The sequence below is a fragment of the Ensifer sp. 38_S197 genome (genome assembly GCF_056924495.1).
The window spans coordinates 1,965,007-2,019,996 of sequence record NZ_JBXOVZ010000002.1 but is presented as its reverse complement, the minus strand read 5'-3'; the positions used below and the strand labels follow the sequence as shown (position 1 = coordinate 2,019,996).

The 54,990-nt window shown below is 62.4% G+C and carries 57 protein-coding genes (1 of these 57 only partly in view); 23 read left to right on the top strand and 34 right to left on the bottom strand.

Annotated elements, in window-relative coordinates; translation table 11 throughout:
• From AC1Z3V_RS22890 to cysS, 5 genes are all read right to left on the bottom strand, one after another.
• Positions 1–496, bottom strand: the 5' portion of a protein-coding gene (locus AC1Z3V_RS22890) for a GFA family protein (RefSeq protein ID WP_483501907.1). Its footprint begins 26 nt before the window's first position; the window shows 496 of its 522 coding nt (coding positions 1–496); it begins with the start codon at positions 494–496; the stop codon falls past the left edge of the window.
• Positions 469–945, bottom strand: coding sequence for a GFA family protein (locus tag AC1Z3V_RS22885; protein ID WP_483501905.1), 477 nt, complete (start codon positions 943–945; stop codon positions 469–471). The genes AC1Z3V_RS22890 and AC1Z3V_RS22885 overlap by 28 nt, the downstream gene beginning before the upstream one ends.
• Entirely contained in the window at positions 942–1,433 is a 492-nt protein-coding gene (locus AC1Z3V_RS22880) for a GFA family protein (RefSeq protein WP_429808349.1), read from the bottom strand. Before AC1Z3V_RS22880 ends, AC1Z3V_RS22885 begins: the two co-directional genes overlap by 4 nt.
• Before the next feature lie 12 nt (positions 1,434–1,445).
• Positions 1,446–1,829, bottom strand: a complete 384-nt coding sequence (locus tag AC1Z3V_RS22875) for a VOC family protein (protein ID WP_483501903.1) — start codon at positions 1,827–1,829, stop codon at positions 1,446–1,448.
• A 108-nt stretch (positions 1,830–1,937) separates the two neighbouring features.
• Complete coding sequence (cysS, locus tag AC1Z3V_RS22870) at positions 1,938–3,329, bottom strand: cysteine--tRNA ligase (RefSeq protein WP_483501901.1); 1,392 nt, start codon at positions 3,327–3,329, stop codon at positions 1,938–1,940.
• A 58-nt stretch (positions 3,330–3,387) separates the two neighbouring features.
• On the opposite strand from cysS, the gene AC1Z3V_RS22865 reads away from it, so the two are divergent.
• The gene (locus AC1Z3V_RS22865; protein WP_429808341.1) at positions 3,388–3,582 is read left to right on the top strand and encodes a hypothetical protein; all 195 of its coding nucleotides are present in this window, start codon (positions 3,388–3,390) and stop codon (positions 3,580–3,582) included.
• Positions 3,583–3,744: 162 nt separating this feature from the next.
• Positions 3,745–3,888, top strand: a complete 144-nt coding sequence (locus AC1Z3V_RS22860; RefSeq protein WP_173516032.1) for a hypothetical protein — start codon at positions 3,745–3,747, stop codon at positions 3,886–3,888.
• A 17-nt stretch (positions 3,889–3,905) separates the two neighbouring features.
• Here AC1Z3V_RS22860 and AC1Z3V_RS22855 read toward each other — a convergent pair whose 3' ends face one another.
• Positions 3,906–4,685, bottom strand: a complete 780-nt coding sequence (locus tag AC1Z3V_RS22855; protein ID WP_483501899.1) for an SOS response-associated peptidase — start codon at positions 4,683–4,685, stop codon at positions 3,906–3,908.
• Positions 4,686–4,746: 61 nt separating this feature from the next.
• Between AC1Z3V_RS22855 and AC1Z3V_RS22850 the strand changes: the two genes are divergently transcribed.
• From AC1Z3V_RS22850 to AC1Z3V_RS22810, 9 genes are all read left to right on the top strand, one after another.
• Positions 4,747–5,208 carry an NUDIX hydrolase gene (locus tag AC1Z3V_RS22850; RefSeq protein WP_483501897.1) on the top strand — a complete coding sequence of 154 codons (462 nt, stop codon included), beginning with the start codon at positions 4,747–4,749 and terminating at the stop codon, positions 5,206–5,208.
• A complete protein-coding gene (locus tag AC1Z3V_RS22845) occupies positions 5,205–5,657 on the top strand; it encodes a TIGR02301 family protein (protein ID WP_483501895.1) in 453 nt (150 codons plus the stop codon). Before AC1Z3V_RS22850 ends, AC1Z3V_RS22845 begins: the two co-directional genes overlap by 4 nt.
• A gap of 158 nt (positions 5,658–5,815) precedes the next feature.
• Positions 5,816–6,085 carry a hypothetical protein gene (locus AC1Z3V_RS22840; protein WP_429808328.1) on the top strand — a complete coding sequence of 90 codons (270 nt, stop codon included), beginning with the start codon at positions 5,816–5,818 and terminating at the stop codon, positions 6,083–6,085.
• A gap of 15 nt (positions 6,086–6,100) precedes the next feature.
• The gene (locus tag AC1Z3V_RS22835; RefSeq protein WP_483501893.1) at positions 6,101–6,892 is read left to right on the top strand and encodes a hypothetical protein; all 792 of its coding nucleotides are present in this window, start codon (positions 6,101–6,103) and stop codon (positions 6,890–6,892) included.
• Positions 6,893–7,198: 306 nt separating this feature from the next.
• On the top strand, positions 7,199–8,047 hold the full coding sequence (gene ygfZ, locus AC1Z3V_RS22830) for a CAF17-like 4Fe-4S cluster assembly/insertion protein YgfZ (protein ID WP_483501891.1): 849 nt from the start codon (positions 7,199–7,201) through the stop codon (positions 8,045–8,047).
• Entirely contained in the window at positions 8,044–8,652 is a 609-nt protein-coding gene (locus AC1Z3V_RS22825; protein WP_483501890.1) for a YfbR-like 5'-deoxynucleotidase, read from the top strand. Before ygfZ ends, AC1Z3V_RS22825 begins: the two co-directional genes overlap by 4 nt.
• A 1-nt stretch (position 8,653) precedes the next feature.
• Positions 8,654–9,193 carry a tyrosine phosphatase family protein gene (locus AC1Z3V_RS22820; protein WP_483501888.1) on the top strand — a complete coding sequence of 180 codons (540 nt, stop codon included), beginning with the start codon at positions 8,654–8,656 and terminating at the stop codon, positions 9,191–9,193.
• The gene (locus AC1Z3V_RS22815) at positions 9,129–10,163 is read left to right on the top strand and encodes an NUDIX hydrolase (RefSeq protein ID WP_483501887.1); all 1,035 of its coding nucleotides are present in this window, start codon (positions 9,129–9,131) and stop codon (positions 10,161–10,163) included. Before AC1Z3V_RS22820 ends, AC1Z3V_RS22815 begins: the two co-directional genes overlap by 65 nt.
• A gap of 163 nt (positions 10,164–10,326) precedes the next feature.
• Positions 10,327–10,566: a hypothetical protein gene (locus AC1Z3V_RS22810; protein WP_429808312.1), complete on the top strand. Its 240-nt coding sequence runs from the start codon at positions 10,327–10,329 to the stop codon at positions 10,564–10,566.
• A gap of 19 nt (positions 10,567–10,585) precedes the next feature.
• Here AC1Z3V_RS22810 and nadC read toward each other — a convergent pair whose 3' ends face one another.
• From nadC to AC1Z3V_RS22785, 5 genes are all read right to left on the bottom strand, one after another.
• The gene (gene nadC / locus AC1Z3V_RS22805) at positions 10,586–11,494 is read right to left on the bottom strand and encodes a carboxylating nicotinate-nucleotide diphosphorylase (protein WP_483501886.1); all 909 of its coding nucleotides are present in this window, start codon (positions 11,492–11,494) and stop codon (positions 10,586–10,588) included.
• A gap of 152 nt (positions 11,495–11,646) precedes the next feature.
• Positions 11,647–13,245, bottom strand: a complete 1,599-nt coding sequence (locus AC1Z3V_RS22800) for an L-aspartate oxidase (protein ID WP_483501884.1) — start codon at positions 13,243–13,245, stop codon at positions 11,647–11,649.
• A 59-nt stretch (positions 13,246–13,304) separates the two neighbouring features.
• The gene (gene nadA, locus AC1Z3V_RS22795; protein ID WP_483501882.1) at positions 13,305–14,384 is read right to left on the bottom strand and encodes a quinolinate synthase NadA; all 1,080 of its coding nucleotides are present in this window, start codon (positions 14,382–14,384) and stop codon (positions 13,305–13,307) included.
• A 172-nt stretch (positions 14,385–14,556) separates the two neighbouring features.
• Positions 14,557–15,795, bottom strand: coding sequence for an MFS transporter (locus tag AC1Z3V_RS22790; RefSeq protein WP_483501880.1), 1,239 nt, complete (start codon positions 15,793–15,795; stop codon positions 14,557–14,559).
• A 98-nt stretch (positions 15,796–15,893) separates the two neighbouring features.
• Positions 15,894–16,760 carry a helix-turn-helix domain-containing protein gene (locus tag AC1Z3V_RS22785; protein WP_483501878.1) on the bottom strand — a complete coding sequence of 289 codons (867 nt, stop codon included), beginning with the start codon at positions 16,758–16,760 and terminating at the stop codon, positions 15,894–15,896.
• A gap of 128 nt (positions 16,761–16,888) precedes the next feature.
• Here AC1Z3V_RS22785 and AC1Z3V_RS22780 point away from each other — a divergent pair, with 128 nt between their 5' ends.
• Positions 16,889–17,821: a phytanoyl-CoA dioxygenase family protein gene (locus AC1Z3V_RS22780; protein WP_483501876.1), complete on the top strand. Its 933-nt coding sequence runs from the start codon at positions 16,889–16,891 to the stop codon at positions 17,819–17,821.
• A 62-nt stretch (positions 17,822–17,883) separates the two neighbouring features.
• Here AC1Z3V_RS22780 and AC1Z3V_RS22775 read toward each other — a convergent pair whose 3' ends face one another.
• From AC1Z3V_RS22775 to AC1Z3V_RS22765, 3 genes are all read right to left on the bottom strand, one after another.
• Positions 17,884–18,735: an MOSC domain-containing protein gene (locus tag AC1Z3V_RS22775; protein WP_483501874.1), complete on the bottom strand. Its 852-nt coding sequence runs from the start codon at positions 18,733–18,735 to the stop codon at positions 17,884–17,886.
• A 173-nt stretch (positions 18,736–18,908) separates the two neighbouring features.
• Positions 18,909–19,565, bottom strand: a complete 657-nt coding sequence (locus AC1Z3V_RS22770; RefSeq protein WP_483501873.1) for an HD domain-containing protein — start codon at positions 19,563–19,565, stop codon at positions 18,909–18,911.
• 6 nt (positions 19,566–19,571) lie between these two features.
• On the bottom strand, positions 19,572–22,391 hold the full coding sequence (locus AC1Z3V_RS22765; protein WP_483501871.1) for a DUF2339 domain-containing protein: 2,820 nt from the start codon (positions 22,389–22,391) through the stop codon (positions 19,572–19,574).
• Between the two features lie 295 nt (positions 22,392–22,686).
• On the opposite strand from AC1Z3V_RS22765, the gene AC1Z3V_RS22760 reads away from it, so the two are divergent.
• Positions 22,687–24,699, top strand: coding sequence for a PhoX family protein (locus tag AC1Z3V_RS22760; protein WP_483501870.1), 2,013 nt, complete (start codon positions 22,687–22,689; stop codon positions 24,697–24,699).
• Positions 24,700–24,933: 234 nt separating this feature from the next.
• Here AC1Z3V_RS22760 and AC1Z3V_RS22755 read toward each other — a convergent pair whose 3' ends face one another.
• Positions 24,934–25,443, bottom strand: coding sequence for a PaaI family thioesterase (locus AC1Z3V_RS22755; RefSeq protein WP_483501869.1), 510 nt, complete (start codon positions 25,441–25,443; stop codon positions 24,934–24,936).
• Positions 25,444–25,567: 124 nt separating this feature from the next.
• Positions 25,568–26,314 (bottom strand): DNA repair protein RecO, encoded by a 747-nt coding sequence (gene recO / locus AC1Z3V_RS22750; RefSeq protein WP_483501868.1) that lies wholly within the window; start codon positions 26,312–26,314, stop codon positions 25,568–25,570.
• Positions 26,315–26,529: 215 nt separating this feature from the next.
• Here recO and AC1Z3V_RS22745 point away from each other — a divergent pair, with 215 nt between their 5' ends.
• A complete protein-coding gene (locus AC1Z3V_RS22745) occupies positions 26,530–27,273 on the top strand; it encodes a L,D-transpeptidase (RefSeq protein ID WP_483501866.1) in 744 nt (247 codons plus the stop codon).
• A 25-nt stretch (positions 27,274–27,298) separates the two neighbouring features.
• Here the strand turns inward: AC1Z3V_RS22745 and AC1Z3V_RS22740 are convergent, their stop codons facing one another.
• The gene (locus tag AC1Z3V_RS22740; protein WP_483501864.1) at positions 27,299–27,703 is read right to left on the bottom strand and encodes a hypothetical protein; all 405 of its coding nucleotides are present in this window, start codon (positions 27,701–27,703) and stop codon (positions 27,299–27,301) included.
• Between the two features lie 73 nt (positions 27,704–27,776).
• Entirely contained in the window at positions 27,777–28,259 is a 483-nt protein-coding gene (locus AC1Z3V_RS22735) for an SRPBCC domain-containing protein (protein WP_483501863.1), read from the bottom strand.
• A gap of 49 nt (positions 28,260–28,308) precedes the next feature.
• On the opposite strand from AC1Z3V_RS22735, the gene AC1Z3V_RS22730 reads away from it, so the two are divergent.
• The 3 genes from AC1Z3V_RS22730 to rkpK all read left to right on the top strand — a co-directional run bounded on the left by AC1Z3V_RS22730 (position 28,309) and on the right by rkpK (position 31,138).
• Positions 28,309–28,641 carry an ArsR/SmtB family transcription factor gene (locus AC1Z3V_RS22730; protein WP_429808265.1) on the top strand — a complete coding sequence of 111 codons (333 nt, stop codon included), beginning with the start codon at positions 28,309–28,311 and terminating at the stop codon, positions 28,639–28,641.
• 70 nt (positions 28,642–28,711) lie between these two features.
• Entirely contained in the window at positions 28,712–29,749 is a 1,038-nt protein-coding gene (locus AC1Z3V_RS22725) for an NAD-dependent epimerase (RefSeq protein WP_483501861.1), read from the top strand.
• Positions 29,750–29,824: 75 nt separating this feature from the next.
• Positions 29,825–31,138 (top strand): UDP-glucose 6-dehydrogenase, encoded by a 1,314-nt coding sequence (gene rkpK / locus AC1Z3V_RS22720; protein WP_483501860.1) that lies wholly within the window; start codon positions 29,825–29,827, stop codon positions 31,136–31,138.
• A 46-nt stretch (positions 31,139–31,184) separates the two neighbouring features.
• On the opposite strand, the gene AC1Z3V_RS22715 is transcribed toward rkpK, so the two are convergent.
• The 4 genes from AC1Z3V_RS22715 to AC1Z3V_RS22700 all read right to left on the bottom strand — a co-directional run bounded on the left by AC1Z3V_RS22715 (position 31,185) and on the right by AC1Z3V_RS22700 (position 36,866).
• On the bottom strand, positions 31,185–31,502 hold the full coding sequence (locus AC1Z3V_RS22715; protein WP_429808256.1) for a hypothetical protein: 318 nt from the start codon (positions 31,500–31,502) through the stop codon (positions 31,185–31,187).
• 205 nt (positions 31,503–31,707) lie between these two features.
• On the bottom strand, positions 31,708–34,014 hold the full coding sequence (locus AC1Z3V_RS22710; protein ID WP_483501859.1) for a Tex family protein: 2,307 nt from the start codon (positions 34,012–34,014) through the stop codon (positions 31,708–31,710).
• Positions 34,015–34,229: 215 nt separating this feature from the next.
• Positions 34,230–35,537, bottom strand: a complete 1,308-nt coding sequence (locus AC1Z3V_RS22705; protein WP_483501857.1) for a cyclopropane fatty acid synthase — start codon at positions 35,535–35,537, stop codon at positions 34,230–34,232.
• Positions 35,538–35,867: 330 nt separating this feature from the next.
• Positions 35,868–36,866, bottom strand: a complete 999-nt coding sequence (locus AC1Z3V_RS22700) for a glutathione S-transferase family protein (protein WP_483501855.1) — start codon at positions 36,864–36,866, stop codon at positions 35,868–35,870.
• 174 nt (positions 36,867–37,040) lie between these two features.
• On the opposite strand from AC1Z3V_RS22700, the gene AC1Z3V_RS22695 reads away from it, so the two are divergent.
• The gene (locus AC1Z3V_RS22695; protein ID WP_483501853.1) at positions 37,041–38,021 is read left to right on the top strand and encodes a glycerophosphodiester phosphodiesterase family protein; all 981 of its coding nucleotides are present in this window, start codon (positions 37,041–37,043) and stop codon (positions 38,019–38,021) included.
• Between the two features lie 125 nt (positions 38,022–38,146).
• Positions 38,147–38,575 (top strand): arsenate reductase (glutaredoxin), encoded by a 429-nt coding sequence (gene arsC, locus AC1Z3V_RS22690; RefSeq protein ID WP_483501851.1) that lies wholly within the window; start codon positions 38,147–38,149, stop codon positions 38,573–38,575.
• Positions 38,576–38,750: 175 nt separating this feature from the next.
• On the opposite strand, the gene era is transcribed toward arsC, so the two are convergent.
• The 8 genes from era to rpoZ form a co-directional block, all read right to left on the bottom strand.
• The gene (gene era, locus AC1Z3V_RS22685; RefSeq protein WP_483501849.1) at positions 38,751–39,680 is read right to left on the bottom strand and encodes a GTPase Era; all 930 of its coding nucleotides are present in this window, start codon (positions 39,678–39,680) and stop codon (positions 38,751–38,753) included.
• A gap of 8 nt (positions 39,681–39,688) precedes the next feature.
• Positions 39,689–40,405, bottom strand: coding sequence for a ribonuclease III (rnc, locus tag AC1Z3V_RS22680; RefSeq protein WP_483504135.1), 717 nt, complete (start codon positions 40,403–40,405; stop codon positions 39,689–39,691).
• Entirely contained in the window at positions 40,405–41,148 is a 744-nt protein-coding gene (lepB, locus tag AC1Z3V_RS22675) for a signal peptidase I (RefSeq protein WP_483501848.1), read from the bottom strand. The genes rnc and lepB overlap by 1 nt, the downstream gene beginning before the upstream one ends.
• Before the next feature lie 161 nt (positions 41,149–41,309).
• On the bottom strand, positions 41,310–41,729 hold the full coding sequence (gene acpS / locus AC1Z3V_RS22670) for a holo-ACP synthase (RefSeq protein ID WP_429808230.1): 420 nt from the start codon (positions 41,727–41,729) through the stop codon (positions 41,310–41,312).
• Positions 41,726–42,280, bottom strand: a complete 555-nt coding sequence (locus tag AC1Z3V_RS22665; protein WP_483501846.1) for a DUF2062 domain-containing protein — start codon at positions 42,278–42,280, stop codon at positions 41,726–41,728. The genes acpS and AC1Z3V_RS22665 overlap by 4 nt, the downstream gene beginning before the upstream one ends.
• Before the next feature lie 190 nt (positions 42,281–42,470).
• A complete protein-coding gene (locus tag AC1Z3V_RS22660; RefSeq protein ID WP_112975742.1) occupies positions 42,471–42,620 on the bottom strand; it encodes a DUF3563 family protein in 150 nt (49 codons plus the stop codon).
• Positions 42,621–42,822: 202 nt separating this feature from the next.
• A complete protein-coding gene (locus AC1Z3V_RS22655) occupies positions 42,823–45,048 on the bottom strand; it encodes a RelA/SpoT family protein (protein ID WP_429808223.1) in 2,226 nt (741 codons plus the stop codon).
• A 215-nt stretch (positions 45,049–45,263) separates the two neighbouring features.
• The gene (rpoZ, locus tag AC1Z3V_RS22650) at positions 45,264–45,671 is read right to left on the bottom strand and encodes a DNA-directed RNA polymerase subunit omega (protein ID WP_173515996.1); all 408 of its coding nucleotides are present in this window, start codon (positions 45,669–45,671) and stop codon (positions 45,264–45,266) included.
• 467 nt (positions 45,672–46,138) lie between these two features.
• Here rpoZ and AC1Z3V_RS22645 point away from each other — a divergent pair, with 467 nt between their 5' ends.
• Positions 46,139–46,720: a LabA-like NYN domain-containing protein gene (locus tag AC1Z3V_RS22645; RefSeq protein ID WP_057252816.1), complete on the top strand. Its 582-nt coding sequence runs from the start codon at positions 46,139–46,141 to the stop codon at positions 46,718–46,720.
• A 177-nt stretch (positions 46,721–46,897) separates the two neighbouring features.
• On the opposite strand, the gene smpB is transcribed toward AC1Z3V_RS22645, so the two are convergent.
• A complete protein-coding gene (smpB, locus tag AC1Z3V_RS22640; RefSeq protein ID WP_429808219.1) occupies positions 46,898–47,377 on the bottom strand; it encodes an SsrA-binding protein SmpB in 480 nt (159 codons plus the stop codon).
• Entirely contained in the window at positions 47,377–48,261 is an 885-nt protein-coding gene (gene dapA, locus AC1Z3V_RS22635; protein ID WP_483501843.1) for a 4-hydroxy-tetrahydrodipicolinate synthase, read from the bottom strand. The genes smpB and dapA overlap by 1 nt, the downstream gene beginning before the upstream one ends.
• Before the next feature lie 288 nt (positions 48,262–48,549).
• Here dapA and AC1Z3V_RS22630 point away from each other — a divergent pair, with 288 nt between their 5' ends.
• Positions 48,550–50,616: a lytic transglycosylase domain-containing protein gene (locus tag AC1Z3V_RS22630; protein WP_483501841.1), complete on the top strand. Its 2,067-nt coding sequence runs from the start codon at positions 48,550–48,552 to the stop codon at positions 50,614–50,616.
• Positions 50,617–50,733: 117 nt separating this feature from the next.
• Entirely contained in the window at positions 50,734–51,210 is a 477-nt protein-coding gene (locus tag AC1Z3V_RS22625; protein WP_483501840.1) for a BA14K family protein, read from the top strand.
• A 303-nt stretch (positions 51,211–51,513) separates the two neighbouring features.
• Here AC1Z3V_RS22625 and istB read toward each other — a convergent pair whose 3' ends face one another.
• Positions 51,514–52,257, bottom strand: coding sequence for an IS21-like element helper ATPase IstB (gene istB / locus AC1Z3V_RS22620; RefSeq protein WP_483501838.1), 744 nt, complete (start codon positions 52,255–52,257; stop codon positions 51,514–51,516).
• 14 nt (positions 52,258–52,271) lie between these two features.
• The gene (gene istA, locus AC1Z3V_RS22615; RefSeq protein ID WP_184337366.1) at positions 52,272–53,807 is read right to left on the bottom strand and encodes an IS21 family transposase; all 1,536 of its coding nucleotides are present in this window, start codon (positions 53,805–53,807) and stop codon (positions 52,272–52,274) included.
• A gap of 179 nt (positions 53,808–53,986) precedes the next feature.
• On the opposite strand from istA, the gene AC1Z3V_RS22610 reads away from it, so the two are divergent.
• Positions 53,987–54,916 carry an alpha/beta fold hydrolase gene (locus AC1Z3V_RS22610; RefSeq protein ID WP_483504134.1) on the top strand — a complete coding sequence of 310 codons (930 nt, stop codon included), beginning with the start codon at positions 53,987–53,989 and terminating at the stop codon, positions 54,914–54,916.
• Positions 54,917–54,990: the final 74 nt, after the last annotated feature.

Here is a 54,990-nt window from a genome sequence, read left to right as displayed (position 1 = left end):
CGGTGTCGTAGTCCGGGTGCTGGCGGTTCGTTTCCAGTATGATCAGATGGCGGGTGGCGGACACCTCGCTGCCGTCGTCCGTCTCTTTTTCCGGCAGCCCGGCGAGCCGCGAGAACCAGAGGACTCGGGACTCGACGCCGGCCTGATAGAGAGGCAACACATCATCCGGATCGTCGAGCGAACCGAGCGTGATGTTGATGAAACCCGCATCCGGCATGTCGTAAAACAGCGGCGTGCCGCAGTGGCTGCAGAAGCCGCGACGGACCAGATGCGACGAGCGGAACCAGGACGGCTGGCCGCGGGTAATGTCGAAACTGTCACGCGCGACGTTCGCCAGCGGCATGAAGTAGTTTCCGGCCGCCTTCTGGCACATTCGGCAATGGCAGATATGCGGATCCGCGAGCGTGCCTTCGGCGCGGTAGCGGACGGCGCCACACTGGCATCCACCGGTATAGATACGGGAGATGGTCACCGGAATGCTCCCGATGGATGCCATTGCTCGGTTTCATGGTCCGGGTGCTGGAAGGAGATGATGCTTTCCTGCCGCGCGTAGAAGTCCGGATCCTCCAGGACCGGCTGCTCGAAGATCGTCTCGACCCAGGGAAGGCGCGAGGCGTAGTTGACCTGGATCTTCGGTGCGAGATCGGTGCGATCGTCAAAGGTGCCGATCGCGATCTCGAGACCGCCGGGATGCCGGTAGGTCATCGGCGTGCCGCATTTCGGGCAGAAGCCGCGATCGATGTTGACCGAGGACTGGAAGTAGCTCGGCTCGTCCCGCACCCATTCGACGCCATCTTTCGGCGCCGTCACCAGCGCGGAGAAGAACGAGCCGAATTGCTTCTGGCACATGCGGCAATGGCAGATCGACGGGCGGCCGAGTTGACCGCGGATACGGAAGCGGACTGCGCCACACTGGCAGCCGCCTGTTCGAACATTTTCGCTCATCGTCTTTCCTCCGGGGGCCAGGTTTCGGTGTCGTGGTCGGGATGCTGGTAGGAAACGAGATCGGTCAGGAATTCGACCGCGTCCGGATCCTCCATCGTAGCAACTCCGGGCAATTCCGATATGTGATCGGTATAGGGCAACTTGCGCTCGATGCCCCACTGGACGGTCGGCACGATGCCCTGCGGTTCGTCGAAAGCGGCAATCGCCAGGGCCATGCCGTCCGGCGCCTCATAGGTCAGCGGCGTACCACAATCACCGCAGAAACCGCGCCGTGCTGCGTTGGAGGACTGAAAGCGCTTGGGTTCGCCGCGCGTCCAGGTGACGTGCGCGCCGCGAACCGAAACCAGCGGCATGTAGAAGTTGCCGCTCGCTTTCTGGCACATGCGGCAATGGCAGACGGAGGCGTCGCCGAGCCTGCCCTCGACACGGAAACGGACCGCGCCGCACTGGCAGCCGCCAGTGTAATAGGGCCTGTTGTCGAGACTCATCGCAACTCCTCCTCAGCCCGGCGCGTGGCAGACGGCTTCGATGTTGTTGCCGTCGGGATCGAGCACGAAGGCCCCGTAGTAGTCGGGGTGGTAGTGCGGCCTCAGTCCCGGCTTGCCATTGTCGCGCCCGCCGGCCGCCATCGCCGCCTCGTAGAAGGCATCGACTTCCGCGCGGTTCCGCGCCGAAAACGCATAGTGCCGACCCGGGCCAGCCGCATCCACCTCGTGCAACCAAAAGACCGGCCGTTCGCGGCCATAGCCGCCGACCCGGACGCCGCCGGTATGTTCCACCGGCACCACCATCAGCAGCGAGGCGCCGAGCGGAGCGAAGGCCTTGTCGTAGAACGACCGCGCCCGGCCGAAATCCGCGACCGGAATGCCCGTATGGTCAATCATCGCACGAACTCCTCTTTCATGCATGCACTCCGCGTTTCCGCCGTCCCCGGATGGCTCTGTCCGGTCCCGATCAATGCGACCGGGCAAGACGCGCCGCCGGGCTCGCGATCACCGCTTGATATCCCAGGTCGTCACACGCTCGCCGGTTGCCGGATCCTTGCCGTCCTTGAGCTGGATTCCTTGCGCCACAAGATCGTCGCGGATCTTGTCGGCCTCGGCGAAGTTCTTCGCCTTCAGCAGTTCCAGGCGAGCACGGACACGGCTGTCAATGTCATGCACCACGGCTTCGTCCAGCTCGACCGCCTCGGGCACGACGCCGATGAGGGCCGCACTGGCGGCGAAGGTGCCGAGCAGCTTGGGATCGACCGCCGCCTTCTGAGCGAGAGCATGGAGCGCCTGAACGGCAGCGACGGTGTTGAGATCGTCAGCAAGTGCGGCAACCACCGCCGGATCGGCCTCACCCGTTGCATCGCCCGGTACCGGCCACTTGGAAAGCAGATGTTCGGCTTCCTCCAGCCGCTTCACCGAGAAATCGATCGGCTCGCGATAATGCGTCATCAGCATGGCAAGCCTCAGAACTTCGCCCGGCCATTGGCGGCCGGCGAACTTCTCGGTGTGCAGCAATTCATAGATGGTGACGAAGTTGCCTTCCGACTTCGACATCTTGCGGCCTTCGACCTGCAGGAAGCCGTTGTGCATCCAGACATTCGCCATCACCTCTGTGCCGTGGGCGCAACGCGACTGGGCGATCTCGTTCTCATGGTGCGGGAAGATCAAGTCGAGCCCGCCGCCGTGAATGTCGAAGACCTCGCCGAGATAGCGTCCGCTCATGGCCGAGCACTCGATGTGCCAGCCCGGGCGGCCCCGGCCCCACGGACTTTCCCAACCCGGCTCGTTATCGGTCGAGAGTTTCCACAGCACGAAGTCGCCCGGGTTCTTCTTGTGCGCTTCCACGGCAATGCGGGCGCCTGCCTGCTGTTCGTCCAGGTTGCGCTTCGAAAGCTGGCCGTAGTCGGCCATCGACTTGGTATCGAACAGCACCTCGCCGCCGGCCTGATAGGCATGGCCCTTGGCGATCAGCTTCTCGATGATCTCGATCATCTGCGCGATGTTGTCGGTCGCCCGCGGCTGCACGTTCGGATCGAGGCAGCCGAGCGCCTTGGCATCCGCAAGGAACTGGGTTTCGGTCTTCTCCGTCACGCGCCGGATCGCTTCATTGAGCGGCAGCGTCGGATAATCGCGCAGCGCCCGCGCGTTGATCTTGTCGTCGACGTCGGTGATGTTGCGAACATAGGTGACATGACCGGCGCCATGGACATGGCGCAAGAGCCGGAACAAAACGTCGAAGACGATCACGGGCCGGGCATTGCCGATATGGGCATAGTCATAGACCGTCGGGCCGCAGACATACATGCGGACGTTGTCGGGATCGATCGGCCGGAAGTCGACCTTTTCCCGCGTCAGCGTGTTGTACAGCTTCAATGTCGGCGCTCCGCCCATTCCCATTCTCCAATACGCTTACAACCGTCGAAATACGGCGCCCGGGAGGCCCGCGCGTTTGTCATCTTGGATTTTAGGAGACGAAAACGGCCAGGCCAGCGGGACGCTAGCGAATAATCTTCCGGCAGATAATGCAGATAACCGTTTTCATGCGCCCACTTATCGCGCGTCACCCGATTTCGGTCAAGAGGTCAGCCGCATGCAAGCACAGTCGGCTATCGAAACGGAAACGGCGGCCATGGATTTGTCATGATTAGGCTTATCTGGAAGCGCCATGCGGAAAACAGATTCGCGGTGTAGTTGGTTCTGCACCACGGGTTCCTGTCTCCGGAGAACAGGGAGGAGCATCGTTTTCGCGCCGAAAGACGAAAACGGAATGTATCCGGTTCGGGAAAGCATCAAGGAGTGAATGCAAGTGAAAGCCGCAAAGACCAAAGAAATCGCCAAGCCAACCAATCTCGTCGAACAGTACCGTCCGCTCGGCCTGAAGGCCGTGCTCGCCGCTGCACTGCAAGCGAAGGGAAAGTCGGCGACCAAACTGACCAAGCGGCCCGCCTAACCCCCTGGGTTGTTCGTTCAAAACAGGGACATCTGCCCGCTATCGGGCATGTCCGGTTTGCTTTTGCCCTTAGGCTGGACATCCAATATCGTCTTGGGTGTCACCGCGTCCTGAATGTCCGGGCCGGTATTGGCGACCTTGTTGACCTTGTCGGAGACAGGGATTGCCTCGAAATAATCCTCCGCCGCCGGACCGAAGAGATCCGCGACTTCGCGCGGTTCCTGCGTCTTGCAATCAAGCCAACGGGCAAAATCCTCGGGCTGGATGACGACGGGCATGCGGTCGTGGATCTGCCGGATGGAGGCGTTGGCTGCCGTCGTGAGGATCGCAGCGGTGTCGACTTCGGAACCGTCGGCTGACGACCAGGTCTCCATCAGGCCGGCGAAGGCGACAATGCCGCCCTTTCGCGGCCGCACCCAATAGGCCTGCGACGGCTCGCGGCTGCCCTTCGGCGGCCTGCGCCATTCGTAGAAACCCGAGGCCGGAACGAGGATGCGGCGGTGTCGCATGGCGGCGCGAAACGACGCCTTTTCGATCGCCGATTCGGCGCGGGCATTGATCAGCAGCGGAAAGTCGCGCGGGTCCTTGACCCAGCCAGGCATGAAACCCCAGCGCACGAGAACGGCCTTGCGCTCGGGAAGGTTACTGCCGGGCTGAGCGCGCTCGCCCGTGACGACGACCATGATCGGCTGTGTCGGCGCTATGTTGAATCGCGCCGGGAAGTCATCGCTTTCCAGCAGGCCGAACAATTCCATGAGTTCTTCCGGCGTCGCCGTCAGCGCAAAACGTCCGCACATGACACGGATGTGGCACTTCACGTAGGATGGGTCAACGTTACTGAGGCAATTTGATTCCCCGATGTCGACCAAGCCCGAACTCGCCTCCTCCGTCATTCTCCAACGCGACGGCCGTTACCTGCTCGTAAGGCGGGCCAATCCGCCGTCGGCCGACATGTACGCCTTTCCCGGTGGACGCGCGGAACCCGGAGAGACACCGGCTGAAACGGCACTGCGCGAGCTTTGGGAAGAGACGGGCATCAAAGCGCACAATCCCGTGCTGTTTGAAACCTACGACCTGCCCGGCAAGGAATCGGAAGGGCGCCATTTCCTGCTCTCGGTCTTCAGAGCGGAGGCGAGCGCCGATGCGGTTGCCGTTGCCAGCGACGATGCCGCCGGGCTTGGCTGGTTCACGCCCGCCGAAATCTTTGCCCTGCCGATCCCGGACAGCGTGCGCGAATGCGTGGAAAGGCTCACGGATATCGGCACGGAATCCAGCCGCGGCCTTGAAACCGCCGTCAATACGGGCTTGGTGAAGCGATGATCACTGCCCCGATCCTTGCGCGGCTCGCCCTGGCCGGTTTCGCGCTGACAGCCGCCACCGGTGCGGCGGCGCAAAAAACAACGTCGAACGAACCGGCGACGACCGAGGCCGCTACCCCGGCCCCCGTCGTCGCGGAAGAGAAACCCACACCCTACGACCAGAGGTTGATTCGGCTTTCCGAAATTCTTGGTTCCGTCCATTATCTCAGGAACCTTTGCGTCAAGGAGCCCGAGGATGTCTGGCGCCGTTCGATGCAGGAATTGATCGACAAGGAGACGGCGGACGAGATCAAACGGCGCGAAAGGATGACCGCCGCCTTCAACCGTGGGTACCGCACCTTCGCCTCCGTTTATACAACCTGTACGGGACCGGCTATCGTCGCCGAGCAGCGATACCGTGCCGAAGGCGCAACACTTGCGTCAGAAATCGTCGCCCGCTTTGGAAATTAGCAATAAATTAACCTCTTTTCTCACGACCCCGTGTCGTTTCGGGAAAAGGCTGCTAAGTTCGTTAAGAGAGTGGTAAGAAGTGGCGAGTCCGTCACGGTCGTTCAGTTGGAGTTCAGCCGGACGGCCAAAGAATGAACCGCTTGCACAATGGAAGTCGCATGGAACGAATGATGGAACCAAGCCTGACCGACATCGATGACATGATCGTCCACGAGAAAATGCAGGCTGCGCTGGAACACCAGAGCGAAGCCTGGGCGGACGGCATGGCTGATGGTATCGAGCCGGAAATCATCGCCGATGCGGCCATTGCGCTCGCCATGCGGGAAACCGTTCGGCTTCATGGCGAAGATGGTGCTGAAGCGATGCTCAAGTCGCTTCGCGAGCGCGTGCTCGCCGGTGAATTCTCACCCCAGCGCACGCTTCAGTAATATCAGGACTGCCCGATGAGTCGGAATCTTGCAAACCGGACCCTTCCGGTTCGCCTCGCTACGCTGCTTTTGGCCGGTGTCGCCTTGAGCACCCAGGCAGCGTTCTCGCCCGCCTTTGCTCTCAGCGAATTGCAGGGCGCGCCGCAACCCGTTCCCACCGAGCAGCCCGCTGCCGGCGACCAGAAGGCGACGCCGCCCGTAGCCGAACCCGTCGCGGAGGAGCCGGAAGAGGAAGAAAAGCTTCCGCTCGAAATCCCCACGCCCGATCCGCTGATCAACAAGTCAGCGACGATCACCAAGGACGTGGCCCCCACGGCCGAGGAGCCGGAGCCGGCCGGGCCTGTCGAGGTCCTGACCGACGTTTCCAAGATACCGGCGCCGGTCGCCCGGATGCGCGAGCTGATCGTCGAGGCGGCCGCTTCCGGCGATATCGAGCGCCTGCGCCCGCTGCTCGGCAAGGGCCCGAACCAAACCCAGGTCACCGGTGTCACCGGCGACGAAGACCCGGTTGCGGTCCTGAAGAGCCTCTCGGGCGACCAGGAAGGCGTCGAGATTCTGGCGATCCTGCTCGACGTGCTGTCGACCGGCTTCGTGCTGGTGGACAAGGGCACGCCGCAGGAGGCCTATGTCTGGCCATACTTCGCGGAAAAGAAGCTCTCCTCGCTGACGGCACCGGAAAAGGTCGACCTGTTCCGCCTGATCACCGCAGGGGATTTTGCCGACATGGAAGAGTTCGGCAGCTACAACTTCTACCGCGTCGGCATCATGCCGGACGGAAAGTGGAAATTCTTCATCGCCGGCGACTGACTGCCGGCGACCGCGCTTGCCGATCCTCTCCGAACATCCTACCTCTTCGCCAAGAGATCACGAAGGTGCCAGGTCGAGTCGACCGGGATTGCCATCGTGATCGGTCTTTGTTGTTGCGCATTTCCGAACGCAAAACCGCTACGCATTTTTGCTGGAAATGCTCTGCAGCGCCGCACGTCTGATCAGACATGCAAAGGTCGCTGTAGCACTTCGAGTTGCTGCATGTTTCCTTTAATCGGCTACGACTAAAGGAAACATGCAGTAGGTTAGAGCGGGATTTCCACCCCACCGAGCAGGATTCGAACGATGCCCAGAATTCGCCTCGACGACCGCGCGATTGTCGCCGTCTCCGGCAAGGACGCAGAAGATCTTCTCCAGGGATTGATCACCACCGACCTCGACGCGCTGGCACCCGACGAAGCGCGGCCCGGGGCGCTTTTGACGCCACAGGGCAAGATCCTGTTCGACTTCATGATTTCCCGTGACGGCGACGGCCTCCGGCTGGAAACCGCGCGCGACCAGGCGGAGGCCCTGCTGAAGCGTTTGACGATGTACAAGCTCCGATCGGCGGTGGATCTGTCGATCGATGCGTCGGCCGTTGTCACTGTGATATTTGACGAAGCTGCGCCTGATGGTGCCTACCGGGATCACCGGTTCGAGAAGGCCGGGATAACGCTCTTCCGCAGCTATGGGGACGCAGCCGGCAACACTGCCAGTGTCGAAGAACACGAGCGGCTTCGCATCGCCGCGGGCGTCGCAACCGCCGGGACCGACTATGCGGCGCAAGATGCTTTTCCGCATGACGTTCTCCTGGACAAGAACGGCGGCCTTTCCTTCAAGAAGGGCTGCTACGTCGGCCAGGAAGTGGTGTCTCGGATGCAGCACCGCGGCACGCCGCGCCGCCGGGTCGTGATCGTTTCCGCCGAAACGGCGCTTCCCCCGACCGGAACGACGATCACCGCGAACGACAAGGCCATCGGCGCGTTGGGCACCGTCCAGGGCAAGTCCGCGCTTGCGATCGTGCGTATCGACAAGGCCGGCGAGGCCATGGCGAATGGGGTCCCGCTGCTTGCCGGCGACGTGGCGGTGACCATGGTTCTGCCCGAATGGACCGGGCTCACCTTCCCGACGAGCGCCGACGAGGCAAGCGCGTGACCACGACCCGCGCCTGGCAGCGCATGCTCTCCGGCCGTCGGTTGGATCTTCTCGACCCGTCACCGCTCGACGTCGAGATCAGCGATATCGCCCATGGGCTGGCGCGTGTTGCGCGCTGGAACGGCCAGACCGCCGGCGACCATGCCTTCTCGGTGGCGCAGCACAGCCTGATGGTCGAGGACATCTTTCGCCGCAGCTACAAATGCAGCGCCGACGATTGCCTGCTGGCCCTTCTGCACGACGCGCCGGAATATGTGATCGGCGACATGATCTCGCCATTCAAGGCGGTGGTCGGCGGTGGCTACAAGTCAGTGGAGAAGCGGCTGGAAAGCGCCATCCATCTCAGATTCGGCCTGCCGCCTCATTGCTCCAAAGAGCTGAAGGATCGCATCAAGAAGGCAGATCATGTCGCCGCCTATTTCGAAGCGACGGTGCTCGCCGGCTTTTCCGTGGAGGAGGCGCGCAAGTTCTTCGGTCAGCCACGCGGCATCACCCGCGAAACCCTGCTGATCGATCCCTTGCCGGCAGTCGAGGCGCAACGGCTGTTCACGGAGCGGTTCCAGGTTCTGGAAGCGCAGCGCCGGCCGGCCCGAGCGGACATCTGACATGCCCAATATCGTCGCTTCGCCGCTCGCCCGCATTGCCGAGATGGCCGTTCGCCACGGCTGTACCGAGATGATCAGCCTAGTCGCCAAAGGGCAGGATTTTCATCGTCCGGGCGTCATCACCAAGGCGCGGCACCTGACACTGGGCATGAACGACATCACTTTCGCCGGCACCGGCGATCTGGTGGCACCGCAGGAAGACCATGTCCGGCAGATCATCGCCTTTGCGCGCGAATGGGACCGCGCGCGGCCGCTGCTCGTCCATTGCTGGATGGGCGTTTCCCGTTCACCCGCAGCCGCGCTCATCGCGGCGCTTGCGGCCGAGCCGGACCAGGATGACTCAGGATTGGTGCAGCGCCTGCGGCAGGCCTCGCCCTTCGCGACCCCGAATAGCCGGCTCATCGAAATCGGCGATGCGGTGCTCGAGCGCAACGGACGGCTGATCGCCGCCGTTCGCTTGATCGGCCGGGGAGCGGATGCGGACGGCAACGCACCCTTTGTCCTGCCGCTTCTTGTCGAAGGAGCAACCGTTGCCGACTGAGACGCAGCCGACGACCGTCGAAATCGGCCTCAATGCGGCGATCGTCGCCGTCGTCCAACGCAGCCCGCGCATCCTCGCCGTCAGCGAAGCGGACGGCGATGCGCGCGACAGCCTGCCCTTCGGCCCCTTCGACCCTGCGCTCCACCGGACATTCGAGACGAGCCTGCGCGATCGCGTCGAAAAGCGAACTGCGCTGAAGCTCGGTTATATCGAGCAGCTCTACACCTTTGGTGATCGCGGCCGCCAGCGGCTCCCGGGCGAAGAAGGCAAACACATGGTGTCGGTCGGCTACCTGGCGCTGACCCGGACCGATGCCGAAAATACCGAACGCTTGGCCGAAGCCGGCGCCCACTGGCGCGACTGGTATGGCTACCTGCCGTGGGAGGATTGGCGTCAGGGCCGCCCGTCAATCCTCGATCAAGCGATCCTGCCGGGGCTTGCCCGCTGGGAGACTGGCGCCACCGGCGACGAGCGGGCGGGACCGATTGCGCAACGCCGGGCGCGCATCCGCCTCGCCTTCGGCCTCGACGATTTCCCCTGGGATGAAGAGCGCGTGCTGGAGCGCTACGAACTGCTCTATGAGGCCGGGCTGGTGCACGAGGCCGTCATCGACGGCCACGGCAACGGCCACGAGGTTCTGACCGCCGGGCAGGCGATGCGCCATGACCACAGACGCATCGTGGCAACTGCGATCGCAAGACTGCGCGGCAAGATCAAATACCGGCCGGTCGTGTTCGAGCTGATGCCGCCGGAGTTCACGCTGACCGACCTGCAAGCGACCGTAGAGGCGATTTCCGGCCGCCACCTGCACAAGCAGAACTTCCGCCGTCTCGTCGAAGGCGCAGAACTGGTGGAGCCGACGGGCATGACGCTCTCTTCGACCGGTGGCCGGCCGGCCGCGCTCTTCCGCTTCCGTCGCCAGATCCTCGACGAGCGCCCCGCCCCGGGCCTCAAGGTTGGCGGGCGATGATGCCAGCCGTCAATCGCTGAAAGCGGCGCTACACTTAAAAACATCCCGAGACGCGACCTACATTGGCTGGATCATGATATGGTTGGCGCAGTGGGTGGAGACGAAACACTCGTGGCCTGCGCTCCGCCAGAACGATGCGAAATTTTCGACTGAGGTAAGCCCAATGCTACTCGCACTGACCCTGCTGACGTCGCTGCTCGGCAGCCCGCCGCAATCGGGGATCGACGAGAAGCCGAAGATGCCCGACTATTTCAAGAATCAGCTCGGCTCGCAGCCGCAGACAACGATCTGCAATCTCAGCAGCCAGGATTCGAACGGACAGTTCCGAACCTGCCGCTATGATTGCGGCACGCAAATCACCGTCGGCCAACGTTTCGTCTGCCCGTTCATCATGCAGCGCTGACCCCGCCGAGGGTGGCGGACTACCGCTCGATCACCACATCAAGTCCGATGTCGAGCGTCGGCGCGGCCATGGTGATCTTGGAGGTCGAAATGTAATCGACGCCGCTCTCCGCGATCGCCCGCACCGTATCGATCTTGACGTTGCCGGAGGCTTCGAGCCGGGTGCGGCGGGGGTCGAGTGCATAGGCGTCGGCGGAAAGCTGCCAGTGCGCCCGGTTGACCGCGACCGCCTCGCGAAGAAGGTCCGGACCCATATTGTCGAGCAGGATCACGTCGGGCGCCGCTGTCAGCGCCTCACGCATCTGCTCCAGACCATCGACCTCGATCTCGATCTTGACGAGATGGCCGCAATAGGCCCGCGCCGCGTGAATGGCACTGGCAACGCCGCCCGAAACGGCGATGTGGTTGTCCTTGATCAGCACCGCGTCATCGAGGCCGTAGCGATGGTTGGAACCGCCGCCGAGGCGCACGGCATATTTTTCGAGCGCGCGCAGCCCCGGGATGGTCTTGCGGGTGCAGCAGATCTTCGCGCGGGTATGGGCGATCTCGTCGGCGAATTTCGCCGTATAGGTCGCAACGCCCGAGAGATGCATGAGGAAGTTCAGCCCGACACGCTCGGCTGACAGCAGACCGCGGGCGCGACCGGAAATGCGGGCGATGGCTGTTCCGGCCGCCACTCGGTCTCCGTCCGCCACCAGCGCTTCGAAGCGGATCGACGGATCGACCAGGCGGAAGGCCGCCCGGGCGAGATCCAGCCCGGCGACGACGCCCGGATCGCGGGCATTCATGCCGGCCGTTGCCGTCAGTTCCGGCCCGATCGTCGACAGCGTGGTGATGTCGCCGGCACGGCCGAGGTCCTCTATCAGTGCAGCGCGCACCTGGTCCACGATCATCAGTGCGGGCAGTTCGGGGCGGAGGGCTGCGGTCATTGTCACTGGTCCTGATGTTCAATCGAATAGGCGGCGGCCGGCAGATGCCGGCCTGCTGCATGTTGCCTTGAACCCTAACCGGTTCAAGGGCGCAGCAATTCAAAGCGCTACGGCCATCTATGCGCGGCAGAGAGGACGCGCGGCGCCGTAGTTCATGCCGCTTCCGTTTCCGCCAGTTCCTTGGCCAAACGGTTGGCGTCGGCGAGCGTCAAATAGGTGCGGCGGCGCCATTCCGGCCGCTCCGACGGGCAATCGGCGCGGAAGTGACCACCACGGCTTTCGGTGCGACGAAGCGCGCCGACAGTGATCAGCTTGGCGGTCGTGATGATGTTGGTGAAGCGCATGCGGGTATTCTCGCGCTCGAGCACCGCGATCTCCCGGATTGCTTTCAGCAAGCTCTCGCGGGTGCGGATCACGCCGACGCAATCGCTCATGACCTGGCGGAGAATCTTGAGCTGCGGGCTGTCCTCCACCGTCACGGGGTCGTCGTTTTCGCCGGCATTGTCGCCCCATTCGGTGAGCTGCGGCGTCGGCAGCGTGCCTTTGATGTTCTCGGCAATGCGGGCCGCAAAGACGACCGCTTCGAGCAGCGAGTTGGACGCGAGGCGGTTGGCGCCGTGCACGCCGGTCGAAGTCACCTCGCCGGCGGCCCAGAGACCATCGATCGAGGTGCGGCCTTCGGCATCGGTGAGTACGCCGCCCATGTGATAGTGGACCGCCGGCACTACCGGGATCGGCTGGGTCACCGGATCGATGCCGGCCGCGATGCACGAGGCATAGACGGTCGGGAACATCTCGGGGAAATGTTTGCCGACCGCCCTGGTGCAATCGAGGAAGGCGCCGCGCCCGGCCTGAACCTCGGCGAAGACCCCGCGCGAAACGATATCGCGGGGTGCAAGCTCGCCGTCCGGGTGGATATCGAGCATGAAGCGGTGTCCGGCCGCATTCAAGAGATGGGCGCCGTCGCCACGAAGGGCCTCGGTCGCAAGCGGCGCCGGGTCCTTGCCGATGTTGATCGCGGTCGGGTGGAATTGCACGAATTCCGGATCGGCGACGATCGCGCCGGCACGCGCCGCCATGCCGACCCCCTGCCCGCAAGCTTCCCACGGATTGGTCGTTACCGCATAGAGATGGCCGACCCCGCCCGAGCAAAGCACGACGGCACGCGCCGGGAACGATACGCGCTTCTTCGACTGCCCTGCATCCGGACGCGCGATGACACCGGAGATGAACCGGCCCTCGCGAACCAGTTCCTCGACGACGTACCCCTCGATTACGCGGATTGAAGGCGTCTTGCGCACCGCGGCAATCAGCGCCTCCATGATCGCCTTGCCGGCCATGTCACCTTTGACCCGGACGATGCGGCGTTCGGAATGCGCCGCCTCGCGCGAGAGCAGCAACTTGCCTTCGAGGTCGCGATCGAAGGGCACGCCATATTCCAAGAGATCGTGAATGCGCGCCGGACCTTCGGCCACCATCATCCGCGTCATCTTCTCGTCGACAATGCCGGCGCCGGCGGTGAGCGTGTCGGCGACATGCTTCTCGAATGTGTCGCCGGGGCTCATGGCCGCGGCGATGCCGCCCTGCGCCCAGGCTGAGGAAGCGCCATGGCCGATCGGTGCGGCAGCAAGGATCGTTACCGGCCGGGGGCTCAGCTTCAGCGCACAGAACAGCCCGGCCAAGCCACCGCCGACGATGACGATATCGTCAATCCCGTTGAAGGATTGCGGGCGAAAATGGTCGGTCAGCATGGTTCATTCTCCTCCAATGCGCATGCCTGCATCCGGATGAACATCACCCGGCAGAATTGTTACTGCTTGAGATTCACCATGCGTTCGACCGCCAGGCGGGCGCGATCGGCGATTGCGGGGTCGACGAGAACCTCCTCAGTCATGGTGAGCAGGCTGTCGAGGATCTTCGGCAGCGTGATGCGCTTCATGTGCGGACAGAGGTTGCACGGCTTGACGAATTCGACGCCCTCGATCTCGGCCTGGATGTTCGATGCCATCGAGCATTCGGTGACGAGCAGCACCTTCGGCGGGCGGTTGTCCTTGACATAGTTGATCATGCCCGACGTCGAACCGGCGAAGTCGCAGACGGCAATCACATCCGGATGGCATTCCGGATGGCCGATGATCTCGATGCCCGGGTTGGCTTCCTTGTAGGCCAGCAACTCGGCAGCGGTGAAGCGTTCGTGCACCTCGCAGTGGCCCTTCCAGGTCAGGATCTTCTTGTTGGTCTGGCGCGCGACGTTCATCGCCAGATATTCGTCGGGGATGCAGAGCACCGTGTCCGACTCCAGGCTTTCGACGACGGCGAGCACGTTCGAAGAGGTGCAGCAGATGTCGGTCTCGGCCTTCACGTCGGCCGATGTGTTGACGTAGGTGACGACCGGAACGCCCGGATAGCGCTGCTTCAAGAGGCGCACGTCGGCACCGGTGATCGATTCCGACAGCGAACAGCCGGCCTTGGCGTCGGGGATCAGAACCGTCTTTTCCGGATTCAGCAGCTTCGACGTTTCCGCCATGAAGTGCACGCCGCACTGGATGATGATCTCGGCATCGACCTTCGTGGCGTCGCGCGCAAGCTGCAGCGAATCGCCGACGATATCGGCGACGCAGTGGAAGATGTCGGGCGTCTGATAGTTGTGCGCGAGAATGACGGCATTGCGCTCTTTCTTCAGCCGGTTGATGGCGTGAACATAGGGCGCATAGACCGGCCACTCGATCGCCGGGATGAAATCCTTCACCTTCTCGTAGAGATGCTCGGTCTCGCGCGCGACCGCAGGCGTGAAGGCAAGCTCGGGTCTTTCGATGATACCAAAACGCTCCGCGGCGCTGACAGGAACCGGGTTCGCTTCCGCCTCAGTACGGGTTGCAAGGCGCGTCATCGAGATCTCCTCTCCGCCCATATTTTTGGGCGGGCTTTCAATTATGCTCAAACTGAGCATAATTGAACCAAAACAAAAGCGGCAAAGCCGCATGGGTTGATTTAGAAAGTTTTGTGACAGAATTCAAGAATGGAGCGCTGCTTTTCGCAGCGCTCCCGATTTTGATGGGCGATCAGGCCATGGCCGGCCGTGCCACGCCCTTTTCCTCGATCGGCCAATGGACGATCGCCGCGAAGACGCCGAGCGCCACGCCGAGCCACCAAACCGGATCATAGGAACCGAAGTGGTCATAGAGATAACCGCCCATCCACACGCCCAAGAACGAGCCGACCTGATGCGAGAGAAAGACGATGCCTCCGAGGAGGCCGAGGTGGCGGGTGCCGAACATGATGGCGACGAGCGCGTTGGTCGGTGGCACGGTCGACAGCCAGAGCAGGCCCATGACGATCGCGAAGACGATGACGGAGACCGGCGTCTGCGGCAGCAGCAGGAAGGCCGTCACCGCCACCGAGCGGGCGAGATAGATCAGCGCCAGGAAATAGGGCTTCGAGTAGCGCTGCGCGATGAACCCCGCCGACAGCGAACCGATGATGTTGAAGAAGCCGATCAGCGCCAGCGCAATCACCGCATAGCGCGCGTCGATGCCGATATCGCCGATATAGGCCGGGAAATGCGCGGTGATGAAGGCGACCTGGTAGCCGCAGACGAAGAAGCCCGAAACCAGGAGCAGGTAGCTCCTGTGGCCGAGCGCTTCCTTCAGCGCCTCGCCGATCGACTGCTTGTACTGCGCCTCGCTCTGGCGACCGGAGGATGCGTTGCCGCGCAGTGGGATGGCAAAGAACGGCACCAGCAGCATGAGGACGCCGAGATAGACCAGGCTGTCCGACCAGCCATAGGCGGAGATCAGCCCCTGGCTCAAAGGCGCGAACAGGAACATGCCGGCCGAGCCCGCCGCCGTGCAGATGCCGAAGGCGAGCGACCGCTGATGCGGCGTGACGTTACGGGCGAAGGCTGACAGGAGAATGCCGAAGGAGCCGGAGCCGACCGCCATGCCGACGAGCACGCCGCCGCCGATGTGCAGCCAGATCGGCGCGTTGGCGAAGGCCATGATGAACAGGCCGGCAGCATAGAGAAGCCCCGACATGGCGAGCACCCGCCAGGTTCCGAAACGATCGGCGATCGCGCCGAAGAACGGCTGGCTCAAGCCCCAGCATAGGTTCTGCAGGGCCATGGCAAGGCCGAAGGTCGTCCGGTCCCAGCCGGTATCGGCGAGCATCGGCAACTGGAAGAACCCCATCGCCGAGCGTGGGCCGAAGGTGAGCATCGCAACGATCGAGCCGGCCGCAATGATCAGCCAAGGCATCTCCCGGCTGGCACTGGACGGCGCGCATGCTCCGGAAACAGCGGACATGGAATATCTCCGATTGAAGGAGCGGCATCCTATGCGGCGGCTAAAATAGAGAAAAGCCAATTAAATTGACGCCGCGATCACCGGAATTGATGCCGGCCTCACCCGGCACTGCGGAAGCGGCTGCGGAACTCTCTGGGTGTCATGCCCTTGGCCGCCTTGAACTGGCGATTGAAGTTGGCGATCGAGCGATAACCGACGGTTTCGGCGATATGGGCGATCGATCGTCCGGAGCCGCTGAGCAGCGCGCAGGCCTCGCCAATCCTCAACCGCATCAGATATTCCGAGACTGGCATATTGAGGTGACGCAGGAACAGGCGATGCAGGCCTGACAGGCTGAGTGCGGCAAGGTCGGCGAGTGCAGCCATCGACGGGTTCTCGGTGTAATGCAGATGGATATGATCGAGCACCCGGTCGAGCCGGCCGCGATCGACCGATCGCCCTGACGGCATGACGACGCGGCTCGACAGCGGCACAACCTCTTGCTCGCGTGCCAGGATCGTCAGCAGGGACAGGACATCCGGCAGGCGTTCCTCCGGAGCCAGCCGACGCAAGCTCTCGAACAGCGGGCGCACACGCGCGGCCGCTTCCCGGGTGAATTGCAAGCCCGGTGCCGATCGCTCGAACATCGCCTTGACGCCGGCGAGCTCGACGAAGCCGTCATCGAGACGCTCCACCCATTCGGGATGAAACCAGAGAACCAGCGCCACGTGCGGCTCGAGGGCGTCACGCTTGCTCGAGGAGTGCCAGGTGTGCGGCAGGTTGGAGCCGACGAGCACGAGATCGCCGTCGTCATAGGCGCCGACGTGATCGCCGATGAAGCGCTGGCCCCGCGAGTTGAGCGTCAGCGTCAGCTCGAACTCCGGATGATGGTGCCATTGGAACGGGATGGAATCGTCGAGGCGGCGGTCGAGCAGGATCGACGAGGCGTTGGTCGCTCGCGGGATCTTCTGCAAAACCGCCTTCATGTTGCGCCACTCCTTGATATGACGCCAGAATAGTATCAGTTTTGGCATGCTCCGTGCAACACGGCCGATGAACAGAGGTCTAGGTTTTCTCCATCGACCAATCGAACATTTGAGGCGAGGAGACACCGATGCAGCCAAACAGAGACAGCCACCCGACGGCTGCCAATCTCGGAACGCAACTGAAGGACATCAAGAAGCGGCTGCCGTTGCGCGTGCTTTCGGAAGCGGACTGGCAGCACTGGATCACCAAGGGCTACGTCATCGTGCGCCAGGCGGTGGCACCGGCCAATGTCGAGCGCCTCGTCGACCTGCTCTGGCGCTTCGACGAGAAGGATCCGAACGATCCTTCTACCTGGTATGCGCCGCAGCGGCGCGAACACAAGATGAAGGAACTCAACAATACCGGCATGCTGGAGATCTACAATCACCAGTATCTCTGGGACAACCGCCAGGAGCCACGCATCTATGGCGCCTTCGTCGACATCTGGGATCGAGAAGACCTTTGGGTGACGATCGACCGCGCCAACCTCAACCCGCCGAAGAAGGTCAAGGGCAACCCCAACGGCTTCATCCATTGGGACGTCGACACCTCCATTCGGCCGTTGCCGATCGGCGTTCAGGGCGTGCTCAGCCTGAAGAAGCAGGATGGCGACGTCGGCGGCTTCCAGTGCGTGCCGGAACTGTTCGAGAACTTCGAAAGCTGGGAAAAGACCCAGCCCGCCGACCGCGACCCGATGCACCCTGATATGACCGGCCTCTCGACCGTCAACATCGAGATGGAGGCCGGCGACCTGATGATCTTCAACAGCCTGCTCGCCCACGGCGTGCGGCCCAACCATTCCGACGGCCGCGTACGGATGGCGCAATACATCTCCATGCATCCGGCGGAGTGGGACAACGTCGCCGAGCGCGAGGAACGGGTGCGGCTGTGGCGGGAACTCGACCACCCGAAGCGTGATGCCTTCCCCGGGGATCCGCGCGAATGGGAGAAGCACAACGCTTCCCCCGCCAGCCTCTCGGATCTCGGCGCCAAGCTACTCGGCATAACACCCTGGGCGTGAGGGGTTCCGATAAGTTAGAGCGAGATGCGGCCGGAAACCGCACGCACGTTTCCTCACCCGCTCTATGCCGAAGCACGCACCTTCATCGGCCAGCGCTTGCCGCGCCGGCCGATGACCTTGACCTCGTCGCCGAGCGTCACAGTGCCTTCGCTGCGCGGCACGGCATTCCAGCCGAAGAGGACGCCGGCCACGCGCCGGTCGGCCGACATCCGCTTTTCGGCCAGTCCCTGGATCGGGTTTCCACCGATGCGCTCGCCTGTGAATTGGTCCTGTGTTGTCATGATGCAGCGCGCGCAAGGCTTGACGAGATCGAACCGGATGCCGCCGATCTCGACGCTTTCCCAGAAGTCTTCCTCCCAGGCTTCGTCGCAATCGACGAGGATATTGGTGCGGAAACGATCCATGCCGACGGGTTCCTGACCCTTTTCGGCGAGCGTCCGGTTGAGATCGGCGAGCGAGCCTGTCGTCGTGATCAGGATCGGGAAGCCATCGGCAAAGCCCACAGGCGCCGCCGTACCCGCCCATTCGGCACCCACCAGGCGCTCGGCCGAGGCGTCCATGTGGGCGAGCTTGACCGGACGGCCGAACCATGCGGACAGGACTTCGTCCGTCGCATCGTCCGACACGGCAGCATCGACTTCGCTGCCCCAGACTTGGACGTTGAGCCGCCGATCCGGATCAAAGCGTACCGCAATCTCGCTGCCACCCATCTTCAGGTGCACGCCGCCATCGATGTGGCTGGCCTCAACCTTCGCCAGCGCCTGCAATTCGCGCTGCGTGATGAAGCGCCCGTCCGGCTCGATCAGCATGAAACGCCGGTCGCCCACGAGACCGTCGAGATGGACGACAACCGACTCTCGGGCGATCGCGCGGCCGCTCTTCAGCGGATGAATGTTGAGGCCGGTCACCTTCATGGGCAATTCCTTCATCTTCAAAAATTGATTCAAGCGCCTGACGATCCGATTCACCTGGTCGCCATAATCTGTTGAAACGGCTGGATCATTTTTCTGTTTCGAGCGAATGATCCAGCTTTTGAAAAGCCGCAAATCCGAGCGGAAAACCGTTTCACACTTTTCCTGGACTTGCTCTAAATTTCATCGAGCATCATGGCAAGCACGTCGCGCAGCCGTTGCTCGCGCTCCATGGCCAATCGGCGGCCTACGTCGGTCTTGAAGCCATCGGCCAGCCGGAAGAGCTTGGTCTCGAAATGATCGATGGCGAAAGCCTTGTCATCGAGCGGCCTTGCCTCCGCCAGCGGATCGAGCGGATCATAGAGGCCGCTGCCCATGCGCCCGGCGATGTAGAAACACCGCGCGGCACCGACCATACCGATCGCATCCAGCCGATCGGCATCCTGAAGGATCTTCGCCTCTAGTGTCTCCGGAGGAATGTTGGCGGAGAAGCTGTGGGTCAAAATGGCATGCGCTACCGCGGCCGTCTCCGTTGCGTCCCATCCGAGACCTCGCAGGATGCCTGTAGCCTTCTCTGCCGCCAGCCGCGATGCCTCAGTGCGCAAGGGCGAGTTCTTCTCGACCGAAACGCAATCATGCAGCAGCACCGCTGCGGCAAGCGGCCGGGCATCGCCACCCTCCTCCGCATTGATGCGCGCGGCGTTCTTCCAGACGCGGATCAGATGAGCGGCATCATGCGACCCGTCATCGGCGGCAAAGGCATGCGGCAACAGCACCGCTGCGAGCTCCTCATGCGGCGCGAAGGCTGCCGCGAGTTTCGAAATGCGTGTCATGACATCCTATTGCCGTTCGGCCGCGTTCGTCGGTGCCCCCGATGCGGCGCCGGCACCGGACAGGATCTTCTGGTAGAAAAGCCCGATGCCGATCAATACGCCGCCAAGGCCAATGAAGGACAGTGCCCGCAGGAAACCTTCGAGGTTGGACATGTCGATCAGGAACACCTTCAGCACGGCGACGAAGACGAGAACGGCCGAAGCGATGCGGATGCTCTTGGCATGGAAGCGCGAACCGAGCACGAGCAACAACACGCCGAGCAGCAGCCAGATGACCGAATAGGTATAGGTTTCTCCCTGCAGGAAGCCCTTCCAATCCGCGATGTTTTCCCCCTGCCACGCACGGCGCACGGTAAGGCTGGCCCAAGCGAAGGCAAGGACCGCGCCGCTGACCGCGAGCGCCATGACATAGGGCAAAGGCCGTTTGTCGCGCGCATACCAGGCGAGCCCGGCATAGCCGAGCCCCGGCAAGAGATAGCCGATCAGCAGCAGATCGAAGAACGGGATACGGCCCAGCAGCTCCCCGCTGAAGTAAGGATTGAGGCCGAGGAGATGCGCAGACAGCACCGACAACATCGAGAGCGCGCCGAGGCCCATGCCGCCGTAACGGAAGACGGGACTCGGCGACTTCATGTCGAGGCTCATGAAGATGGCCGATGCTCCGATCGCCAGCAGCGTATAGATCGACTGCTCGCTGAGCGTCGGCACCGAACTGTCGAGCACGCCGCCGTTCATCGCATGGCGCACCAGGATCGCGAGCGTCAGCAACACGAAGAGGCTTGCCAGCGCCTGCAGGAGGTTGCGCACGCGCGTGTCCGGCCAGGACCTGAGGAAGTAGGCCGAACCGGCGAGGAGCGCGGCGGGAATGCCGTAGCCGGGCAATAGCGCGTTGAAGATGGGCGTGGTGCCGAGATTGCCGGCACCGACGATCGTCGGCTCCCAGGCGATGCGCCCGAGAACGACGACGGCCGCCGCGCCGGTCATCCAGGGCAGGATCGGCCAGGTGCGGATGCGCGTCGCGAGCGCGTAAGCCGTACCGAGCACAGCAATCGCAAGTGTCGTGACCAGCCCATCCGTCCAGGCATGGAGCGCAAGGATGAAGAACGCGAACGAACCGGCGACCAGCAGGCCAGCCGCCGTGTCGCGCGCCTCTGCCCCGCCGTCACGGCGGTAAAGCCAGTCCGCCAGCGCGAGCAGCGCGGCGCCGAGGACGAGCGAGTACAGGCCGTGCGGCAGATCGAAGGCGTAGTTGCCGGTCATCAGGAACGACATGGCCGTCAGCGCGATCGGAACGCCTGCGGCAATGCCGGCCCAGAGGGTCGAATATTGCGGATGCGTGACGAGGCGGCGCGACAGCACGAAGCCGCCGAGCATCACGAACAGCGCCGCAAGCAGCATCGCGGTGATCATGGCGGTCCGCCCGGGCAGCACGATCGTCGGGAGAGCATCGGCCAGCGAGGGATCGAGATAGGCGAGCACGCCGCTCAGCGCCGTCAGGCTCCAGACGCCGGCGACTGCGCCGACCGCGGAAAGCACGGCGGGATAGACCGCCGTCGTCCGCCACGCTCCCAAAGCCGCCAACGCCGCAATGACCACGGCAAATTCCGTCACCGGATATTTGACCGCGGTCACCGCAGGGCTGATGAGAAGGAGCGCCAGAACCGTGGCGGCGATGGCCGCGGAAATGGAAATTGCCGCATGCGGCGGGATAAACAGTCGCTCCCACGGTCCGGCAACGGCGCCACGTCGCTCCACCTCGTCAGGCATCTCGGTCGCGGGCGCTGCCTCCGTAGCCCCCGGCCAGACAAGACCGATGCCCGCGATCATCACCAGCAGCGCAAAGGCGACCGGCAGCGGTTCGAATGGCGAGACCGCACTGATATAGGCAAGCCCCCAAAGCCCGATGCCCGCATTGGCCAAAGTCGGAACCACGGTCCAGGTCCGCAGCCGCGAGGCCAACAAGGTCGCCACCCAGACGACCGACAGGAAACCGAAGAGCACCCAGGGGCGCGGCTCGTCGCTCGAGACGAGTGCCGGCGTTGCGAGCGAGGCAAGCAAACCGAGGCCGGCGAGCGCCTGCCCATGCAGCAGCGACAGACCGACGGTCGCCAGCGAGATTGCGGCGAGGAGAACGAATGCTGTACCGGTGCCGATATAGCCGTAGATGTCGTAGGCGGCATAGGCGACGCCGAAAAGGGTGACGGCACCGGCCGCCGTCAGGATGCCGGGGATCATCGCGTTCTGGAACTCATTGGCGATGACAGGCACGGCGCGCCTGCGAATGACGTCCCCCGCCGCCATCAGCAGGAGGCCGAACAGGGCGGCAAGTGTCAGGCGAACCGCCGGGCTCAGGAGGCCGGCATCGATCGAATATTTGACCATGAAGACGCCGCCGAGTGCGAGCGCGATGCCGCCAACCCACACGGCCCAACGCGCACCGAGGCGGCTTTCAAGGCTTTCGGCCTGACGGGTCGCGGCCATGACCGGTTGCGGCGCTTTCGTGCTGGCGGCGATCGTCTCGTCGCCCTCGATGCCTTCCGCCGCTTTCTCCGCATTGCCAAAGATCCGGGTGCCCTCGTGCACGCTGGCCGGCAGGTCGACGGTGGTGTCCTCGGTCGTCTCCGTTTCCGCCGGCAATTCGGGCGCAGCGGCGAACTCTTCGCTCGCAGCTTCGGCTTGAACGCCTTCGCGCGACGAGGCTTTCAGGCTTGCGACCTCCGCCCTCAGGGTGGCGAGTTCACGCTCCAGCCGCTCGGCCGTCTTGCGGCCGCCGAGAAAGGCGGCAAGCGCCAGGATAACGGCAAAAAAATCAAAGAGTTCGAACATGGTTTCCCCTGACAGTCGCACATGCAAACCGCGCGCAACCATACAAACTTTTACGCGCCCGCCAAATCTCTACAGCGCCGCGCGTCTCATCCGACGTGCAAAGATCGCTGCAGCACCCTGAATTGCCGCATGTTTCCTTAAATCGGAGACGGATTAAGGAAACATGCAGTAGACGGGCGAGCGCTGTAATCTCTTCACGGAAATGTCGCAGAAGTGTCATCGGGCAACTGATACAGGCGGATGAGCACCGCCGTCCCGCGCGGTGGTTTCCATCGTTCAACCAGGAGACCCGATCATGGACAAGCATCTCGGCCAGACGGAAGAGACCGAATTCAAGACGCTGACGGAACGCAGGGAAGAGCTGGAAGACATCGGCCACAACTGTTCCACCAATCCGACGATGGGCGACATCATCCATCGTCGCTTCTCGCGTCGCTCGTTCATCGGCGGCTCGCTTGCCGTTGCTGCGATTTCGACGACCGTCAGCCCGCTCGCTCTCCTGACCGCCGAGGAAGCACGCGCCGAAGAAGGTTCGCGTTTCGACTTCACCGAGATCGAAGCCGGCGTTGATGAAAAGCACCATGTTGCCGAAGGCTACGATGCCGATATCCTGCTGCGCTGGGGCGACAAGATCTTCGCCGACAGCCCGGAGTTCGACCCGAAGAACCAGACGGCCGCCGCCCAGGAAAAGCTCTTCGGCTACAACAACGACTATGTCGGCTTCATCCCGCTCGACGGCAGCGCCGACCACGGTCTCCTGGTCGTCAACCACGAATACACAAATGCCGAACTGATGTTTCCGGCCTTCGCCAGCGTCGTGAAGGAAAAGGTGACGAAGGACGGCAAGGAAGTCGAGGAAGAGAAGGTCGTTCTCGGCGAATATACCAAGGAACTGGTCGACATCGAGATGGCCGCCCATGGCGGCACGATCATCGAGATCCGCAAGGTGGACGGCAAGTGGCAGCCGGTTCTCGACGGCAAGCACAACCGCCGCATCACCGTCAACACCGAGATGCAGATCACCGGCCCGGCCGCCGGTCATGACCGCCTGAAGACGCCGTCCGATCCGACGGGCAAAAAGGTCTTCGGCACGATCAATAACTGCGCCGGCGGCGTCACCTCCTGGGGCACCTACATGATGGCCGAAGAAAATTTCAACGGCTATTTCGGCGGCGAGCTTGCCGAGGACCATCCGGAATACAAGCAGCTCAAGCGCCTGGGCGCACCAGGCGGCCAGTATGAATGGGCCTCCTTCCATGACCGGTTCGACGTCTCCAAGGAGCCGAACGAAGCCAATCGTTTCGGCTGGATCGTCGAGGTCGATGCGCGGGACCCGACTTCGGTGCCGAAAAAGCGCACCGCGCTCGGCCGCTTCAAGCATGAAGGCTGCGAATCGATCGTCAACAAGGATGGCCGCGTCGTGCTCTATTCCGGCGACGACGAGCGATTCGACTATGTCTACAAGTTCGTGACCAAGGGCAAGTTCAACCCTGATGATCGTGCCGCCAACATGGACCTCTTCGACGAAGGCACGCTCTATGTCGCCAAGTTCGAGGAAGACGGCACCGTCACCTGGATGCCGCTGGTCCACGGCGAGGGCCCGCTGACCGAAGCCAACGGCTTCGCCTCGCAGGCCGACGTGCTGATCAACACCCGTCTTGCCTCCGACGCACTCGGCGCCACCAAGATGGACCGTCCGGAAGACGTTCAGCCGAACCCGAAGACGGGCAAGGTCTATGTGATGCTGACCAACAATACCAAGCGCAAGGCCGAACAAGTCGACGCCGCCAACCCGCGCGCCAAGAACGCTTTCGGCCATATCGTCGAGATCACCGAGACCGACGGCGACTTCGCTTCGTTGAAGAGCCGCTGGGACGTGCTGCTGAAGTGCGGCGATCCAAGCGTTGCCGACGTCGGCGCTTCGTTCTCGACCGCCACCACCAAGAACGGCTGGTTCGGCATGCCCGACAATTGCGCCATCGACGCCGACGGTCGCCTCTGGGTGGCGACCGACGGCAACAACCAGAAGGAAACCGGCCGTGCCGACGGCATCTGGGCGATCGACACGGACGGCGCAGCCCGTGGCACGTCGAAGCTCTTCTTCCGCGTTCCGGTTGGTGCCGAAATGTGCGGCCCGTGCTTCAACCCGACGTCGGATACCTTCTTCCTCTCGGTCCAGCACCCGGGCGACGCCGGCCTTGCCACCTACGAGACGCCGGCAACCCGCTGGCCCGACTTCAAGGATGACATGCCGGTTCGCCCGGCCGTCGTCGCCGTGACCAAGCAAGGTGGCGGCCGCATCGGCTGATCAGGACTGCGGATCGCAAACGAGACGCCGCGCAGCTCTGCGCGGCGTCTCGTTTCCGGAGTTGTTTTTTAGTGGCGCAATTCCGGACGGAAAACCGCTTCGCACTTTTCCTGGAATTGTAGTTGAAGTGACGCAATTCCGGACGGAAAACCGCTTCGCACTTTTCCTGGAATTGTAGTTGAAGTGACGCAATTCCGGACGGAAAACCGCTTCGCACTTTTCCTGGAATTGCTTTTAACGCCGCAGATTGTCGATCGGGAAGATCGCGCAGGTTTCGGTGCCATGGGCCAGCAGCTTGCCGTTTCCGTCACGAAGCCAGGCTTCCGATGTCGCGATCGTCCGGCCGCGATGCACGATGCGCCCCTCGCAGAAGACCTCACCCATGCCGGGCAGCAACGGCCGCACGAGGTTTACCTTGAACTCGACGGTCGTATAGGCTTCGCCCGGCTTCACCGTGGTGAAGACGGCGCAGCCGAGCGCGGAATCCATGATCGTCGCCGTCCAACCGCCATGAACCGTGCCGAGCGGGTTGAGATGTTCCTCGGTCGGCAATCCCTTGAAGACCACCCGGCCCTCTTCCACTTCGCTCAGTCCGAACCTCAGTGTCTTGGACATCGGCGGTGCCGGCAGCTCGCCGCTCAGCAGATCCTGCATCGCCTTGAGACCGCCGTCACGGGCGACACGGTCGAGCGACAGCACGCCGATGCCGGATACGGACATGCCGGGATAAAGCTCTTGATACATCGATAACTCCTACTGCATGTTGCCTTTAATCGTTGCCGATTAAAGGACAAAAACATGCAGCACTTCAAAGTGCTACAGCGACCTTTGCGCGTCTGATAAGACGCGCAAAGGTCGCTGTAGGGGATCAGGCGGCGGAGGATTGCGCTTTCAGCGCTTTGAGTGCCGCATGGACGAAGCCGTCGCGCGCGGAAGATACGTCGAGGCCGCGCGGCTCATAGACATGGCGGTTGAGGAAGAAGGCGGTCAGGCGGAAGGCGGCGGCAAGGCTATCGTAATCCGCTGCCCGGCGCGTTTGCGCGGAAAGGAACTCCGGCAGCGCCAGCATCCGGTCGGCGTAGCGTTCCCCCGCCGCCCGGCAGACCGCCCTGCCCGATTTCGGCGAGACATAGACCAGTTCGGTGCGCGCACCGGTCGCGACACATTCCGTGAGGTCGAGCCCGAATCCGAGGTCATTGAGGACCGCAAGCTCGAAGCGCACGAACAATTCTCCGGCATCGGCCGGATCGGCGAGATGATCGACGATGACGGTCAGCGCCTCGTAGAGATGCGGATGCGGGTCGCGCTCCGGGAGGAGCCGCAGGAGCGCACCGAGAGCCTGGATGCCATAGACCGAGGTTGCCGTCTCCATCAGCCGGGCGGCACGCAACTCCACCGGTTCGATGCGGAATTCACCCATATGCTCGTCAAGCCGGGCGCGCCAGGTCACTTCCACCGAATTGCCCGGCTGCAGCACCGGCTGCATGATGCGCGAGCGGCCGGAGCGCACCATGCCGAGATGCCGGCCGTGGGTGGCGCTCATGACCTCCACGATGGCCGAGCTTTCGCCGTGCCGCCGTATCCCGAGAATAATGGCCTGATCGCTCCATTGCATGGATATGGCATACACCCACGGTCGAAAGCGGATCAAGCCATGTTGCGAGCGCAAGCGCGACGCGGCCGGGTGTCGCCTTTCGGCCACACTCACTGGTTGCCTCATTTGCGACATGCTGTCGCCGCCCCGACGCCGTCTTTGACATTAGAACGGAAGAGCGGCAAAAGCCGTGCCTCCCGCCCAAAATGACAATCAGCAGGATCAAAATTTTCATTATGTGTGTGTCCCGGAACAGCGCCGGCCGCCTGGCGCAGCTCTTCGCCCTTCTTCTCGCCACCTCGACGCTCGCCAGTTGCGTCACCACGTCGGGGCCGGCCAAGCCGAAGGGACCGGATCCATACTATGTGGCGATGTACGGGCCGCTCCCGAATGAGAAGTTCCCGCTGGATGCGATCGATATCAGCAAGGTCGACAAGCGCTATCTGCGCCAGCAGGTCGCCTATCAGACGCATGAGCCGCCGGGCACGATCGTGATCGACACGCAGAACCGCTTCCTCTACCTCGTCCAGGATGGCGGCATGGCGATGCGCTACGGCATCGGCGTCGGCAAGGCCGGCCTGGAATTCGCGGGCGAGGCGCGTATTGCCCGCAAGGCCGAATGGCCGCGCTGGACGCCGACGCAGGACATGGTGGCGCGCGAGCCCGAGCGCTACGGCCCGCTTGCCGGCGGGATGGAGCCGGGTGTGCGCAACCCGCTTGGACCGCGCGCGCTTTATCTCTTCCAGGGCAACCGCGACACGCTGTTCCGCATCCACGGCACGACCGAGGCCTGGTCGATCGGCAAGGCCGTCTCCAGCGGCTGCATCCGTCTCTTCAACCCCGATATCATCGATCTCTACAGCCGCGTGCCGCTCGACTCGCGTGTCGTGGTACTGCAGGCCGAACCGCCGATGACGGAGCCGGCCGCAGGCGTGCCCATGGCGAGCGCTGCAAATGGCGGCCTGCCCCCGGCCTATTGATACCTGCTCGGCGGAGGCCGGGCGCCTACCAGGCGTCCGGCCTCCGCACCATGTGCACGATATTGGCCGGGTTCATGATCCAGCCGCCGCGAAAGCCTTCGCCGAGTTCTTCCACTGAATCGCATCGCACGACACCCTTGCCAGCGAGGTGATCAAGGGCGGCTGCATGATCGTCGGTGAACAGTTCGAGCCAGACCTCGGCCTGGCTGTAGTTCGGCGCCTCGTCGATCCAGAGTTGGTTGGGCCCAAGCTTGAAGCCGATGGCAGGCAGCTTCTCCTTGATCGGCTCGAGGCCGACAGCGTCGCGATAGAAGGCGACGACCGCCTCGTGCTGGTGCGAGGGAACCTTCATCGCGATGTTGATGCCACCTGTGATTTTCGTCACGACGCAATCTCCCGTTGCCGCTCGACACGCACCGATGCGGCTCATTGTTTATGTTTAGACTGTCGAAATTTCGCACGCGGTTCAGCGCGAAAAGCCGGGCCGTAGGCGCCGGGCTGGCTCAGACCTGAGGCTCGAGCGCCGGCTTGCCTGAGAGCTCGCTGAGGTAATAGCCTTGGCGCAGGTTGATGCCGTATTCGAGCCAGGCCTTCATGCAGGCAAGCATCTGCGACCAGCCTTCGCAGTTAACATAAGACCCCTTCTGCCCCTGCTCATTCTCGCGCCACCCCTTTTCGGCGATCGTCACCATGGTGGCGCCGTCATCCAGAGACTGGAAGCGCATCTCCACGCGGGTCTGGTAGGGGTCCTCGCCCTCGGCAACCACGGCGTCCCAACGGAAGACGATCCGCTCGTTCTTCTCGACCACCTCGACCTGGACCGGTACTTCGCCCCACCATTTCACCGTAGCCCCGGCGACCAGCGGTCCGCTGATGCCGCCGAGGGTGACGAAATAGCGACTGAGCTGATCCGGATTGACGACGGCATCGAAGACCTCTGTGACGGGGCGATCGATCCGTCCATTCACACGGAATTCGAAGGGCATGGGTGTTCCTCCTGTTGAGCGCAGCCAAAATATGTTATAAAAACATAACATGTCAACCGATTCGAAAGACGACCTCGTTTTCAAGGCGCTGGCCAACGGCCTCCGCCGCCAGATGCTCGACGCCATGAAGCATGGGCCGCAGACCACCGGCATGCTCTGCGAACAGTTCGGCAATCTCGATCGCTGCACCGTCATGCAGCATCTGAAGGTTCTGGAAGAAGCCGAACTCGTGCTCGTTCGCCGCGAGGGCCGCGAGCGCTGGAACCATTTGAACGCCTTGCCGATCCAGGCCATCCATGAGCGCTGGATCAGCCAATATGCGGGACACGCGATGTCGGTCCTCTCCGCCCTGCAACAGGGACTGGACCGGCCATCGGAGTGATGGATTCGACTTTCCATCGCCCGGCTTTCTTCGTAAGAACGCCCTGACAACACAATCTGGGGACATGGTCGTGCGCTACCTCATCACCGGCACCGCGGGCTTCATCGGTTTTCATCTCGCCAAGCGTTTGATCGACGAGGGACATTTCGTGGTCGGCTTCGACGGCATGACACCCTATTACGACGTCACGCTGAAGCAGCGCCGGCATGAAATCCTGGCACGATCGAACGGCTTCAAGGCCGTCGTCGGCATGCTCGAAGACCGCGCGGCGCTGTGCCATGCGGCGGAGATTGCCGAGCCCGAGGTCATCATCCACCTCGCGGCCCAGGCCGGCGTGCGCTACAGCCTCGAAAATCCCAAGGCCTATGTCGATTCCAACCTCGTCGGCTCGTGGAACATCCTGGAACTGGCGCGCGAACTCGGCCCGAAGCACCTGATGCTCGCCTCGACGTCCTCGATCTACGGCGCCAACGAGAAGATCCCGTTTGCGGAGACCGATCGCGCCGACGAGCCGATGACGCTCTATGCCGCCACGAAGAAATCGATGGAGGTGATGGCGCACAGCTATGCCCATCTCTACAAGGTTCCAACCACGGCCTTCCGCTTCTTCACGGTCTATGGCCCTTGGGGACGGCCCGACATGGCGCTGTTCAAGTTCGTCGACGCCATCCACAAGGGACAGCCGATCGACATCTATGGCGAAGGCCACATGAGCCGCGACTTCACCTATATCGACGACCTCGTCGAAGGCATTCTCCGGCTCTCGCACGTGGCGCCGGCGGAAGAAAACCGCGTGCCGTCCGAGAAGGCCGAGGACACGCTGTCGCGCCAGGGGCCGTTCCGGGTCGTCAACGTCGGCGGCGGCCAGCCGGTCGAGCTGATGACCTTCGTCGAGACGGTCGAGAAGGCCGTCGGCAAACCGGCGCTGCGCAACATGCTGCCGATGCAGCAGGGCGACGTGCCGCGCACCTATGCTTCTCCCGATCTGCTGGAGGCACTGACCGATTTCAAACCCTCGATCCCGGTGGAAGAAGGCGTGGCGCGCTTTGCCGCCTGGTATGAGGAATACTACAATGTCGGCGGCAAAGCCGGATCCTCGGCCCCGTAGGCATAAGCACGTGCAAACCGGCATGGTTTGCACGTTCACCGACAAGAGCTCGCCAGACAACAAAGGAAAGAGCCTATGAAAATCACGATGATCGGCGCCGGCTATGTGGGCCTCGTTTCCGGTGTGTGTTTTGCGGATTTCGGCCACGACGTCGTTTGTCTCGACAAGGATGAGAGCAAGATCGACGCGCTGATGCAGGGGCGGATCCCGATCTTCGAACCCGGCCTCGACCAGCTGGTCGCCAGCAACGTCGCCTCGGGCCGGCTGTCGTTCACCACCGATCTCGTTGCCGCCGTCGCCGACAGCGACGTGATCTTCATCGCGGTCGGCACCCCTTCCCGCCGCGGCGACGGTCATGCGGACCTCTCCTATGTGTATGCGGCCGCCCGCGAGATCGCCGCCAATCTCCAGGGCTTCACCGTCATCGTCACCAAATCCACCGTTCCGGTCGGCACGGGCGACGAGGTCGAGCGCATCATCCGCGAGACCAATCCCGGCGCCGATTTCGCCGTCGTCTCCAATCCGGAATTCCTGCGCGAGGGCGCGGCGATCGAGGACTTCAAGCGGCCTGACCGCATCGTCATCGGCGTTGCCGGCGACGACGAGCGGGCACGCGACGTCATGACCGAGGTTTACCGGCCGCTCTATCTCAACCAGTCGCCGCTCGTCTTCACCTCGCGCCGCACCTCCGAGCTGATCAAGTATGCCGGCAATGCCTTCCTGGCGATGAAGATCACCTTCATCAACGAGATGGCCGATCTCTGCGAAAAGGTCGGCGCCAATGTCCAGGACGTCGCCCGCGGCATCGGCCTCGACGGCCGCATCGGCTCGAAGTTCTTGCATGCCGGCCCCGGCTACGGCGGCTCGTGCTTCCCGAAGGACACGCTGGCCCTGGTCAAGACCGCCCAGGACCACGATGCGCCCGTACGCCTCGTCGAGACCACGGTTGCGATCAACGACAACCGCAAGCGGGCGATGGGGCGCAAGGTGATCGCGGCCGCCGGCGGCGACGTGCGCGGCCACAGGATCGCGATCCTCGGCCTCACCTTCAAGCCGAACACCGACGACATGCGCGACAGCCCGGCGATCGCCATCGTGCAGACGCTGCAGGATGCCGGCGCCCACATTGTCGGCTATGACCCGGAAGGCATGGAGAACGCCAGGAAGATCATCGACGGCATCGATTACGCCGGCGATCCCTACGAGGCGGCCAACGAGGCGGACGCGCTGGTGATCGTGACGGAATGGAACGAGTTCCGGGCGCTGGATTTCCGCCGCCTGAAAGCGGCGATGAAGACGCCTGTGCTCGTCGATCTCCGGAACATCTACCGCCAGGATGAGGTCGCCAAGCACGGCTTTGCCTATTCCAGCATCGGCCGACCCCTCTGAGGGGGTCTCAACCGGCGAGAGGCCGCGCACGGTATGGCGCGGCCGGCTATGCTTTTGGAACCGGCAGTGGCGGCAGAGCTTCCCAACTCTTGCCCGCAAGGATGACGCAGCTGCGGCCATTGACGTCGGTGACGATCAGTGTCCAGCTGCCGTTGTCGGCCGCGTAGACTTCCATGATCGCCTGAGGATTGATGAGCGCCGTCGCGGCTGGTTTTTCCCGATATTGTCGCGCCAGAAACTCGATCACCTCGGATCGGTTCGCGCAATTTATGGGGGCTTGGGAAACTGCCGGAACCGGGCGCGCCATCACGCCTGCCGCCAGAAGGGCGGCCAGCGCGCAGCCGCGGATCACCTTGCGTACCATCACGCAACTCCTTTCACCGGATGCCCGGCGGAGGAGGAGTTTCCGCTGACCTTTTCCGCCGTCTATCCGGCCGCTCGATCGGCACATTGCTCACAAAGCTGCACGTGCCACGATGGGGAGAGTATGGCGGAAAGCCAAGATTATTACAATTATCTAAATTATAGACTATCCCTCGGGGCGCCGGAGCGCCCCAATGGAAGCACGGCTATTTGCGTTTCATCGCTTCCATCAAGGCCGTGCCGAAGGCGCCTTGCGACGGCGCTTGCGGCTTCTGCTGGCGCACGGGCGCACCGCGGTTGCCACCATTCGGTGCACCCCCACGCGCCTCACGGCCAGACTCGGCGCCACCATCCTTCCGCATGGTCAGACCGATGCGCTTGCGGGCGATGTCCACCTCGGTGACGCGGACCGTCACGACGTCTCCGGTTTTCACCACTTCGTGCGGATCCTTGATGAAGCGGTCCGCCAGTTGTGACACGTGTACAAGCCCGTCCTGGTGCACGCCGATGTCGATGAAGGCACCGAAGGCCGCAACATTGGTAACGGTGCCCTCGAGCTGCATGCCGACCTTCAGGTCCTTGATATCGTCGACACCCTCGGCGAAGGTCGCCGTCTTGAAGCTCGGGCGCGGGTCACGGCCCGGCTTTTCAAGTTCGGCCAGGATGTCCTTGACGGTCGGCAGACCGAACCTTTCGTCCACGAAGGTCCTCGGATCGAGCTTCTTCAATGCAGCGCTGTCGCCCATCAGCGCGCGCACGTCGCGGCCGCAGGCGGCAACGATCTTCTTGGCAACGCCATAGGCTTCCGGATGCACGGAAGAGGCGTCGAGTGGCTCCTTGCCGTTCGGGATACGCAGGAAGCCTGCGCACTGTTCGAAGGTACGCGCGCCAAGCCGCGGCACCTTCAACAGCTCCTTGCGGCTTTCAAACGGCCCGGTCGCGTCGCGATGCGCCACGATCGCCTCGGCCGAGGATTTGCCGAGACCGGAAACACGGGCGAGCAGCGGAGCCGACGCCGTGTTGACGTCGACGCCGACGGCATTCACCGCATCTTCCACCACCGCATCGAGCGAGCGGCTGAGCTTCGACTGGTCGACGTCGTGCTGGTACTGGCCGACGCCGATCGATTTCGGTTCGATCTTCACGAGTTCGGCCAGCGGATCCTGCAGGCGACGGGCGATTGAAACGGCACCGCGCAGAGAAACGTCGAGGCCGGGGAACTCCAGGGCGGCGGTTTCGGAGGCCGAGTAAACCGATGCTCCGGCTTCGGAGACGATAACTTTGGTCGGCTTTGGCGCAGGCAGTTGCTGCAGCATGTCGGCGACGAGCTTTTCGGTCTCGCGGCTACCCGTGCCGTTGCCGATCGCGATCAGTTCCACCTTGTGCTTGCGGACCAGCGAGGCGAGCTCGGCCTGTGTGCCGCGGATGTCGTTTTTCGGCGGGAACGGATAGACGGTCGTCGTTTCGAGCAGTTTGCCGGTGCCATCGACCACGGCGACCTTGACGCCGGTGCGGATGCCCGGATCAAGGCCCATCGTCGCCCGCGATCCCGCGGGTGCGGCAAGCAACAGGTCCTTGAGGTTGCGGGCAAAAACGTGGATCGCTTCCTCCTCGGCGCGCTCGCGCAGTTCGCGCATCAGGTCGAGCGACAGCGACATGGAGAGCTTCACGCGCCAGGTCCAGCCGATCATCTCGGCCAGCCATTTGTCACCCGGCAGATGGGCGCCGACATTGTAGGCGGCGGCGATCATGCGCTCGACAGGCTTGACCGGCGAGGTATCGTCCTGGTCGACGACGATATCGACGGAAAGCACCTCTTCGTTCCAACCGCGCAGCATCGCCAGCGCCCGGTGGCTGGGTGTCGTCGCCCAACGCTCTGAGTGGTCGAAGTAGTCTGAGAACTTGGCGCCGGCTTCCTGTTTGCCTTCGACCACCTTCGCGCGCAGGAAGGCGGCGCCCTTCATGTGGTTGCGCAGGCGGCCGAGCAAGTCGGCGTTTTCGGTCATGCCTTCGGCGATGATGTCGCGGGCGCCTTCGAGCGCCGCCTTCACATCGACGACCTCGGCGGACAGGAAGGCGGTTGCACGATCGGCCGGCGCCATGGAGCGATCGGCAAGGATCGCTTCGGCCAGTGGCCCGAGGCCGCGCTCGCGGGCGATCTCGGCCTTGGTGCGGCGCTTCGGCTTATAGGGCAGATAGATGTCTTCGAGCTCGGCTTTGGTTTCGACGGCGGCGATTTTGGCTTCGAGTTCGTCGGTCAGCTTGCCCTGCCCGCGGATCGACTCGAGGATCGACGCCCGACGTGCCTCGAGTTCGCGCAAGTAGGCCAGCCGCTCCGCCAGCACACGCAGTTGCGTATCGTCGAGCCCGCCAGTCACTTCCTTGCGGTAGCGCGCGATGAACGGCACCGTTGCCCCCTCGTCCAGCAGTTCGACAGCGGCGGTAACCTGAGAAGCTGTTGCCTTGATTTCACTGGCGATGATGGCGGCGATCGATTTTGCGGGGCTAACCATGGGCAATTCCGTCTTTCCTGCAGCGCTTCGAAGCACTGCACGTTTTGTCCCTGGATCGCAGATGACCCAGGGAAACAGGCAGTTCGTTTGGCTGGCGACCATAGAGGCGCAGAGCTTCCAGGCCAAGTGAAGGCTTTCGGAGGAAATCCGGAACTCCACAGAAGATGGGAGGTGGCCATCCCCGGCCCCCTGGGAGCCAAGGAGATGGCCTTGGATCAGACTGCGATGGCAGCCGGCTCGATATGTTCTTCCGGCGGCGCCTCATCCCAATTGTTCACCGGTTCGAGCGGCGGCCGGCGTTTTTCGAACTCGATCAATTGCCGCTCCCGCTCCTCGATGTAACCGCGCGAGACCGGAACGGCATCGAGAGAAGGTGAAAGCTGGAGCTGGAAGATGAAGTGCTTGTCATAGAGGAAGGCCGTTTCGGAAGCCGCCAGATAGAATTCCCACATGCGGAAGAAGCGTTCGTCGTAGAGCCGCACCGCCTCTTCGCGGCGAGCGACAAACCGCTCCCGCCATGCCCGCAAGGTCCAGGCATAGTGCATTGGCAGGATCTCGATATCCTTCACCAGGAGCCGCATGCGCTCGACCGACGGCAGAACCTCGGAAAGAGCGGGAATGTAACCGCCGGGGAAGATATATTTTTCGATCCATGGATTGGTTGCCCAGGGCTTGTAGACCTGGCCGATCGAATGCAGCAGCATGACGCCTTCAGGCTTCAGCAACTCCTTCATCTTGTTGAAGAAAATTCCGTAGTTGCCGATGCCGACATGCTCGAACATACCGACGGAGACGATGCGATCGAACTGCCGCCCCTGCATGGTGCGGTAGTCCTGCAGTTCGAAGCGGACGCGATCGGAAAGCCCGCGCCGGGCGGCGCGATCACGGGACACCTTGAGTTGTTCCTCGCTGAGCGTGATGCCGGTGACCTCAACCCCGGAGGATTCGGCCAGATACATGGCCATTCCGCCCCAGCCAGACCCGACTTCCAGCACCTTCTGCCCCGGCTCCAGCAGAAGCTTCGCGGCGATGTGCCGTTTCTTGGCAAGCTGGGCCGCATCGAGCGAGATGCCCCGCGGCTGGAAATAGGCGCAGGAATATTGCCAGTCCTCATCGAGGAACAGGTTGAAGAGCTTGCGATCGAGATCGTAGTGATGTGCAACATTGTGCCGGTTGCGGTTGACAGGCAGGCGGCTCCGCACCTGCTGGCGCAAGATATGCTGCAGGGCCGTCAGCGTGTTGGCAAAGGTTGCCGCATTCTCCAGCCCATTGTCCTTGACGATCGAAAGCACGTCGAAGATGTCACCTCTTTCGATGACGACGCGCCCATCCATGTACATCTCACCGAAGCGAAGGCCCGGGTCCCGGACGATCGCTTTCTCCGCTTCTGCATCGACGATGCGGATCGATGCCGGTTTTCCGGTGCCGTCACCCAAGATGACCTGTTCGCCGGAAGAAAATGTCACCGTCAGGTTGCCGTTGCGCACCAGGCGACGAAGCAAAGTCAACAATGCTGCATTCATATCCCACCCCTACCAGACCTACAGACGTGTCCTGGTGCACGAGAGATGCGAAGGTCGGCTCGTTCGGGGCTTGCGGGGGGTGCGAGCGCGCATTGGGAACAGACGCGGCGCGTCCCGAAGCGGCGAGAACCGGCTCGGGCGTGGCCTCACGGGCATCCAGCGGCGCGTCAGGCTCCTCGTGCTTGCGTCGCCGGATATTCGTCAGGCCAGCCGCCATCGGGCTCCTATCCATCAGAACTTCCATTAATCTAGGAAGCTTCAATCGATTGGCAATGGGCTCTTTGTGGCCCCTCATAGATTTGTTTCCTTAGCAATTGCTGTGGAAGAGGCCTAAGCACCAACGATCCCGCGGCCCGGCAGGCGAGCGCGATCATGCGGGCGATCGAAATCCAGGGTTGGGCCAGCGGCAACAATACGGGTCGGATTGATGTGGGCAATGCCGTAGTAGCCGCGCTTGATGTGATCGATGCGTACGCTCTCGCGGATGCCCGGCCATTGATAGATTTCACGCAAATAGCTCGACAACGCCGAGTAGTCTTCGATCCGGCGGATGTTGCATTTGAAGGCGCCGTGATAGGCCGCATCGAAGCGAACCAGGGTGACGAACAGGCGGATGTCAGCCTCGGTCATGTACGCGCCGGCGAGATACCGGTTGATCGCAAGATGCGCGTCAAGCCCGTCGAGCATGCCGAACAGGCTCGCCACCGCCTCATCATAGGCTTCCTGCGTCTTCGCAAAGCCGCACCGGTAGACGCCGTTGTTGACCCGTTCGTAGATCGGGCGGTTCCAGCGATCGATGTCGCTGCGCAGCGCCTCCGGATAGAAATCGAGCCGGTTGCCGGTCAGGTGATCAAAGGCTGAGTTCAGGATGCGGATGATGTCTGCGGACTCGTTGTTGACGATCCGCCCCTCCTGCATATCCCAGAGAACCGGGACTGAGACCTTGCCTGTATAGGTCGGGTCGCTCGCCACATAGAGTTCATGATGGAAGCGAATCTTGCCGACGCGCTCGCCGGCATCGACGGGCTCGTCATAGATCCAGCCATCCTCGCCGAGCACCGGGTTGGACACCGTGAGCCCGATGATCTGCTGCAATCCCTTGAGATTTCTGAAAGCGATCGTGCGCGAGGCCCAGGGGCAGAGATAGGAAACGAACAGGCGGTAGCGCCCAGCCTCGGCCGGCAGAGCCGGCTGGCCATCCGGGCCCGGGCTTCCGTCTGGCGTGATCCAGCGGTGAAAGCGTGTCGGTTCCCGGTGGAATGCGCCGCCCTTCATCTCGCTCGCCGCAACGTCGCCCTTGACCCATTTCCCCTCGACAAGCTGCGGCATTTCTTTTCTCCGGATCGCAATATCAGCGGTAGCTACGTCTCACAGGGCTCGGCCGAGGGTCAATCGCGCGCGCGGGTGACACATTGTTCGCAATCCGCGACACGCACGCGATACGTGCATGACCATCGTCGCGCCACATTGTCGGGCAATCCCGATTTCAAGAGGAGAATCGGAATGAAGAAGGCCCTTGCCGCTTTTGCGCTGTTTGCCGCCATGGTCTGGCTGATGAACACGTCGCTGTTTGTCACGCCGCCGCCGGGCTCGGCGAAACTGCTCGCACACCGAGGCGTCCACCAGACCTATCCGAAAGCGAATGTCGGCAACGACACCTGTACGGCAACGATCATCGACACCCCGCGGCATCCCTATCTCGAAAACACGATCGCCTCGATGCAGGCCGCCTTCGATGCTGGCGCCGATGTCGTCGAACTCGACGTGCATCTGACGCCGGACAAGCAATTCGCCGTCTTCCACGACTGGACGCTCGATTGCCGGACCGAAGGTAAGGGCGTGACTGAAGAGACGCCGATGGCGCTGCTGAAGGGCCTCGATATCGGCTACGGCTATACGGCCGATGGCGGCAAGACGTTCCCCTTCCGCGGCAAGGGTGTCGGCCAGATGCCGACGCTGGACGAAGTGCTGGCCTCCCTGCCCGACCGCAAGTTCCTGATCAACTTCAAGAGCCGGCGCGCCGAGGAAGGCACGGCACTCGCAAAGCTGGTCGAAGCGCAGCCGCAATGGCGAGAGGCCGTGTTCGGGGTCTATGGCGGCGAAGAACCGACCCGCGAGACGATGAAGCGCCTGGACGGCATGCGCGGCTATGACCGGACATCGACGATGGCGTGCCTTACCCGGTATCTCGGTTACGGCTGGACGGGTCTCATGCCGGAGGCCTGCAAGAACACCCTCGTCGTGGTTCCCGGCAACTATGCGCACTTCCTGTGGGGCTGGCCCGACCGTTTCGCCGAACGCATGAAAGCGGCCGGAAGCGAGATCATCCTGCTCGGCCCCTATCACGGCGGCGACTTCACCACCGGGATCGATACGATGCAGGATCTGGAATTGGTGCCGCCGGGGTTTTCCGGCTACATCTGGACCAACCGGATCGAGGTGATCGGACCGGCACTGGGAACGCGCCGGATCGCCGACCGCTGAAAGAACTGTGGCACCATCCAGCACGCCGCTTGCCGCTTGCCGGCATCGATCCTATGACTTCGAGAACAATCGTCGGGACCCGTCAGCAGCGGCCGGCCCGTCTCGACTTCGCAGGAGGCAAGCTCATGGACGTCGCGATCTACCATAACCCCGCCTGTGGCACCTCGCGCAATACGCTGGCGATGATCCGCAACGCCGGCATAGAACCGACCGTGGTCGAGTATCTGCAGGCGCCGCCATCGCGGCGGGAACTCGCAAAGATGATCGCCGATGCCGGCCTGACGGTTCGTGACGTGATCCGCCAGAAAGGCACGCCCTATGAGGACCTCGGGCTCGCCGACCCCGCACTCAGCGACGATCGCCTGCTCGACGCGATGATGGAGCATCCGATCCTCATCAACCGTCCCTTCGTGGTGACGCCGATCGGCACGCGGCTTTGCCGCCCGTCCGAATTGGTGCTCGACATCCTGCCCGATACGCACAAGGGTCCGTTCTCGAAGGAGGACGGCGAGCCGGTTCTCGACGCAGAGGGAAAGCGCATTTCAGACGTCTGATCTCGCTTTCGGCGGCGCTGCACAAGGCCTGCTTCGGAATCGATTTAAGGACTTATGCGGTAGATCTGAAGTGTTGCGGCAACCTGCGCGCATCTCGGCAGGCGCGCGCCGCAATGCGAGGCCCGTCCTGTGTGCGGGCGCCAAGTCCTGTTGCAGCGGGCCAGTGCAGCCAGGCTTATCGCGGAAACTCGAGACCCATTTCGCGGAAGCGCTCGGGGTCGTCGCCCCAGTTCTCGCGCACCTTGACGAACAGGAAGAGATGCACCGGCTGCTCGAGGATCTCGGAGATCTCCTTGCGCGATGCGGTCGAAATCGCCTTGATCGCGTCGCCGCCCTTGCCGAGCGCGATCTTCTTCTGGCTTTCGCGCTCGACGTAGATCACCTGTTCGATGCGTACCGAGCCATCCTTGCGCTCTTCCCACTTCTCGGTTTCGACATGCGAGGAATAGGGAAGTTCCTGGTGCAGCCGCAGGAACAGCTTTTCTCGGGTGATTTCGGCTGCAAGCTGGCGCATCGGCAGATCGGAAATCTGATCTTCCGGATAATACCAGGGGCCTTCGGGCAGAGCGGCCGCAAGATAGTCCATCATGTCGTCGCAGCCGGAACCGTTGAGCGCCGAGATCATGAAGGTGCGGTCGAACTTGATCGTCTCGTTAGCGGCAGCCGCAAGCTTCAAGAGGTCCTCTGGGCGCACCTGGTCGATCTTGTTCAGCACGAGGATCTTCGGCTGGTGCACTTCCTTGAGCCCCTCGAGGATCGCTTCCGCATCGCCCTTCAAGCCGCGTTCGCTATCGATCAGGAACATGATCACGTCCGCATCCTTGGCGCCGCCCCAGGCGGTGGTCACCATGGCGCGGTCGAGCCGGCGCCGCGGCTTGAAAATGCCGGGCGTGTCCATGAAGACGATCTGGGCGTTGTCGTGGATGGCGATGCCGCGCACGATCGCACGCGTCGTCTGGACCTTGTGGCTGACGATCGACACCTTGGCGCCAACAAGGCGGTTGACCAGGGTCGACTTGCCTGCGTTGGTCGCGCCGATCAGCGCCACGAAACCCGAGTGGGTCGGCGCGCCCTCGGCGGCCATATCTTTTTCCATATCCGTCATTTTTTCCGTCAATTTCCGGCGGAGTTTTTCCGCCACACGCCTTCGCGTTCCAGCAATTTCATCGCGGCGACCTGCTCGGCGCCACGCTTGGACCTATCGATCCCGGTCTCCGGCGCGATCCCCGAAATCTCCACGGTTACCGTGAAGCGGGGATCATGGTCCGGGCCGGAACGATCGTCCGTCCTGTAAGTCGGCGCGATGCCGAACTTGGCATGCGCCCATTCCTGCAATTCGGTCTTCGCATCGCGGCGGGCACCGTCGGCGCGTACTGCCCTGTCTTTCCAGTGGCGCAGCACGAAACCGCGGGCGGCTTCAAGGCCCCCATCGAGATAGATGGCGGCGATGAGCGACTCTACCACATCGGCCCGCACATTCATCATCGCCTTGCCGGTAATCTTCTTGACGTCCGAGCCGGTGCGAATGAACTGGTGCAGTTCCAGATCGTCGGCGACCTTGGCGCAGCTTTCGGCACTGACGAGCTGGTTCAGCCGCACCGAGAGCTCGCCTTCGTTTGCATCGCGAAAAGTCTGGAACAGAAGCTCGGCAACGCAGAGCCCCAGCACCCGGTCTCCCAGGAACTCCAGGCGCTGATAGTTGGAGCCCTTGGCGCTGCGGGCGCTGGAATGGGTGAGCGCCCGATCCAGGCGCTCCTTCTCGGCGAACTGATAGCCAATCACGGTCTCGAGCTTGGCCCGATCCTCCGCGCTCAGCGACCGCGACTTCATCATTCGACCGCCTTGAACAGACGATCGTAACGCAGGTTCGCCGGCCACTTCCAGATTTCGCGGAACGAGGTGTCGTTGCCGAGCGAGAAGAAGATCATGCTGGCGCGGCCAACCAGGTTCTCGGCCGGCACGAAGCCAACGTCAAAGCGGCTGTCGGCCGAGTTGTCGCGGTTGTCGCCCATCATGAAATAGTGGCCTTCGGGCACGATGAATTCGCGGGTATTGTCGCCGCGCGAATCCGGGAACTGGTCAAGCGTGTCGTAGGAAACGCCGTTGTCCATGGTTTCGCGATAGACCGGGACGTCTCCGCCCGTGTCGTACTGGTCGTCGGCGCGGAACGCACCGTCCGGCACGCGGTCGACCGGCTTGTCGTTGATGTAGAGGATGCTGTTGCGCACCTGGACGCGATCACCCGGAAGACCGACGAGGCGCTTGATATAGTCAATGTCGGGATTCGGCGGGAAGCGGAAGACGACGATATCGCCGCGCTTCGGCTCGCTTGCGAAGATGCGGCCGGAAAACAGATCGGGCGAGAGCGGCAGGGAATACTTAGAGAAGCCGTAGGCGAACTTGTTGACGAAGATGTAGTCGCCGACGAGCAGCGTCGGCATCATCGAGCCCGAGGGAATGGTGAAGGGCTGAAAGAGCACCGTACGGATGACGACGGCCAGGAGCAGCGCCTGGATAACGACCTTCACGTTTTCCCAGAGGCCGCTCTGCTTCGCTTCTGTCTTTTCTGCCACGCTTTTGTCTTCCTTTATCATGGCAACGCCCTCGCCGGGGCTTGCTCTCAACTTTCTTCCGCAGTTTTGATCCCACCTTCAAACTGCGTACAATGCGGTCTCATATGCTGCAGACTGCCTGCCCTTCAATCGCCCGGGACCGGGTTTTCCAGCGGAATGCTCTAAACCGTTCCCTCAACCGGGGCAACGGGCAGCGCTTCGATAATCACGAAGGCCTGCGCCAGAGGAAAATCGTCGGTAATCGTCAGGTGAATGGCCGCCCGGTGATGGGGCGGCAGCATCTGCGCCAAACGCTCCGCCGCACCGCCGGTGAGGTTCATAGTCGGCTTGCCGCCGGGCAAATTGATGACGCCCATGTCCTTCCAGAAGACACCCTGCGCCAGCCCCGTGCCCAGCGCCTTCGAACAGGCTTCCTTGGCCGCGAACCGCTTGGCGTAGGACGCAGCCCTGTTCTTCCGGCCTTCGGACTTGACGATCTCGACATCGGTGAAACAGCGCTGCACGAAACGCTCGCCGAAGCGGGAAAGTGAATTTTCGATCCGCCTGATATCGATCAGGTCGCTGCCTATGCCTATGATCATGAGGGAGGTCCGAAGTCTTTGGCGCGCGCCGGGCGTCGCTTCTGAAAGATGCGAGCCGCATGGTAAGCCGCGATATAGGAAATCAGCGCGCCAGCAGCGGCCAGCGGTAGGGAGCCGATGAGCATCGGCTTGAACACCGGTCCCCAAAGGGCGGAAAGGTCGAGGTGCTCGACCATAAGCATGACGTCGGCACTGCTGGCGGCATGGGCGCTTTCGAGGCCCAAAAGCGCGATGCCGAGCTCATAGGACGCCGTCAGAATCACGGGGATCGTCACCGGGTTGGCAAGCGCGGTGGTGATCGCGGCGGCAACCAGGTTGCCCGAGAAGACGAAGGCCAGGGCGACGGCTATGACGATGTGCAGGCCGAAGAACGGCGTGAACGACGATGCCACGCCAGCAGCCACGCCGACAGCAATCGAATGCGGCGTCGAAGCGAGACGCAGGACACGCAAGGCGATGTAACGCGGGCCACGCCGAAAGCCCTTGCGTGGCCAAAGGAACGCGCGGAGCCTTTCGGAAATCGTGACCGGTTTTCTACGTCTGAATAACATTCTGCCGTCATGACCGCATCTTGGATGCCGTGGCCCGGCACAAGACGGCGCGTCCGCCTGTTTGCTGGCCGCAAGATAGGCGTCATGCCCGTTGCTTGCAACCCGCCGGCGCGCCGCGCACATGTCGCAGGCGAGCCATTCATCGAACGCATAGCTTCAGCATCCCGCCATGCGACGGGACGCGATCGAATTAGTAGTTGCGGAACAGGCCGCGGTCGATCTGACGCTGACGATATTCGAGATCGATACGATCGACCGAATTGTTGAGATAGGCGAGCTCGCGCTCTTCCTGAGTGGGGACGCGCAGTGCGCGGGTGATCTTCTTCAACTGATTGAACATGGCAAACCTCTTTGTTTACCTCCCGAGACAGAAGATAGTTTAGAGATCCCTTTCCCACCAGTTCCAGGAAAAGGCGGCAGCCATGCGCATACAGCATACCTTGCCGCTTTGCCATGCATTCCATGCCTGTTTTTGAGGCATCCATGTGCAGAATGGCCCGGCAGCAGGCACGGCGGCGCTGCTGGCAGCCGTGCCGATCGACTCACTCGAAGAGGCGTTTCACCATCGACACGCTCGGCAATTCCTTGAGCTGCGCGATCAGGTGGTTGAGCTGACGCAGATCCCAAACCTCGAGATCGAACTGCAGCTCGCTGAAGTCCGCCGCCACGCGGCCCATCGACAGTGAGCGGATGTTGACGTCGCTGGTCGCGATCGCCTGGGCCACCTCAGCCAGCGTTCCGGGCTCGTTCAGGGCGCTGATCGCAATCCGCGCCATGAAGCGGCTGCTATTGGCCTCATCCAGATCCCAACGCACATCGATCCAGCGTTCCGGCTCGTCGTCGAATTTCTGCAGGATCGGCGACTGGATCGGGTAGATGGTGATGCCCTTGTCCTTCTCCATGATACCGACGATGCGATCGCCGGGAATGGCGCCTGCGGGGCTGAAATGCACTTCGGCATTGCCGGAGAGGCCGCGAATTGGAAGCGCTTCCGGCCCTTCGGCCTGGGCTGCGCCGTTCGCATCCTTGCCGCGGCCCGGCAGCTTGAACACCATGCCGGCGGCGCTGCGCATGTTGAACCAGCCATCGTCGGCGCTGGGCTTCACCGTCACGCGCTCGTCCTGATGGTCCGGGAAGACGGCGCGCAGGACATCGAGAGAAGAAAGCTCGCCGCGACCGACGGCGGCGATCGCGTCTTCGACTTCCTTCTGACCGAGACGATGCAGGGCCGGCTTCAGCGCTTCGCGCGAAAACGTCTTGTTGGCGCGCTCGAAGGTGCGCTCCAGAATGCGATAGCCGAGCCCGGCATATTGTTTGCGAATGGCGGCTCGCGTCGCGCGGCGGATCGCCGAACGCGCCTTGCCTGTCACGACTATCTCTTCCCAGGCCGGCGGCGGCACCTGGATGCCCGAGCGGATGATCTCCACCTCGTCGCCATTGTTGAGGCGGGTGACCAGCGGCATGATGCGGCCGTTGATCTTGGCACCGACGCAGGTGTCGCCAATGTTGGTATGCACGGCGTAGGCGAAGTCGATCGGCGTCGCGCCACGCGGCAGCGCGATGAGCTGCCCCTTGGGCGTGAAGCAGAACACCTGATCCTGAAACAATTCGAGCTTGGTGTGCTCGAGGAATTCTTCGGGATTATCACCCTCCGCGAGCGATTCGATCGTGCGCCGCAGCCAGGAATAGGCGTTCGAGGTCGGCGACAGGCCGGTATCGTTCGAGTTCCCCTCCCCGTCCTTGTAGAGCGAATGGGCCGCGATACCGTATTCGGCGATGTCGTTCATCCGCCGCGTGCGGATCTGCAGCTCGATGCGCTGGCGCGACGGACCGACGATCGTCGTGTGGATCGACTGGTAGTCGTTCTGCTTGGGCGTCGAGATATAATCCTTGAACCGACCGGGAACGACACGCCAGCGAGTGTGGACGATGCCGAGCGCCCGGTAGCAGGACGGGATGTCATCGACGATGATGCGGAAACCCCAGACGTCGGAAAGCTGTTCGAAGGACAGGGACTTCGACTGCATCTTGCGGAAGACCGAATAGGGCTTCTTCTGGCGCCCCTTGACCTGTGCAGCCTTCAGGCCTTCAGCCTGAAGGAGTTCCCGCAATTCGTCCTCGATCTTCTTGATCAGACCTTCGTTGCGCTGGGAAAGCTCCTCCAGTCGCCGGGTAACCGTCTCGAACGCCTCAGGATTGATGTGGCGGAACGAGAGATTTTCGAGTTCCTCGCGCATGTCCTGCATACCCATGCGGCCGGCGAGCGGCGCATAGATATCCATGGTTTCTTCGGAGATGCGGGCCCGCTTTTCCGCCGACATGTGGTCGAGAGTGCGCATATTGTGCAGCCGATCGGCAAGCTTCACCAACAAAACGCGCACGTCATCCGAAATGGCCAGCAGCAGCTTGCGCAGGTTCTCGGCCTGCTTGGCCTTCTTGGTGACGAGATCGAGCTTCTTGATCTTCGTCAGCCCCTCGACGAGCGCACCGATGTCCTCGCCGAAGAGATCGTCGATCTCCTGGCGGGTCGCCGTCGTGTCTTCGATGGTATCGTGGAGCAGCGCGACCGCAATCGTCGACTCGTCGAGCCGCATTTCCGTCAGGATGGCCGCCACTTCCAAGGGATGAGAGATATAGGGATCGCCGCTTGCCCGCTTCTGCTGGCCATGCTTCTGCATCGCATAGACGTAGGCCTTGTTCAGCAAGGCTTCATTGGCGTCGGGCTTGTATTTTTGCACGCGCTCTACGAGCTCGTATTGGCGCATCATTCGCTGGCGGTCCTCTAGAGCGGGATGATTTCAGGCCGGATCGGCCTAAAATCATAAACGTGATCGTTTCTCATAAGTTAGAGCGGAATGCGGGCGGAAAACCGCAAACACTTTTCCTCGTCCCGCTCTGGAAGAAATCAATAAAAAAGTGCGCCAATCATACGAGTGGCGCACTGCTTTGAAAACACGCGGGAACGGGCGTTCCGCGAAGGATCTCAATAGTCGTCGCTCTTTTCCGGCGGCACGAGACCTTCGATGCCGGCCAACAGTTCCTCTTCCGACATGCGGTCGAACGTGATCGCTTCCGGCTGATCCTCGTCTTCGGCAACCTCGGCGAACGTGGTCTCCGATTCCGACTGAAGCAGCGAAGCCGGGTCGGGCTCGGGCTCGTCCACTTCAACATGCTTCTGCAGCGAGTGGATCAGATCTTCCTTGAGATCGTCGGGAGAAAGCGTTTCATCGGCGATCTCGCGCAGCGCAACGACCGGGTTCTTGTCGTTGTCGCGGTCGATAGTGATGGCGGCACCCTGAGAGATCAGGCGCGCGCGGTGGCTGGCAAGCAGAACGAGTTCGAAACGGTTATCGACCTTGTCGATGCAATCTTCGACGGTGACGCGGGCCATTGCCTGTCCTTTTGGGCTCGAAGCGCGGCGGCATGGCCGCTGCACGGATTGACGACACGAAACCGGAAACAGCCGTCTAGCGACGGCCTCGTCGGCTCCGATTTCTGGAATTAGCCGCCCGGATACAATCAAAACAAGGCAAGTTCAAGTTTTTCCTTCAAGTGACGCTCACGTAACGTCACACTTCGTGATAAAATGCGATCCAAATGGGCTGGAAAACCTTACTCGCAAACACCTGGTTGCATTGTAGGCCACAACGCCAAAACGCCTGGTAGAAAAGGCATTCCAGGGATGTGGACTATCTATAGCAACTGCTAAAACTAGCTATATTCGCGAGCGCCCTGCTGGAATAATGCAATGCCTAGCCTACATTATTTGCAATATCAGCAATTATTAATGTAAACGACTTATTTTGCGTATCGGCCGGCAGCGGGCCTTTGATGCGCCGGCATTGAAAAGGAAAGACGATGTTTGATCCCCGCGAAAAGATCGCACTTTTTATCGACGGCGCAAATCTCTACGCGGCATCGAAAAGCCTCGGCTTTGACATCGACTATCGCAAGCTGCTGAAAGCCTTTCAAAAACGCGGCTATCTGCTGCGCGCCTACTATTACACCGCGCTCATTGAAGATCAGGAATATTCTTCGATTCGCCCGCTGATCGATTGGCTAGACTACAACGGTTACAAGGTCGTGACGAAGCCGGCCAAGGAATTCACCGACTCGCTCGGTCGCCGCAAGATCAAAGGCAACATGGACATCGAGCTCGCTATCGACGCAATGGAGCAGTCCGAGACCGTCGATCACCTCGTCATCTTCTCCGGTGACGGCGACTTCACCACGCTTGTCGAAGCGCTGCAGCGCAAGGGCCGCAAGGTCTCGGTCGTCTCGACGATGTCGACCCAGCCGCCGATGATCGCCGACGACCTGCGTCGCCAGGCCGATCACTTCATCGACCTCGCGACGCTGCGGGCAGAGATCGGCCGCGAGCCTTCCGAACGTACACCGCGGCATACGGCCGAACCGGTGGCGGACCCCGTCGAAATCTAAAACGGCACAATCAGCGAAGCGCTTTCAAGCTGGAGCTCGAAGGGCGGATCAACGCTTTTGGGCAGACGATGGCGGCGCCGTGTCGCGCGAGCCTCGACCTCCATGGGCAAGGACCTTCGGTCTGGTCGTGTTCGTTGGCATTGACCGGTGGCGACGATCTGGCAGACTTGCGATCGTTTAGCCGCGGTCCTTCAGCAGGCGGCTTTTCTGCCGGTTCCAATCGCGCTCTTTCGAGCTCTCGCGCTTGTCGTGAAGCTTCTTGCCCTTGCCGAGCGCTAACTCGAGCTTGGCCCGGCCGCGCTCGTTGAAGTAGATGCGCAGCGGAATCAGCGACATGCCTTCGCGGTTCACCGCGCCCTGCAGACGATTGACCTCGCGCTTCGACAGAAGCAGCTTCCGCCGCCGCCGCGTTTCATGGTTGAAGCGGTTCGCCTGCAGATATTCCGGCAGATAGGAGTTGATCAGCCAGATCTCGCCGCCTTCGTCCGTCGCATAGGATTCAGCGATGTTGGCCTTGCCCTCGCGCAACGACTTGACCTCGGTGCCGGTCAGAACCAGACCGGCCTCGTAGGTGTCGACGATCTCGTAGTTGAAGCGGGCCTTTCGGTTTTCCGCCACGACCTTGTTGACCGTGCGCTGGCTTCCTTTGGGTGCCATCAGTTCATCAATCCTGCATGCCTCAGTGCCGCGTCGATCGCTGCCTCGGTTGCCGGCTCCAGGGTCGACAACAGCGGCGAGCGTACGGCGCGGCTCATCCGGCCAAGGCGGTTCAGAGCATATTTCGCACCGCAGAGACCGGGCTCCATGAAGATCGCCTTGTGCAGCGGCATCAGCTTATCCTGATAGGCGAGCGCCTTGGCGAATTCGCCGGCAAGCGTTGCCTCCTGGAACTCGGCGCAAAGGCGTGGAGCCACGTTGGCCGTAACGGAAATGCAGCCGACACCACCATGGGCGTTGAAGCCGAGCGCGGTCGCGTCCTCACCGGAAAGCTGCACGAAATCCGGGCCGCAGGCCATGCGCTGCTCGGATACGCGCTCGATCTTGCCGGTCGCATCCTTGACGCCGATGATATTGGCATAGGCCTTGCTGAGCGCCGCCATCGTCTCGACATGCATATCCACGACCGAACGGCCGGGAATGTTGTAGATCACGATGGGCAGCTTCACGCTCTCGGCGATCGCCGCATAATGCGCGAAGAGGCCCTTCTGCGTCGGCTTGTTGTAATAGGGCGTGACAACGAGGATCGCGTCGGCACCGGCCTTTTCGGCGTGCTGGGCAAGCTCGATCGCTTCCGTCGTGTTGTTGGAGCCGGCGCCGGCAATCACAGGCACCCGCTTGGCGGCCGCCTCGATGCAGAGTTCGACGACTTTCTTGTGCTCGTCATGGGAAAGGGTCGGAGACTCGCCGGTGGTGCCGACCGGCACGAGACCATGGCTGCCTTCTTTTATCTGCCATTCCACATGCGCGACGAAACCATCCACATCCACCGCGCCGGTCGCGGTGAACGGTGTTACGAGAGCGGGAATGGAACCCTTGAACATGCACAACTCCTGACGGCACAAGGACGCGAAATGCACTCATGCTTTGGCCGTAATCGACGGTTAAAAAACTGCCGCACCATAATCATGTGAGGGGGCTGCGGCAAGCGTCGTGACACGGCATTTCACGCCGGTTTTCGTGCAAAAGCTTGACGTTCGGCCCGCATGATGGTCCCGCTCAGCCACAGGCTTGCGCGGCAAGGTACGATTGCCATGATCAATATTGGCCGCTAGTCTGCCTCAGACAATCCGGCGGCAACTGATGTGAGACACGGGGAACACAGCCTCTTGATGCGCGGATCAATTTTCCTGCCCGTCGCCGCCATCATCGGCGCTGCGCTGCTCACATCGCCGGCGCTTGGTTCCGAAACGCCGGAACGAATACCGGTCCCGACCCACAGACCCGACAAATCCGGCAAGGCTGCGCCAGTTGCTGCCGACGAGACCACCAACGCCATTCCGGCAATCGTCGCGCCGATCGACAGCGATCTGAAGGCGGGACTCGACGCCCTCTCCAACCGGCAGCCCCTGGCCGCGATTGCCGTGTGCAACACCATGAGCCGCGACGCGCTGGATCGTCACATCCTGACCTGGGCGATTGCCGTTTCCGGCCAGCGCGGCATTCCCTCCTATGAGATTGCCGATGCCCAGCGCGAACTGCAGGGTTGGCCCGGCTTGAAATCCCTGCGCGCCAATTCGGAACGGGCGCTCTATCGCGAAAACCCGCCGGCACCCGACGTCCTCGCCGCCTTCGGCAACACGCAACCCGAGACAACCGAGGGAACCCTCATCCTTGCTCGCGCGCTCGTCGCCCAGGGACAACCGGATGCGGCTGCGAAACGGTTGCGCGAAATTTGGCAACGGGATGCACTCGACAAGGACATGGAGACCCGGATTTTGGCGGAGTTTTCCAGCCTGCTGACGCCCACCGATCACCAGCGGCGCATGGCTATGCTCCTCTACCGCAACCGTGTCGAACAGGCCGAACGTTTTGGCGACCTCGGCAAGGCGCAGTCGCTCTACCGCGCCTGGGCAGCGGTCAGCCGCGGCAACGACAAAGCAGATGCACTGATCGCGGCGGTCGACCCTTCCTGGCGCAGAGATCCCGCCTATCTTTTCATTCAGATCGAGTTCCTGCGCAAACAGAAGAAATACGAGGAAGCAGCCAAGTTGCTTGCCCGTATGCCAAAGGACAAAGGGGCACTCATCAACCCCGGCGAATGGTGGGTCGAACAACGCGTGGTCAGCCGAGGCCTGCTTGACGCGGGCGACTTTGAGGGCGCCTACCGGATCGCGGCCAGTCATGCGGCAACGGATGCGACCGATATCGTCGATGCCGAATTCCACGCGGGCTGGTATGCGCTTCGCGGCATGGAAGATCCGGCGATCGCCGCTCGCCATTTCCGCCGTATCCTCGAGGTCTCCAACCGCCCGCTTTCCGCCTCGCGCGCCTGGTACTGGCTGGGCCGATCAGCCGAGGCTGGCGGACCCGGCAATGCCAGCGAGTGCTTCGCCAATGCGGCACGCTACCCCGGAACGTTCTATGGGCAACTGGCCGCCGCCCGACTTGGCCGCAAGACGCTGAACGTCGCCTACCCTGCCCCAACGGCAGATGACCGGACAAGATTTGAGATTCGTGAAGCGGTGCGTGCGATCACCCGGCTTGAAAGCGCCGGCCACGCCTGGCGCGCCGAGAGTATCTACCGTGCGCTTGCGGAGGAGCTGACCAGCCCCGGCGAACTCGCGCTGCTTTCGGCGCGAGCGGAGAAGGCCCGCAACCATCAGCTTTCGCTCCAGATCGGCAAGATTGCATTCGGGCGTGGCATCGACGTCGCCGCCCTCGCCTTCCCGGTCGGGGTGATCCCTTCGACCGCCAATATCGACGGCTCCGGCAAGGCGCTGGCCTATGCCATCGCGCGACAAGAAAGCGCCTTCAATCCTGCAGCCATCTCCACCGCCAATGCCCGCGGCCTGCTGCAACTGATGCCGGGTACCGCCAAGGGCGTCGCCAGCCGCTATGGCCTTGCCTATTCGCAGGACAAGCTGACCAGCGACGCCGGCTACAACGCCACGCTTGGCGCCCACTATCTCGGCGAACAGATCAGCAGCTTCGGCGGGTCCTATATCCTGACCTTCATTGCCTATAATGCCGGTCCGCGCCGGGTTCCGGAATGGCTTGGCCGCTACGGCGATCCGCGCGGCAAGCCGATCGACGAAGTCGTCGACTGGATCGAGCGCATCCCATTCCAGGAGACGCGGAACTATGTCCAGCGGGTCATGGAAAACTATCAGGTCTACAAGTCGAGGCTCGGCCAGACGGCCGACATCGTCGAAGATCTGAGAATGGGGCGGCAATAGTTTGAGTTCTGACTGCCGTGATCAAGCAATTGTGATAGTCACTGCCGGCACAAACGGCGATTTCAACCATTTTCTTCCTGAAGGTTCGATCTTTCCTGAAGGAAAATGGTGAGTGCGATGAAGACATTGACAATGATTGCGCTGTCGCTGGCGACAGCGATGAGCAGTGTCCCGCCAGCCGAAGCCTTCCCCACCGCTCCACAGGTTGCCTCTCAGGCGAGCGATGTCCAACGGGTGCAATTCTCTTACGAGCGAGGTGAGGAGCGCAAGAACGGGCGCAACTGCTGGCCCAATTGCAGAGGCTACTATCGAGATGGCCGACACGGCTATTATCGGGACGGATACTATCGGGATGGCTATTATCGCGACCATTATCGCGGATACTATCACCACCACCATAATGATGTCGGCGCGTTTTTCGGTGGTCTCGCCGCGGGTGCGATCGTCGGCGGTTTGTTGAGTCAGCCGAGATATTATAGCGGTGGCAGTCCCCACACGCGCTGGTGCTACGCACGCTATCGGTCCTATCGTGCCTGGGACAATACCTATCAGCCCTATGGCGGCCCAAGGCGTCAGTGCTATTCGCCCTACTGACAACACATGATGCCCGGTTGTGTGATGGCGATACTAATGTGCTCCAGCGGAGCATTTGATTGGCCAATACGCGTCTTAGCGGCGCTCGCCAGACTCCGACATCACCGCTTGCCCTTTCCCCTTCAACGGCTACGATCCGACTGGTTTTGAAGGAGACTGCGTATTCCAGTGAAGTCGGCCGCTGATTCCGAAACGAAGCCGGCCACCCATTCCAAGTTCATTCCGGCCACGATTCCGATTTGAAGCCGGCCAGTCGATGTGCCCCTGGGTCGTTGTTTTGAATGGCTCCTGATTGTCGCGCGGTCAAGCGGCGGATGGTGTTTGACGCTGCTTTCGCAAGCTCTCGCCGGAAAGTTCGATGCGGTAGGCGTTGTGGACGAGGCGGTCGAGGATCGCGTCGGCGATGGTTGGATTGCCGATCATGTCGTACCAGTGTTCGACGGGCACCTGACTGGTGACGATGGTCGATCGCCTTTCGTATCGGTCCTCAACGATTTCCAGGAGATCACGACGCTGCTCGTCGTTGAGCTTCTCCGGGCCCCAGTCGTCCAGGATGAGCAAGTCGGTTCTGGCGAGCGCCTTGAGCACCTTGGGATATCGGCCGTCGCCGCGCGCCAGCGCAAGGGTGGCGAACAGCCTTGGAAGGCGGTGATAGGCGACGGAGAAGTCCTCGCGGCATGCCTTGTTTCCGAGCGCGCAGGCAAGCCAGCTCTTGCCGACGCCGGCGGGTCCGATCAACAGCAGGCTGTGGCGCTGAGAGATCCAGTCGCAGCCGGCGAGCTTCATGAAGAGATTGCGATCCAGGCCGCGGGCGGCGCGGAAGTCAGCGTTCTCGATCTGGGCGTCATGGCGCAGCTTTGCGGCGCGGGCTCTCGCCTCGAAGCGCTTCTGGCGGCGCGTGGTCGCCTCGCGTTCGAGCAGCAGTGCAAGCCATTCACCATGCTCGAGGTGTCTCGCTTCCGTTTGCGCCTCGAGTTCCTGATAGGCACTGGCCATGCCTGTCAGGCCGAGTTCGCGCAGCATGTCGATGGTCGGATTGGTCAGCATCGTTTGATGTCTCCTCAATGAAAGTAGCCGGGACCACGCAGATTGGCGTGTTCCATGACGGCGGCGGGTTCGGTGGAATGTCTGGTGGCCTTGTGGGTGGCTATGAGCGAGGCAATCGTCTTGCAGGTGAGGCCGCCGATCTCGACGGCCCGTGCCGAAACGGCCTCGGCGCGCTCGCGGCCGATGTCGCGATAGAGGCGCAGGATGCCGAGGCAGGTTCGGAAGCCCTGCTCGGGATGTGGCCGGCTGGCGAGAATGGCGACGATCAGCCCTTCGGTCTGCGGACCGATGGACGCGCCCCAGCGCCGGAAGCGCTCCGGCGTCCATTCGGCGTATCGGCGGTGGGAGCTCGGCATGTGCGCCGGGTCTGTTCCATAGCGCGGCCCGCCATAGCGGCGCTGATGGACGGCGACGCGTTTGCCGCGGTGGAAGATCTCGATCATCCGCGCGGTCGCCCGGATATCGACCTGCTGGCGAATGAGCGCGTGCGGGACGGAATAGAAGAAGGTCTTGAACTCGGCATGGTAATCCGTCGAGACCCGCGCAAAGCGCCATTCGGCGAACTCGTACTCCTCGGCGGGCAAGCTTGCGAGCGCCGCGCGTTCGACCGTCTCGAAGAGATGGCGGCGGCTGACACCCAACCGGCGCATGACATGATTGTTGATGCGCTCCAGCACGTCGGCGATTGCGGCATTGGCCTCGGCGAGCGAGAAGAACGTCTGTTTGCGCAAGCGGCCGAGAAGGCAACTCTGGGCGAAGCGCATTCCGTTCTCGACCTTGGCCTTGTCCTTCGGGCGTCGCGGTCGGGCCGGCAGAACGCCGACACCATAGTGAGACGCCATCATGCCGTAACTGCGGTTGATCTCGGGATCGTAAAAGCTGGCGCGGCTGACGCCGGACTTCAGATTGTCGGGCACGACCAGACGCGGCACGCCGCCGAAAAAGGCGAACATGCGCACATGTGAGCCGACCCAGTCCGGCAAGGTCTGGGTCCAGGTGGCCTCGGCGAAGGCGTAGCTCGACGCACCGAGAACGCCGAGGAACAGCTCCGCCTCGCGGATCTCGCCGGTCTTGCGATCGACGATCGGCACCTTCTTGCCGGAATAGTCCACGAAGACCTTGTCACCGGCCGCATGCTCCTGGCGCATTGTCGGCGATAGGCGCTGCTCGAAACCACGGAACAGCTCGCAGAAACGGCTGTAGCCGTAGCCGTCGGGGTGGACGCCGCGATATTCCTCCCAGAGGATCAGCAGCGTCACGCCGGGCTTCTTCAATTCGATAGAAAGCTCCGCCCAGTTCGGCTCGTGCCGTCGCCGTTGGCCCTGCTTGACGCCGGCGCGGGCGAAAAGCCGGTGCTCCAGAGCATCGTCTGTCAGCTCTCCTGGCAATGGCCAGCTCAGCCCCGCCATCGCAGCCCGCTTCAGGTTATCCTGGACGGTACTGCGGGCAACGCCGAGGATCACCGCAATCTCTCGGCTGCTTGTCCCGCTTCCGGCAAGCCGGAGCATCTGTCGTAATTGTCGCATGGTCAGCCTTCTCTTTGCTGGCATCAAACTCTCCTCGTGTACCGGGAGGCTTGATGCCAAAGTTGCTGACCCAAGGGGTATCTTCAGAGCCGGAAACCGGCCGGTCTTTGATTGGAATCGTGGCCGGCTTCAAATCGGAACGGTGGCCGGATTTTGATCGGAATGGCGGCCGGCTTCAGATCGGAATCCGCAGGAGACCGAGGATGGATCAAGGCGTGTTTCGCGAACACCGCTTCCGCGGGACCGGCGGCTTGCAGCTCTACGCACGGACCTACCGCCCCGAGCCTCGGCCATCAACGACGATACCAATCGTCTGCCTGCCGGGGCTTACCCGCAACAGCCGCGACTTTCACGAACTCGCCACCTTCCTCGCATCCTCACCGGGAGGCGGACATCCTGTCGTTTCCCTCGACTATCGCGGCCGCGGCAACTCGGAGCGCGACGGCGACAAGAGCCGTTATGCGATTGCGATCGAAACCTGCGATGTCATCGCCGCCTGCGCCCATTTCGCTATTGATAAAGCCATATTCATCGGCACTTCCCGCGGTGGACTAATCCTGCACCGCTTGATCGGTGACGCCCCCGGTTTGATCGAAGCCGCAATTCTCAACGACATCGGACCGATCGTTGAAATTGAGGGGTTACTGGCCATCCGAGACTATCTCAACACGGCGCCCGGACCGGTAAGTTGGGCGGCCGCGCCCGACTATGTGAAAGCCCTGCATGGGGACGATTTCCCGATCCTTCGTGAATCCGATTGGCAGCAGATGGCAAGAGCGATCTATCGGGACGAAGGCGGCATGCCTATCGCCGATTTTGATCCGGCAATCGCGCAGCAATTGCTGGGTCTGACGGCTGAAACGCCGTTGCCCGATCTCTGGCCCCAATTCGATGTCCTGGCGGAGATCCCGCTCATGGTTATCAGGGGTGAGCGCTCACGACTCCTCTCGCAAGCGACGGTTCGGGAGATGATTGAGCGACATCCCGAAATGGTAGAATTCACCGCGCTGGGCCAGGGGCATGCACCATTGTTGCACCTCGATGGCCCTCGCGAAGCGATTACCGCCTTTCTCGACGGCATTTGCGTCGGCGCCAAGCGCGCTCGGCTTAAGCGGCGCCCCGGCACGCGCTGACAATTCGACTTGCATGTGCACCCGTCGGAGATCAGCCAAGGATTGGCTGAGACGACCACCCAATTGCGACGCTT

Bases quoted from the DNA above. Each gene is read 5' to 3' on its own strand.
- AC1Z3V_RS22885 (WP_483501905.1), bottom strand. From the start codon at position 945: ATGAGCGAAAATGTTCGAACAGGCGGCTGCCAGTGTGGCGCAGTCCGC.
- AC1Z3V_RS22880 (WP_429808349.1), bottom strand. From the start codon at position 1,433: ATGAGTCTCGACAACAGGCCCTATTACACTGGCGGCTGCCAGTGCGGC.
- AC1Z3V_RS22875 (WP_483501903.1), bottom strand. From the start codon at position 1,829: ATGATTGACCATACGGGCATTCCGGTCGCGGATTTCGGCCGGGCGCGG.
- cysS (WP_483501901.1), bottom strand. From the start codon at position 3,329: ATGGGCGGAGCGCCGACATTGAAGCTGTACAACACGCTGACGCGGGAA.
- AC1Z3V_RS22855 (WP_483501899.1), bottom strand. From the start codon at position 4,685: ATGTGCGGACGTTTTGCGCTGACGGCGACGCCGGAAGAACTCATGGAA.
- AC1Z3V_RS22850 (WP_483501897.1), top strand. From the start codon at position 4,747: ATGTCGACCAAGCCCGAACTCGCCTCCTCCGTCATTCTCCAACGCGAC.
- AC1Z3V_RS22845 (WP_483501895.1), top strand. From the start codon at position 5,205: ATGATCACTGCCCCGATCCTTGCGCGGCTCGCCCTGGCCGGTTTCGCG.
- AC1Z3V_RS22840 (WP_429808328.1), top strand. From the start codon at position 5,816: ATGGAACGAATGATGGAACCAAGCCTGACCGACATCGATGACATGATC.
- AC1Z3V_RS22835 (WP_483501893.1), top strand. From the start codon at position 6,101: ATGAGTCGGAATCTTGCAAACCGGACCCTTCCGGTTCGCCTCGCTACG.
- ygfZ (WP_483501891.1), top strand. From the start codon at position 7,199: ATGCCCAGAATTCGCCTCGACGACCGCGCGATTGTCGCCGTCTCCGGC.
- AC1Z3V_RS22820 (WP_483501888.1), top strand. From the start codon at position 8,654: ATGCCCAATATCGTCGCTTCGCCGCTCGCCCGCATTGCCGAGATGGCC.
- AC1Z3V_RS22815 (WP_483501887.1), top strand. From the start codon at position 9,129: ATGCGGACGGCAACGCACCCTTTGTCCTGCCGCTTCTTGTCGAAGGAG.
- AC1Z3V_RS22810 (WP_429808312.1), top strand. From the start codon at position 10,327: ATGCTACTCGCACTGACCCTGCTGACGTCGCTGCTCGGCAGCCCGCCG.
- nadC (WP_483501886.1), bottom strand. From the start codon at position 11,494: ATGACCGCAGCCCTCCGCCCCGAACTGCCCGCACTGATGATCGTGGAC.
- AC1Z3V_RS22800 (WP_483501884.1), bottom strand. From the start codon at position 13,245: ATGCTGACCGACCATTTTCGCCCGCAATCCTTCAACGGGATTGACGAT.
- nadA (WP_483501882.1), bottom strand. From the start codon at position 14,384: ATGACGCGCCTTGCAACCCGTACTGAGGCGGAAGCGAACCCGGTTCCT.
- AC1Z3V_RS22790 (WP_483501880.1), bottom strand. From the start codon at position 15,795: ATGTCCGCTGTTTCCGGAGCATGCGCGCCGTCCAGTGCCAGCCGGGAG.
- AC1Z3V_RS22785 (WP_483501878.1), bottom strand. From the start codon at position 16,760: ATGAAGGCGGTTTTGCAGAAGATCCCGCGAGCGACCAACGCCTCGTCG.
- AC1Z3V_RS22780 (WP_483501876.1), top strand. From the start codon at position 16,889: ATGCAGCCAAACAGAGACAGCCACCCGACGGCTGCCAATCTCGGAACG.
- AC1Z3V_RS22775 (WP_483501874.1), bottom strand. From the start codon at position 18,735: ATGAAGGTGACCGGCCTCAACATTCATCCGCTGAAGAGCGGCCGCGCG.
- AC1Z3V_RS22770 (WP_483501873.1), bottom strand. From the start codon at position 19,565: ATGACACGCATTTCGAAACTCGCGGCAGCCTTCGCGCCGCATGAGGAG.
- AC1Z3V_RS22765 (WP_483501871.1), bottom strand. From the start codon at position 22,391: ATGTTCGAACTCTTTGATTTTTTTGCCGTTATCCTGGCGCTTGCCGCC.
- AC1Z3V_RS22760 (WP_483501870.1), top strand. From the start codon at position 22,687: ATGGACAAGCATCTCGGCCAGACGGAAGAGACCGAATTCAAGACGCTG.
- AC1Z3V_RS22755 (WP_483501869.1), bottom strand. From the start codon at position 25,443: ATGTATCAAGAGCTTTATCCCGGCATGTCCGTATCCGGCATCGGCGTG.
- recO (WP_483501868.1), bottom strand. From the start codon at position 26,314: ATGCAATGGAGCGATCAGGCCATTATTCTCGGGATACGGCGGCACGGC.
- AC1Z3V_RS22745 (WP_483501866.1), top strand. From the start codon at position 26,530: ATGTGTGTGTCCCGGAACAGCGCCGGCCGCCTGGCGCAGCTCTTCGCC.
- AC1Z3V_RS22740 (WP_483501864.1), bottom strand. From the start codon at position 27,703: ATGAGCCGCATCGGTGCGTGTCGAGCGGCAACGGGAGATTGCGTCGTG.
- AC1Z3V_RS22735 (WP_483501863.1), bottom strand. From the start codon at position 28,259: ATGCCCTTCGAATTCCGTGTGAATGGACGGATCGATCGCCCCGTCACA.
- AC1Z3V_RS22730 (WP_429808265.1), top strand. From the start codon at position 28,309: ATGTCAACCGATTCGAAAGACGACCTCGTTTTCAAGGCGCTGGCCAAC.
- rkpK (WP_483501860.1), top strand. From the start codon at position 29,825: ATGAAAATCACGATGATCGGCGCCGGCTATGTGGGCCTCGTTTCCGGT.
- AC1Z3V_RS22715 (WP_429808256.1), bottom strand. From the start codon at position 31,502: ATGGTACGCAAGGTGATCCGCGGCTGCGCGCTGGCCGCCCTTCTGGCG.
- AC1Z3V_RS22710 (WP_483501859.1), bottom strand. From the start codon at position 34,014: ATGGTTAGCCCCGCAAAATCGATCGCCGCCATCATCGCCAGTGAAATC.
- AC1Z3V_RS22705 (WP_483501857.1), bottom strand. From the start codon at position 35,537: ATGAATGCAGCATTGTTGACTTTGCTTCGTCGCCTGGTGCGCAACGGC.
- AC1Z3V_RS22700 (WP_483501855.1), bottom strand. From the start codon at position 36,866: ATGCCGCAGCTTGTCGAGGGGAAATGGGTCAAGGGCGACGTTGCGGCG.
- AC1Z3V_RS22695 (WP_483501853.1), top strand. From the start codon at position 37,041: ATGAAGAAGGCCCTTGCCGCTTTTGCGCTGTTTGCCGCCATGGTCTGG.
- arsC (WP_483501851.1), top strand. From the start codon at position 38,147: ATGGACGTCGCGATCTACCATAACCCCGCCTGTGGCACCTCGCGCAAT.
- era (WP_483501849.1), bottom strand. From the start codon at position 39,680: ATGACGGATATGGAAAAAGATATGGCCGCCGAGGGCGCGCCGACCCAC.
- rnc (WP_483504135.1), bottom strand. From the start codon at position 40,405: ATGAAGTCGCGGTCGCTGAGCGCGGAGGATCGGGCCAAGCTCGAGACC.
- acpS (WP_429808230.1), bottom strand. From the start codon at position 41,729: ATGATCATAGGCATAGGCAGCGACCTGATCGATATCAGGCGGATCGAA.
- AC1Z3V_RS22665 (WP_483501846.1), bottom strand. From the start codon at position 42,280: ATGTTATTCAGACGTAGAAAACCGGTCACGATTTCCGAAAGGCTCCGC.
- AC1Z3V_RS22660 (WP_112975742.1), bottom strand. From the start codon at position 42,620: ATGTTCAATCAGTTGAAGAAGATCACCCGCGCACTGCGCGTCCCCACT.
- AC1Z3V_RS22655 (WP_429808223.1), bottom strand. From the start codon at position 45,048: ATGATGCGCCAATACGAGCTCGTAGAGCGCGTGCAAAAATACAAGCCC.
- rpoZ (WP_173515996.1), bottom strand. From the start codon at position 45,671: ATGGCCCGCGTCACCGTCGAAGATTGCATCGACAAGGTCGATAACCGT.
- AC1Z3V_RS22645 (WP_057252816.1), top strand. From the start codon at position 46,139: ATGTTTGATCCCCGCGAAAAGATCGCACTTTTTATCGACGGCGCAAAT.
- smpB (WP_429808219.1), bottom strand. From the start codon at position 47,377: ATGGCACCCAAAGGAAGCCAGCGCACGGTCAACAAGGTCGTGGCGGAA.
- dapA (WP_483501843.1), bottom strand. From the start codon at position 48,261: ATGTTCAAGGGTTCCATTCCCGCTCTCGTAACACCGTTCACCGCGACC.
- AC1Z3V_RS22630 (WP_483501841.1), top strand. From the start codon at position 48,550: ATGCGCGGATCAATTTTCCTGCCCGTCGCCGCCATCATCGGCGCTGCG.
- AC1Z3V_RS22625 (WP_483501840.1), top strand. From the start codon at position 50,734: ATGAAGACATTGACAATGATTGCGCTGTCGCTGGCGACAGCGATGAGC.
- istB (WP_483501838.1), bottom strand. From the start codon at position 52,257: ATGCTGACCAATCCGACCATCGACATGCTGCGCGAACTCGGCCTGACA.
- istA (WP_184337366.1), bottom strand. From the start codon at position 53,807: ATGCCAGCAAAGAGAAGGCTGACCATGCGACAATTACGACAGATGCTC.
- AC1Z3V_RS22610 (WP_483504134.1), top strand. From the start codon at position 53,987: ATGGATCAAGGCGTGTTTCGCGAACACCGCTTCCGCGGGACCGGCGGC.